Consider the following 56458-nt stretch of genomic DNA (forward strand, 5'->3'; position numbering starts at 1 on the left):
CACCGCGCAGCGCCAGCCGCGCCAGCCCGAGCGCAGCGCCCCCACAGCGCGGCCCACTGCGCGGCCCACTGCGCGGCCCGGCGCGCGGCCCGGTGCGCGCCCTGCCAATGCGAGGCCCGGCGCAACCAAACCCGATGCGCGCCGGGATGCGCGCTCGGAGACACGCCGCAATGCCCGCCCGGATGCAGCGCCGCACGCTGGTGCGCGGCAACCAGCGCGGCCGGACTCCCGGCCAGACGCCCGACAGGGCGGGCGGGCCAGCACCCGGGCCAATACTCAGACCAATGCCCAGGCCAATGCCCGGCTCCGCCCTGCCCAGGCCAACGCCACTGCCCCTGCGCGCGCGGCGGCCACCAACGTCCGCCCGAACACACGCTCCAAAATACGTCCCGAAACGCGCCCAGCCGCTGCCAAGGCCCATCCGCCGCAGCAGCGCCCTGCCCCAAGCTGCCCAACAGCGCAGCAGCAGGCCGCAGCCGCTGCCAGCGCCCCCCAAGCCAGCAGCGGCACGCGCCTGAACAAATACCTGGCCGATGCGCAGTGCTGCTCACGGCGTGAGGCCGATGCCTGGATCGAGCGCGGCTGGGTGCGCATCAACGGCCAGGTAGCGCACATGGGCCAGCGCGTGCAGCCTGGCGACCAGGTCGATGTGGCGCTGGCCGCGCGCCGCCACCAGGCGCAGCAGCTGAGCATTGCGCTGCACAAGCCCGTGGGCTACGTCAGCGGCCAGGCCGAGGACGGGTACTTGCCCGCGCTGAGCCTGATCACCGATGCCAACCACTGGGAGCACGACCCCCAGCGCCGCCAGCGCGCGCCGCGCAGCCTCAAGGGCTTTGCCCCGGCCGGGCGGCTGGACATCGACTCCACCGGCCTGCTGATCCTGACCCAGGATGGCCGCCTGGCGCGGCACATCATTGGCGAGCACAGCACGGTGGACAAGGAATACCTGGTGCGGGTGCGCTGTATCGGCCCCGATGGGCAAGGCATCGACAGCAATGTGCAGGCCCACGTGCCCGAGGCCGCGCTGCAGCGGCTGCGCCACGGCCTGGAGCTCGACGGCGTGGCGCTGCAGCCGGCCCAGGTCGAATGGCAAAACCCGGAGCAGCTGCGCTTTGTGCTGCGCGAGGGCAGAAAGCGCCAGATCCGGCGCATGTGCGAGCAGGTCGGCCTGCAGGTCAGCGCCCTCAAGCGCGTGCGCATCGGCCGGCTGGCGCTGGGCCAGCTGCCCCCGGGCCAGTGGCGCTATCTGGAGCAGGACGAGCTCTTTTGAGCAGCGCCCCCAAGCCATCAGCCACCATCGCCCCAGCGGGGCATTGCGCCAGTGCCGTGCGCGGCCTCTCGGAAATTCCCGAGTCCAACTTGGGGTTTTAGGATGAGTTCTTGCATTCTTAATAAAAATTATTATCATTAGCCTCATTGACAGCAGGACGAATTCCTGCCGTCGCAGGCCCCAGGCCTGGCCGCCCGGCCGCAACCTGGAGCTCGGATGCCTTGAACTGAAAAACCTCCCATGACCCCAGCCATGAAGCCCGCCAACGAATCCGCCAGCCAAGCCGCACGCCATGTGCCCGCCGCCGCGCTGGACAGCCTGGAACTGCTCAAGGGACAGAAATCCGTGGCCATTCAGCACAACGGCTCCATCTACCGTTTGCAGGCCACCAAGCTGGGCAAGCTCATCCTGACCAAGTAAGGCAAGCCGCATCCGCCGCCGCCCGCATTCGCCGGGCCGGCCCTTCCGAACACCAACCGTTTCATCGTGGGGCGACCGAGAGTTCAACACTCAGGACTCAAACAGGTCGTTTTTGCCAGCCAAGGGCGCGCATGCATGCGCATCTGGTAGCCAGGCTTTTTTTTGATGAAACCCCTGCCCTCGGCCCCCAGCTCGTGAAGGGGCCAGGCGCCACCAGTCATCGTGGGGCGACCAGGCTTTTGACAAAGCCATTCAGGTCGTTTTTGCCAGCCAAGCGCCCAGGCCCTGCCCGGCGCGCACTAGCCAGGCTTTTTTTGCCCACTCTCTCACCTCCCTTTTTTTGCTTTGCTGCCGCCCGCCGCAACGGCTCAAGCGTGCAGGTAATCCCACTTGCCGCCCAGCCAGCGCTGCATGTGGCGCTCGGCCAGTTGCGGGTGCTGCGCCAGCATCTGCGGCGCCAGCTGGCGCGCCCATTCAAGCAGGTGGCCATCGCTGTCCAGATCGGCAAAGCGCAGCAGCGCCGCGCCGGATTGGCGCGCGCCCATGAATTCGCCCGGGCCGCGGATTTGCAGGTCGCGCCGCGCGATCTCGAAGCCGTCGTTGGTCTCGGCCATGGCGCGCAGGCGCTCCTTGGCGGTGTCGCTGAGCTGGCCGCTCTCGCCCGTCGCATACAGCAGGATGCAGGCCGATTGCGTGCTGCCGCGCCCAACGCGGCCACGCAGCTGGTGCAGCTGCGACAGGCCAAAGCGCTCGGCGTGCTCGACCACCATCAGCGAGGCATTGGGCACGTCCACGCCGACTTCGATCACCGTCGTGGCCACCAGCAGCGCGATCTCGCCCGCGGCAAAGCGCGCCATCACCGCCTGCTTGTCGGCCGCCGCCATGCGCGAGTGCAGCAGGCCCACGGCCACGCCCGGCATGGCCGCCTGCAAATCCTCGTATGTGGCCGTGGCGTTGGACAAATCCAGCGCCTCGCTTTCCTCGATCAGCGGGCAAACCCAGTAGGCTTGCCGCCCCTGGGCCAGCTGGCGGGCCAGGCGCTCGATCAGCTCCTCGCGCCGCCCTTCGGCAATCAGCCGCGTCAGCACTGGGCTGCGCCCGGGCGGCAACTCGTCGATGGTGGAGACGCTCAGGTCGGCGTAGTACGTCATGGCCAGCGTGCGCGGGATGGGCGTGGCCGACATCATCAGCATGTGCGGCTCCAGCACGGGCTGCGCCTTTTGCGCCTGTCCCGCTGGCGCGCGCCGCGCGCCAGCAGCAGCAGGGGTTGCGGCAGGGGCAGCGGCCTGCTCGCCAGCCGGGATGCGGTTGCGCAGCCGCAGGCTCAGGCGCTGCTGCACGCCAAAGCGGTGCTGCTCGTCGATCAGCACCAACCCCAGCCGCTGAAAGGCCACATGCTCTTGCAGCACCGCGTGCGTGCCCACCACCAATGCCGCCTGGCCGCTGGCGGCGGCCTGCAGCATCTGCTCGCGCTGTTTTTTCTTCTGCGTGCCCGCCAGCCAGGCCACGCACTGGCCGCGCGCGGCCAGCAGCGGCGTGAGCCAATCGGCCAGCTTGCGAAAGTGCTGCTCGGCCAGGATTTCCGTGGGCGCCACCAGCGCGCACTGCCAGCCGGCATCAATGCACACACAGGCCGCCAGCGCCGCCACCACCGTCTTGCCCGAGCCCACGTCCCCCTGCAGCAGGCGGTGCATGGGCGTGCTGCGGGCCAGATCCTGCGCGACCTCCCGCACCACGCGCTGCTGCGCCGCCGTCAGCGCAAACGGGATTTGCGCCAGCAGCTGTTGCGCCAAGGTGGCCTCACCTGCCCCGTCGCCCGAGGCAGGCTGCAGCGGCGGCGCCAGGCGCTGCGCCCGCGCCTGGCGAATGCGGCATTGCGAGAGCTGCTGCGCCAGCAACTCCTCAACCTTCAGCCGCTGCCAGGCCGGATGGCGGCGATCCTCCAGCGTCTGCAAGGCCACGTCGGGCGCGGGATGGTGCAGGAACTCCAACGCCTGGCGCAGCGGCCACCACTGCCCGCCGGCCACCGGCGGCGGCCCCAGCGCGGCAAACACCTCTGCGGGCAAGGTTTCATCCAGCGCCATGCGGTGCAGCGCCGTGGCAATCATGCGGCGCAAGTAGGCCTGCGGCAGCCCCTTGCCAACCGGGTAAACCGGCGTGAGCGCCTGCGGCAGCGGCGCATCGCTCTTGCGCAGCTGGGGGTGCACCATCTCGCGCCCCCAGAAGCCGCCGCGCATCTCGCCATGCACACGCAGGCGCTTGCCCGGCGCCATGGCCTTGTGCTGCGAAGGGTAGAAATGCAAAAAGCGCAGCTGGCAGCTGCCGCTGGCGTCTTCAAGCACCACCACCAGCTGGCGGCGCGGCTGCAGCTGCACCTCACAGGCCAGCACCGTGCCCTCGATCAGCACCGCCTGCCCCTGCCGGGCCTGGGCAATGGGCACGATGCGCGTCTCGTCCTCATAGCGCAGCGGCAGGTGCAGCACCAGGTCCACATCGCGCTGCAGGCCGAGTTTGTCCAGGGCTTTTCGGATGGCTGGCGTCATATCCCTTGCAACAAGAAAGGCTGCGCAAGCTCCGGCCAGCCTTGGTTTCTCCCTTCGCTCGACGATGTTGCCCAACGAAAAATGGGGCTACGCCAAAGACGTAGCCCCATCAAGTTGGTGGTCGGAGCGGCGGGATTCGAACTCGCGACCCTCTGCTCCCAAAGCAGATGCGCTACCAGGCTGCGCTACGCTCCGACTAAAGCGCGCATTCTAATACGAAAAATCCGCCCAGCCTGGCTGGGTGGGCGCAGCCGGCATGCGCTGGCTGGCGCTCCGACTGATTCCCTCAACAACCTGCTGCGCCCTGGCCCGTGCCCGTATACTGCCCCGCAGCCATGGTTGCTGCCGTGGGTTGCACTGGGCCGCAGGCCGCACGGCGCTTGCCGGCAGGCCTTTTGCATGCAGCCATCGCGGCAGGCCGCAGCCAGAGACTGTTTGACTCACCATTCCAAGGAGCCTTTATGTACCAACACATCCTGATTCCCACCGACGGGGGCGAGCTGTCGCAAAAAGCCGTGGCGCACGGCTTTGACCTGGCCAAGCTCTGCGGTGCGCGGGTCACGATCCTGACTGTCACGCCCAGCTACCCCGTCACCTACATGGAAGGCAGCGTGGCTTCGAACCGCGAGTTCGCCGAAAGCAGCGAGCGCCAGTGGCGCGAGGATGCCAAGAAGGCCATGGAGAAGGTGTTGGAGCAAGGCAAGGCCATGGGCGTGCAAACCGATGTGCAGGTGCTCAGCGGCGACAGCATCTCCGACCTGATCCTGCAGGCCACGCAGGAGCAGCATGCCGACCTGATCGTCATGGCCTCGCACGGCCGCAAGGGCATTGCCCGCCTGCTGCTGGGCAGTGAAACCCAGCACGTGCTCACTGGCGCCAAGGTGCCGGTGCTGGTGCTGCGCTGATGCAGCCGGCCGCCTGCGGGCGGCCAACCCCTTGTGTGTTTCATGCCCATCTTGCCGATGGGCATTTTTTGTGATGGTCTGTTCTGCTTCCGAACCACCCCGGCAGGCGCCCGATGCCAATGCCGATGATGCCCGCTGCGCCCAGCCCCCTGCCGCTGCCGGCGCAGCGCGCCCCCAGGCCTTGCGCGGCATCCGCGTCGTGGAGTTCAGCCACATGGTCATGGGCCCGGCCTGCGGCCTGGTGCTGGCCGACCTGGGCGCCGAGGTCATCAAGGTCGAGCCCATCGAGGGCGATGGCACGCGCACGCTGCTGGGCGCAGGCGCGGGCTTTTTCCCGCTGTTCAACCGCAACAAGCACAGCATCGGCATCGACCTGAAGGACCCGGCCGGCCTGGAGATCGCGCTCAAGCTCTGCGCCACGGCCGATGTGGTGCTGCACAACTTCCGCCCCGGCGTGCTGCAGCGCCTGGGGCTGGACTATGCCAATCTGCGCCGCCTCAACCCGGGGCTGGTCTACGTCAACCTCAGCGGCTTTCTGCCTGGCCCCTATGAGCACCGCACGGCGCTGGACGAAGTGGTGCAGATGATGGGCGGCCTGGCCTACATGACCGGCCGCCCCGGCGATCCGCTACGCGCGGGCAGCAGCGTCAACGACATCATGGGCGGCATGTTCGGCGCCATCGGCGCGCTGGCCGCGCTGCTGCAGCGCCAGCACACCGGCCAGGGGCAGGAGGTTGACGCAGCGCTGTTCGAGAACAACGTCTTTCTCGTCGGCCAGCACATGATGCAGTACGAGATCACCGGCCAGCCGGCCCGCCCCATGCCCGAGCGCACCTCGCCCTGGGCGGTGTACGACATCTTCACCGTCCAGGGCGGCGAGCAAATCTTTTTGTGCGCCGTCAGCGATGCCCACTGGCAAAGCCTGTGCACGGCCTTTGGCTGGCACGATTGGCTGGCCGATGCGCAGCTGGCCAGCAACAACGCGCGCGCCCGTGCGCGCCCCTGGCTGCTGCCGGCGCTGCGCGAGCGCCTGCAAGACCACAGCGCCGCCGACATCGCCGCGCGCTTTGAGGCCCACGCCCTGCCCTACGCACACATCGTGCGCCCCGAGCAACTGCTGGACGACCCGCACCTGCAGGCCACGCAGGGGCTGGAGCCCATCACCCTGGTCGATGGCGAGCGCGCCGGCCAGCGCGCGCATGCCGCGCTGCTGCCGCTGCGCATGGACGGCCAGCGCCTGCGCACCTACCAAAACCCGCCCCAATTGGGCGAGCACACGCAGGCCATCCTGCAGTCGCTGGGCCTGGACGCAGCGCACATCGAACAACTGCGCGCCCAGCGCAGCGTGCGCTGACACCGCTGCCCGCCATCGCCCCCACCCCGATGAAAAAAGCCGACATCCCGCTGTTCTTCGCCACCTTGCAGGCGGCCAACCCGCACCCGCAGACCGAGCTCGAATACGGCAGCCACTTCCAACTGCTGGCGGCCGTGCTGCTCTCCGCCCAGGCCACCGATGCTGGCGTCAACAAAGCCACGCGCCGCCTGTTCCCCGTGGCCGGCACGCCCCAGGCCATGCTCGACCTGGGCCTGGCCGGGCTGGAAGAGCACATCAAAACCATCGGCCTGTACCGCAGCAAGGCCAAGAACCTGCTGGCCACCTGCGCCATCCTGGTAGAGCGCTACGGCGGCCAGATCCCGCGCACGCGCCAGGAGCTGGAGCAACTGCCGGGCGTGGGCCGCAAAACCGCCAACGTGGTGCTCAACGTAGCCTTTGGCGAGCCCACCATGGCAGTGGACACGCACATCTTCCGCGTCAGCAACCGCACCGGGCTGGCGCCGGGCAAGACCCCGCTGGAAGTCGAGCAGCGCCTGCTGCAGCGCGTACCCCAGGAATACGCGCTGCACGCCCACCACTGGCTGATTCTGTTGGGCCGCTACGTCTGCCAGGCGCGCAAGCCACGCTGCTGGGAATGCCGCGTCAGCGCCTGGTGCGATTACCGCCCCAAAACCCCGCCGCCCGCCTAGCTGTAGTTTCTCGACACGTTGTACCCCGCAAAGTCAGCCAGACAGCGGGAGGCAAGTGCTCAGTGCCGAGTGAAGCCGATGGATGTTGTGATGAAGCATCCAAGGTGTCAGCTCGCCCGCACGATGCGTTGGGCTGAGCTGGGATACCAACGATACACATAAGCCCATTCGCGCAGCAGCATCTGGATGAAGCGCTCGGCCTTGCCACTGGTTCTGGGCGTATAGGGCTTGGGCAGCGCACAGATGCTTGGTCTTCAATCGCCACAGCATCCTCGCAAAACGCAGCGACCGCAAGCAGCGCCGTTGCCGCTCATCACCCGCTCAACCCTCATGCCCAGGCAGCGGCGCAAACGACGCCTTGCACTGCACACGCCCAGTAGCTCTCACGGGGGAGCGCTAAGTACCTAACGCGCTATAAGTTTTTAAAAATTAGATTGACGCCAGTCATCATTGATTCATCCAGCTAAACAATAGCAGTTTACTTCTCAACAATATAAAACAAAGAGTCACTTATCCTTCTCTGCTCTAAATTGCGAGGAACAGGATGAATGACAGATTGATAACAGGTTCCGCAACCGGAATCTTGTTGCACAAAGATTCGAAATCGTGGTGTGTCAACGCATCCCAGCCTGTCACCTATGAAGTGCAGCAGGTTGACGGGCTGTTTGATTGCAAAAATAAAACCTTCCTAGGGTTATGCCGCAACCCTAAAAAAGCAACGCTCCATATCTCAATCATGATAGGCATATCGAAGCTTTTTACCGAACTTTCGAAAGCCTTCCAAAATAATCAAAGACTTAGGACTAACGATTACCCATGAAACGAGTCGACTTGCCCGCAGAGGCGACAGAAGCAGTAATTTGGCTATGCAGCCCATCCGCTTCTTTATAAGCGGCTCAGCAATTCCTGTAGACGGTGGTTTTCTTGCAACTTAAGCCTTTTTGATAGAAAAAATGACTTGGATCGCATTAGGCTTGCTAGCCGGATTAATATTAGGAACCTACGATTTTCTTACAAAACTAGCACTAAAAGAAAAGAATGTCCTAGAAGTGGTTTTCTGGTGCTCAGTTCTTGGGGCTTTGATATGGGCGCCTTTTTTCTATGCTCCGGACTCCTGGAGCAACGCGCTCCATAGCGCTGCGCTAGCACCGCAACATCTTAGTTTAGAGCAGCAAATGGCTGTATTACCCAAGTCCATCATGATGGTGATGACTTGGATATTGTCATATTACTCGGTAAAACATTTACCATTATCAATTTCAGCTGGTGTACGCGCCAGTGGGCCACTATGGACTGCGTTAGGAGCCGTACTGCTACTGTCTGAAAGGCTTAGTTGGTGGCAGTGGCTCGGCCTGGCTGTATCGATGGGCTCTTACTACCTTTTCTCACTGATTGGTCAGAAAGAGGGCATCAGCTTCAAACGAAATTTATGGGTACTAAGCATGGTTGCCGCCACATTGCTTTCATCGGCCAATGCACTCTACGACAAGTACATTCTGGCTACATTGCACATGGACCTGGCTGCAGTCCAAGCCTACTCAGCGCTACAGCGTGGAACCATAGCACTATTGCTTTTACCTTGGATATTTCGAGGCATGGAAGCAATAAGCCTTCTCACTCGGAATTGGGCAATCCCCGCCATTGCTTTCGCCTACGTACTGGCTGAGTACATTTACTTGGCGGCTGTACAGATTGATGGCGCTCAGATCTCTGTAATTTCTGTCCTTCGCCGCACAAATCTCATCATGGTTTTTGCACTATCCGCGATCTTTTTCAATGAGCGATTTATTCGCCAAAAGATCATTGCAATTAGCGGAGTTCTAATTGGCATTACCCTAACCATCTTGCATTAATGGGCTAGCCTTCAACTACCAGAGAACGGAGCCATTCGATTACTTTACGAGCATGGGGAGAAATAATGGCCCGCTCCGATGCAAGCAAGAAATATGCTTGCGCCGAAGGTATTGAAATCTCAGAAATACGAACTAGATTTCCGCTTTGCAATAGCCCTTTCACCAAAGATCGGCGCCCTAACGCAACACCTTGTAAGTTCAAGGCAGCGTCGATCAGGAAGCCTGTATCAGAATAAACCATATTGCGTTGGGTTGGCGAAATATTCAGCTTCGCTACTTTCAGCCAAGGATCCCAAGGCTGTCGACTGTGCGAAAGGATGTCTGCACGCTTAAAAAGCTCTGGCAAGCTTCGATTGCCAAGCTGTTGCAGATAGCGTGGGGCCGCCACCGGGAACCACTCGTCTTCCAACAATCGCTCACAATAAAAGGCTTCCGGTGTATTTTTAGAAAATCTGATCGCTATGTCCGCTTCGCCTTGATTGATGTTCACTGTACGGGTGGTCGGCATAAGTGCAATCGAGACAGACGGATGAGTGCGATGAAATTCGGTAAGTGCAGGCACCAATCGAAAGCGTCCAAAAGAGGGAAGCGTGCTAATACGAACAATATCACGCCCATGCGTGAAACCACTAAAAACCGCCTCAAGATTTTCAAGCAAAGATCGAACCTGCTGGTGCAAATAAGCACCTTCTGCACTCAAGGAGACAACACGCGTAGTTCGATTAAAGAGCTTAGTACCTAAAAGCCTCTCTAAATCTCGTATCCTATGACTAACAGCGCTGTACGAGATATTCAATTCATCTGCAGCCTGATTGAAGCTTTGTCGCCGAGCCACTGCATCGAATGCAACTATCAAATGAATAGGGGGGATATTTCGCATGATTGATATGCAACCAAAAGCCTCATTAAATTATCGAATTGGCATTGATGTGGGAGGCACGAAGATTGAGGGTGTTGTACTAGACAAAGATGGCAATGAGTGTATCCGACTGAAATACGCCACCCCGCGTGGTAGTTATAGCACCATATTGCAACGCATCGTCGACTTATATAAGGATCTGTCTTTTTCTGTGGGGAACGAAGCACACACATTGGGCATTGGAACACCAGGATCAATATCTCCGACAACTGGACTTCTACGCAACTGCAATGCCACCCAACTAAACGGACACCCCTTACACCGCGAATTAGAGAGGCGTATTGGAAAACCGTTTGCAATAGAAAACGATGCGAACTGTTTTGCACTGGCAGAAGCCCAGCTTGGAGCGGCAAAAGAATACGAGGATGTGTTGGCTCTGGTGCTAGGAACAGGTGTTGGCGCTGGTCTGGTTGTGAGAGGGCATCTGGTGTCAGGAAGGAATCGTATTGCTGGAGAGTGGGGACATATGGTGCTTGATCCCCAAGGACCGCAATGCTATTGTGGCCGCAGAGGATGTGTGGAATCCTACCTAAGCGGCCCAGCACTCGAACGACAGTATACGCAAATCACCGGCCAGAAGCTCAGCACAGAGCAAATCGTGCATCGCGCACAATTTAACGATCAGGATGCATGCAGGATTCTCGACCATTTCACTGAATACTTTGCTCAAGCTGTAGCTAGCGCAGTCGCATTAGTGGATCCACAAGCCATCGTTATCGGCGGCGGACTGGCGAGCATTGATGCTCTCTATACAAAAGGAGCCCATCGTTTGCGCAACTTAGTTTTTAGTGATTTTTACGAAACCCCTATACTTCGCAATCAACTCGGAAACTCTGCCGGCGTTATAGGCGCCGCCATGATAGGAATATGAAATGCATATAATCACCATTGGAGGCGCAACAATTGATATCGTTGTTTCTGGATCCAGATTGAGCACCATCTCCGGAAACAAGCAAGAAGTCGAGTCGATTACTATGGGAATTGGAGGTGGAGCTGTTAATGCGAGCTTAGCTTTTCAAGCATGCGATGCAAATGTACGTATCGTGTGTGCCTTAGGTTGCGATACTGAGTCTTTGTGGCTACGCACAGCTCTTCAACGGGAGTCCATTGATCTTTCATTGATACAGTCTGTCGCAGACCAACCCACTGGCAAGTCGGTGGTTTTCCTGGATGGCTCAGAGGCACATGTCTTTGCACAACGTGGCGCAAGTACTCACGTGGCTCCAGCAAGAGTAGTGGATGCCGCCGGATGCACTGATTTACTATACGTAACAGCACTCTCTTCTGCTGCCGAATTAGAGTTCAGCACTGCATTACGACATCGCAGTTCTCACTTTCCTCTTATAGCGATCAACCCTGGCATGCGACAGCTCGCGACCGCATCATCGGCGGGAGATTATTTATTAAGCCAGGCCGACCTAATCTGTGTCAATGAGGCAGAAGCGCGCATGCTGGCTGTAAAACTTGGAGGCCAGATACCGAGTGACATCCTAAAAGATGGGGCGCTGTGGATGAATGATATTCGCTTGCACAGTTCACAGGCGATGTTGGTCACACTAGGAAGCAAGGGAGCACTGCTTCATGATGGATATGAAATTCATTTCATGCCCGCCGAGCATGTATCCGTGGAATCTACGCTCGGCGCGGGGGATGCTTTTGGCGCAACGCTAGCCTTCTATTGGGCCAAAGGATATCCAGCCACAGCAGCATTAGAAGCTGCGCGTGCATATTGTGCTAAGGTGCTTCAAACAGTCACAGCCAATCTTGCAGGATCAAAGCACACTGATCAACAATCATAAATCTAGATCAATGCCACACCATAAGCCCCTATTGCAAACCTTAGAGCATCAAAAATAGCGATAACAGACGTTATCTCGGATATTTGCAATGCCACCCTAGCGAGAAATAATAGCGGCTTGATGGGAAATTATTTTTTGGACAGTAAACTAGGACCTTTTTAGATTAATCATTGCGATGGCATCTTGGTCAAAATCTTCCGCCACTGCGTTGGAAATGCCTTTAGAGTTTTCAGTCCCAAGCGCATTTTCTCCTTGAGTCTGCAGATTTTGCCTCGAGAAAAACGATCCGTAAACGAATATCAACAAGCCTAGCCCGCCCGCCATGCCCACAGCCTCGAACACCAACGCACCGAACACCAACGCCCCAGCCGCCGAGCACGACGGCGGCGCTTTGCCGCAGCTGTTCAGCTTCCGCCGCTGTCCCTATGCCATCCGCGCGCGGCTGGGGCTGGCCGCCGCAGAGCAGGCCTACACGCCCATCGAAGTGGTGCTGCGCGACAAGCCCGCCGCGCTGCTGGCCGCTTCGCCCAAGGGCACGGTGCCGGTGCTGGTGCTGCCCAGCGGGCAGGTAATCGACGAAAGCCTGGACATCATGCTCTGGGCCTTGCAGCGCCACGATCCGCAAGCCTGGCTGCAACCCACGCACGGCAGCCTGCAAGACATGTTGGCCCTGGTGCACGAGTTAGATCGCCACTTCAAGCCCTTGCTCGACCGCTGCAAATACCCGCAGCGCCACCCAGAGCACGCATTGCAGGATTCGCGCCAACTGGCCCTGCAATGGCTGCAGCGCCTGGAGTTGGCGCTGGCATCGGGCCCTTGGCTGTTTGGTCAGCGCCTGGCCCTGGCCGATGCGGCCGTGTTCCCCTTCGTGCGCCAGTTCGCCGCCATCGATCCGCTCTGGTGGGACGCCCAGCCCCTGCCCCGGCTGCAGGCCTGGCGCCAGCGCTGGCTGGCGCTGCCGCTGTTCGAGCAGGTCATGCGCAAAAGCGCCCTGCCCGGCGGTTGAGGCCCTCAACGCAGCGCGCCAGCTGGCGCATCGCGCCGCGCCAGGATGTGCTGCAGCCAGCGGCGCAGCTCGGCGGCCACTTCCTGCGGGTGGGTGATCGGCCACAAATGGCTGCGGTGCGGTTTGGTCACGATCTGGGCCTGCGGCGCGGCAGTGGCAAAGCGCCGGGCGTGGATGTGCAGCTGATCCCAGCTGCCGCCCAGCAGCAGCACCGGGCAGGCCACTTGCCGCAGTTGGTACGCGCCGCAGTGGCGCATGACCTCGCCCCAGGCCAGGCGGATTTGCTCGAAGTCCCCGCCGCGGGCGCGCACTGCGGCCCAGGTGGGCGCGTGGGCCGCGCGGCCCAGCCACAGCGCATCCAGGCGGGCCATGCCATCGGGCCCGGCGGCCTCCCACAGGCGCGCCACTTGCCGGTACATCCAGGCGCCTGCGCCGCGCGGCTCGGCCGCGCAGCCCATCAGCGCCAGGCCGGCCAGGCGCTGCGGGTGCTGCTGGGCATAGCTCATGGCCACGTAGCCGCCCAGTGAGTGGCCGCCGAGCACCACTGGGCGCGGGCCGGCCTGCGCGATCAGCTCGTCCAGCTGCTGCGCAGCGAGCGCCAGCGAGAAGGTTTCGCCCGCGCGCAAGCCATGACCGGGCAGATCCGGCGCCAGCACCTGGGCCACGCCCTGCAGCAGCGGGCCATAGGCATGCCACTGCGCGCCGTTCAGGCGTGTGCCATGCAGCAGGATCAACAGCGGCAAGTCCGCACCACCCGAGGCGCGGACTTGCTCGACCGCAGACGCGGATTCAGCGCGCATCGCCAAAGCCGTGCTGGCGCCAGGCCTCGAACACCGTCACCGCCACGGCGTTGGACAGGTTCAGGCTGCGCTGACCTTCGAGCATGGGCAGGCGCAGGCAGCGCTGGGGCGGGAAGCTCTCGCGCAGATAGGCCGGCAGGCCGCGCGTTTCGGTGCCGAACACCAGCCAGTCGCCAGGTTGGAAGCGCGTCTCGAACACGCCCTGGCCGCCTTGCGTGCTCAGGCCGAACATGCGCCGGGCGTCGGGCTCCTGCGAGGCCAGAAAGTCGCCCCAGCTGGCGTGGCGCCGCACCGTGGCGTACTCGTGGTAATCCAGCCCGGCGCGGCGCATGTGGCGGTCGTCCATCGAAAAGCCCAAGGGCTCGATCAGGTGCAGGCGGCAGCCGGTGTTGGCCGCCAGGCGGATGACATTGCCGGTATTGGGCGGGATTTCTGGGTGGACGAGAACGATTTCAAACATGGCGCAAGCTCACTCTCTCAGAACCTGTTCAAAGCAACGCCGGCCATTGTGCCAGCGCCACGCGCCCATGGCGCAGCCGGCGGCGCGCTTTGGTGCATTGCATCGCCCCATCGCCATGTTCGTGCCGTGCATGAAAAAAAACGCCTGGTCTTCGCGCGAAGACCAGGCGTTTTTCATGCGCGGCAGCTGGCTCAGCGCCCGGCCTTGCCGGCTGCGTTTTCCAGCAGCGGCACAGCGCCATCGTGGCTGTGCGTGAGCAGGCCGCTTTGCGAATAAATGCCCAGCTTGGCGCGCGTGTCCACGATGTCCAGATTGCGCATGGTCAGCTGGCCGATGCGATCGGCCGGGCTGAAGGGCGCGTCCTCGACCTTTTCCATCGACAGGCGCTCGGGCGCGTAGGTCAGGTTGGGGCTTTCGGTGTTGAGGATGGAGTAGTCGTTGCCACGGCGCAGCTCCAGCGTGACCTCGCCGGTGACGGCGCGCGCCACCCAGCGCTCGGCGGTTTCGCGCAGCATGATGGCCTGCGGATCGAACCAGCGGCCTTGGTAGAGCAGGCGGCCCAGGCGCAGGCCGTTGATGCGGTATTGCTCGATGGTGTCCTCGTTGTGGATGCCGGTGACCAGGCGCTCGTAGGCGATGTGCAGCAGCGCCATGCCGGGGGCCTCGTAGATGCCGCGGCTCTTGGCTTCGATGATGCGGTTTTCGATCTGATCGCTCATGCCCAGGCCGTGGCGGCCGCCGATGCGGTTGGCTTCGAGCATCAGCTCCACGCTGTTCTCGAAGGTCTTGCCGTTCAGCGCCACGGGCACGCCTTCCTCGAAGCGGATGCTGACTTCTTCGGCCTTGACCTCCACCTCCGGGCGCCAGAAGGCCACGCCCATGATGGGCTGCACGATGCGGATGCCGGTGTTGAGGAACTCCAGATCCTTGGCCTCGTGCGTGGCGCCCAGCAGGTTGGAGTCGGTGCTGTAGGCCTTCTCGGTGGACATCTTGTAGTCGAAACCGTTGGCGATGAGGAACTCGCTCATCTCCTTGCGCCCGCCCAGCTCGTCGATGAAGCGCTGATCCAGCCAGGGCTTGTAGATCTTCAGGCGCGGGTTGGTCAGCAGGCCGTAGCGGTAAAAGCGCTCGATGTCGTTGCCTTTGAAGGTCGAGCCATCGCCCCAGATGTTGACGTCGTCCTCCTGCATCGCGGCCACCAGCATGGTGCCGGTGACGGCGCGGCCCAGCGGCGTGGTGTTGAAGTAGGTGATGCCGCCGGTGCTGATGTGAAAGGCCCCGGTCTGGATGGCGGCGATGCCTTCGTGCACGAGCTGCTTGCGGCAGTCGATCAGGCGCGCCTTCTCGGCGCCATAAGCCATGGCCTTCTTGGGGATGGCTTCGTAATCGGCCTCATCGGGCTGGCCCAGATTGGCGGTGTAGGCGTAAGGGTGGGCGCCTTTTTGCTTCATCCACAGCAGCGCCGCGCTGGTGTCGAGGCCGCCGGAAAACGCAATGCCGACCTTCTGGCCGACGGGAATGGATTGCAAGATGGTGTTGGACATGGGTGCTTGCCCAAATGGGGCCAAAAAAATAGCCCGCCATTCACGCTGGCAGGCCAAGCCGAGAAATGCACGGCGCGCGATTATAGCGGCGCGCCCATGGCCGCCGGCGCTGGCTACCCGGGCTACCAGCTGGCACTGTGTGAGCGTTTACCCCGTGGCGAATCGCCCGCGTAGCGCCGGAACACGCGCCGAAACGCGGCCGGATCGGCATAGCCCACGCGGGCGGCCACCTCCTCGACCGTGGCATTGCTGGTCTGCAGCAGATGCGCCGCATGCGCCACGCGCAGGCGCTGCACCAGCGCGCCTGGCGTCATGCCCAGCGCCGCGTGCACGCGCCGCGCCAGGGTTCTGGGCGATACGGCCGCAGCGCGCGCCAGCTCGGGCAGCGCGATCTGCCGCTGCAGGTTGCTGAGGATGAACTGCTCGGCCTTTTGCACCGCAGGGTCGCAAACGCGCAGATGCTCCATCACCATGTAGCGCGACTGGCAGGGGCGGCTGTCGAGCAGCAAATAGCGGGCCACGCGCTGCGCCAGCGTCGCGCTGGCCATGCGCGCGATGACGGCCAGCATCAAATCGGCATGGGCGAAGGCCGCGCCGGCCGTCAGCACGCCGGGGGCCTGCACCACCATCCGCTCGGTCTCCAGCGTCACGGCGGGAAAGCGGCGCGCGAAGGCCGCGCCCAGCCACCACGTCGTGGTCGCGCGCTGGCCATCGAGCAGCCCCGCCTCGGCCAGCAGGAACGTGGCCGAGCACGAAGCGGCCAGCATGACCTGCCGGTCCGCAGCGCGCGCCAGCCACGCTGCAGCCCGGCGGCATTCATCGCCGGCCAGCCAAAGCCGCATCGAGGCTTCAGTGGCCGCAAACCAGCCGGGCACCACCAGCACGTCCGCCGCGCCCATGCCGCGCAGCTGCAGCGCGCCATCGACCGCAATGCTGCGCCCGGCGCCAGAGCGCACCGGCCGCCCATCGAGCGAGACCACGCGCTGGCGCAGCAGCCGCGCAGCATGCGGCGCAGCGGCCCCATGCCCGCCTGCCAGCTGCGCGGCCGAGGCCACGATGTCCACGCCAATGCCCAGGCTGCTTTCCGTGACGCCGTCAAAAACCAAATGCGTAATCATTTTGTCAAATATAGACCGAATATAGTCATTCTTGCCACCAGCCAGCTGGCCGTCAACCGCCTAGCATTGCGGCCCATGAAACCCATCGATCAGAACCCGCAGAACTCGCAGATCGCGCACATTCATGCCCGCTCAACCCCTGGGGCGCAACTGCAGCTCGATCCCTCCTGGTGGGGCTTTGGCGGCCTGCATGGCGGCCTGGCCCTGAGCCTGCTGGTGGCCGCCATGCAGGCCAGCGCGCAGGGGCGCGCGCTGCAGCAGGTCTCGGGCCGGTTCCGCCGCGCGCTGCGCAGCGCCTTCACGCTGCAAGTGCCCGAGCCGGCCCACGGCAAAACCGTCTCGTGGCTGGACGCCCACGCCATCGAGCAAGGCCAGGCCGCCCTGTCGGCCAGCGCCGTGTTCGCCCAGGCCGGGCCGCCCTGCGCACAGCCCATCGCCCCGCCCATGCCCGATGTGCCGCCGCCGGCGCAATGCCCGCTGTTTCAAGTGCCAGAGCAATTCGTGCCCTTTGCGCGCCATACCGAAATCCGGCCCGTGGGCCATGCGCGGCCCTACAGCGGCGCAGCCGAGCCGCAGCTCATGGCCTGGCTGCGCATCACCGATGACGAGCTGCCGCCCGACGCGGCCCGGCTGGTGGTGCTGATGGACGCGCTGGCCCCCTCCTATGGGGCCATGCTGCATGCGCTGCAGCCCTTGCCCACCGTCACCTTTTCGGTCACGCCCGGCAGCGGCCTGGCGCAAGCTGACTCGCCCTGGGTGCTGCTGCACGCCCGCACCGATGTGTGCCACAGCCAAGGCTGGCTGCTCGAGCGCCTGCACGCCTGGGCCCCAGGCGGCGCGCACCTGGGCTCGGCCGAGCAGCTGCGCGTGCTGCAGCCCCCTGCGCCCCAGGCCGCGCCCGACGCGCAAACCGCCGCGCGCGGCCAAGGCACCGCACATCCCACTGCCACAGGAGTCGCATGAAACGCATCGTCGTCACGGGCATGGGCATCGTGTCCCCCTTGGGGTGCGATGTGCAGCATGCCTGGGCCAGCCTGCTGGCTGGCCACAGTGGCCTGGCCTGCCTGCCGCCGCAGACCACCGAAGGCATTGCCGCCAAGGTGGCCGGGCTGGTGCCCGAGCGCTCGGCCCAATGCCCGGCAGGCTTTGACCCCGACTGGGCGGCAGAGCCCAAAGATCAGCGCAAGATGGATCGCTTCATCCTTTTTGCCCTGCACGCCGCACGGCAGGCGCTGGCGCAAGCCAAGTGGCAACCTGACAATGAGCAGGAGAGGCAGCGCACGGCCTCGGTCATCGCATCGGGCATTGGCGGCTTCGGCGCCATCGCCGAGGCCGTGCGCACCACCCAATCGCGCGGCCCGCGCCGCCTCTCGCCATTTACCATCCCCAGCTTTCTCGCCAACATGGCCGCCGGCGCCGTCTCCATCCAGCACGGCTTTCAGGGGCCGCTGGGCGCCCCGGTCACGGCCTGCGCCGCCGGCGTGCAGGCCATTGGCGATGCCGCGCGGCTGATCCGCACGGGCGAGGCGGACATCGCCCTGTGCGGCGGCGCCGAGGCCTGCATCGACCGCGTCAGCATCGGCGCATTCGCCGCCGCCCGGGCCATGTCCACCGGCTTTGCCGACAGGCCGCGCCTGGCCTCGCGCCCCTTCGACCAGGCGCGCGATGGCTTTGTCATCGCCGAAGGCGCTGGCCTGCTGGTCATCGAAAGCCTGGAACACGCGCTGCAGCGCGGCGCCAGCCCCATCGTCGAGCTGGTCGGCTACGGCACCAGCGCCGATGCCCACCACATGACCTCGCCGCCCGAGGACGGCAGCGGCGCGCGGCGCGCCATGCAACTGGCGCTGCAGCAAGCTGGCATCGCCCCGGCCGAGGTGCAGCACCTCAATGCCCACGCCACCTCCACCCCCGTGGGCGATTGCAGCGAGCTGCGCGCCATCCGCGCTGTCTTCGGCGGCGCAGCCGGCCCGGCCATCTCCGCCACCAAGTCCGCCACCGGCCACCTGCTGGGCGCCGCAGGCGGCGTGGAAGCCATCTTCACCGCACTGGCCATCCGCGACCAGATCGCCCCGCCCACGCTCAACCTGCAGCGGCCCGACGCCGAGGCTGAGGGCCTGGACATCGTCGGTGCCGCCGCGCGCCGCATGCGCATCGATCACGCCATGTCCAACGGCTTCGGCTTCGGCGGCGTCAATGCCAGCATCCTGTTCAGGAAATACCAATAAGCGCCTGCCCAAAGAAACCGCCAGCGCAGAGGCCACAAAAAAACCAAGTGACGCTCATCACTTGGTTTTTCCATTGGCGGAAGAGGTGGGATTCGAACCCACGGATGGTCGCCCATCGCCGGTTTTCAAGACCGGTGCATTCAACCGCTCTGCCACTCTTCCAGCAAATGTTCCAAAGGCCGCAACCGCCGCTGGCGGCGGGCTGCTGCACCGGGGCGCAGTCTGCCGTGAAGCGGCGTATTCTAAGGGCGAATTGCGCCACCCCTGGGCCCCATCGGGAGCGGCATTGGCCGGTGGGATAATCGCGCGCCATGTCCATCATCATCAAATCGGAAGCGGACTTTCCCGGTCTGCGCCAGGCCTGCCGCCTGGCCTCGGAAGTGCTCGACTTCATCACCCCCCATGTGCAGCCCGGCATCACCACGCGCGAGATCGACCGGCTGGCTGCCGAGTGCATGGCGCGCCAGGGCACGCGCTCGGCCACGCTGGGCTACCAGCCTTCGGCCGATTACCCGCCCTATCCGGGCTCGGTCTGCACCTCGCCCAACAACGTGGTCTGCCACGGCATCCCCAACGACAAGCCGCTGAAAAAGGGCGACATCCTGAACGTGGACGTGACCGTCATCACGGCCGAGGGCTGGTATGGCGACAACAGCCGCATGTTCGAGGTCGGCGAGGTTTCGATCGCCGCGCGGCGGCTGTGCCGCCTGACCTTCGAGGCCATGTGGCTGGGCATCTTGCAGGTCAAGCCCGGCAACCGCCTGGGCGACGTGGGCCATGCAATCCAGAAGTTTGCCGAGGGGCATGGCCTGTCGGTGGTGCGCGAGTACTGCGGCCACGGCATCGGCCGCAATTTCCATGAAGACCCGCAGGTGCTGCACTATGGCCGCCCTGGCACCATGGAGCTGCTGGAGCCGGGCATGGTGTTCACCATCGAGCCCATGCTCAACCTGGGCCGGCGCGAGGTCAAAGCCTTTGGCAACGATGGCTGGACCATCGTCACCAAGGACCGCAGCCTGACGGCGCAGTGGGAGCACCAGGTGCTGGTCACGCCCACGGGCTATGAGGTGCTGACGCTGTCTGCGGGCTCGCCGCCGCCGCCAGATTTCGTCAAGGCCACCAAAACCTGAGCGCCTCTGGCCCATGCCCCGCCCTGCCGCCCCAGCGCCCGCACCTGCCAAGGCATCCACCGCAGCGCCGGCCACGCCGGCCCAGCTGGCCCAGTGGCGCACGCGCCATCAGCATTGCAAGCAGGCCATCGTGGTCGAGCTGCTGCGCCCCGGCCGGCCGGCGCGGCGCATCCAGACGCTGCTGCGCCAGCTCAGCGATGCCACCGATGCGCTGCTGCTGCAACTGTGGCAGCACTGCGCGCTGCCTGCGGACTTTGCCCTGCTGGCCGTGGGCGGCTATGGGCGCCGCAGCCTGTTTCCGGGCTCGGACATCGACTTGCTGCTGCTGGCCCCCGAAGGCCTGGAGCCCGAGAGCGACGCCCGGCTGCAAAGCGCCATCGAGCAATTGGTCAGCAACTGCTGGGACGTGGGGCTGGAGATCGGCTTCAGCGTGCGCAGCGCCAGCCAGGCCATGGCCGATGCCCAGCAGGATCTGAGCCTGCAGACGGCCTTGCTCGAAGCGCGCCTGCTCGCGGGCGATGCGGCGCAGTTCGAGCAGTTTCAGCAGCGCTTTGCCCAGGGGCTGGATGCGTTGGTGTTTTTGCGCGCCAAGCTGCTGGAGATGCGCCAGCGCCACGCCCGCCATGCCAACACGCCCTACGCGCTGGAGCCCAATTGCAAGGAGTCGCCCGGCGGGCTGCGCGATCTGCACCTCATCCTGTGGGTGGCGCGCGCCGCGGGCCTGGGCAGCAGCTGGCAGGAGCTGGCCGCCAACGGCATCGCCACGGCCATCGAGGCGCGCGCCCTGCGCGCGCGCGAGGCCGAGCTCAGCCTGATGCGCGCGCGGCTGCATGCCGTCTCGGGCCGGCACGAAGACCGGCTGCTGTTTGACCTGCAGCACCACCTGGCCGCGCTGTTTGGCTACCGCTCCGAAAGCCGCCAGGGCCAGCGCCTGCCCATGCGCGCCAGCGAGCAGCTGATGCGCCAGTACTACTGGTGCGCCAAGGCCGTCACCCAGCTCAACCAGATCCTGCTGCTGAACATCGAGGAGCGCCTCAACCCCGGCGCGCACCAGCTGCGCCCGATCAATGCGCGCTTTTTCGACAAGGGCGGCATGATCGAGGTGGCCAGCGACGACCTGTACGAGCGCGAGCCGCACGCCATTCTGGAAACTTTTTTGCTCTACCAGACCCAGGTCGGCCTCAAGGACCTCTCGGCGCGCACGCTGCGCGCGCTGTACAACTCGCGCCACGTGATGGATGCCGCGTTCCGGCGCGACAGCGTCAACCGCGCGCTGTTCATGCACATCATCGAGCAGCCCGAGGGCATCACCCACGCGCTGCGGCTGATGAACCGCACCTCGGTGCTGGGGCGCTACCTGTGGGCCTTTCGCCGCATCGTCGGGCAAATGCAGCACGACCTGTTTCACGTCTACACCGTAGACCAGCACACGCTGATGGTGGTGCGCAACATGCGGCGCTTTTTCATGGCCGAGCATGCGCACGAGTACCCGTACTGCTCCAGCCTGGCCGCCGGCTGGGACAAGCCCTGGCTGCTGTACCTGGCGGCGCTGCTGCACGACATCGGCAAGGGCCGCGGCGGCGACCATTCGGAAATCGGCGCGCGCATCGCGCGGCGCTTTTGCCGCCAGCACGGCATTGCCCGCGCCGATGCCGACCTGATCGTTTTTCTCGTGCAGCAGCACCTGATCATGAGCCAGGTGGCGCAAAAGCAGGATTTGAGCGATCCGGACGTGATCGCCGCCTTCGCCCAGCGCGTGGGCAACGAGCGCCGCCTGACCGCGCTGTACCTGCTGACCGTGGCCGACATCCGCGGCACCAGCCCCAAGGTCTGGAACGCCTGGAAGGGCAAGCTGCTCGAAGACCTGTACCGCGCCACCGCGCGCCTGCTGGGCGGCAACCGGCCCGACCCGCACGCCGAGACCGAGCGCCGCAAGGACGAGGCCCGCGCCCTGTTGGGCCAGGGCAGCGCCGCCGACGCGCCCACGCCAGCGCAGCTCGACGCCTTCTGGCAGCGCCTGAACTTTGGCTACTTCATCCGCCACAGCGCCGATGAGCTGGCCTGGCACGCGCGCCACCTGGCCACCACCACCGCCAGCCCGCAAGCGGAGCAAGTGACTCAAGCGCCGCAGGTGCTGGCGCGCCAATCGGCCCTGGGCGAAGGCCTGCAGGTGACCATTCACGCGCCCGATCAAAGCGATTTGTTCGCCCGCATCGCCAGCTACTTCGATCAGGCCGAGTATGAAATCCTCGACGCGCGCATCCACACCACGCGCGATGGCTATGCGCTGGACAGCTTCCAGATCGAGCTGGCCCAGGCGCAGGCCGAGGAGCCGGGCAGCGCCCCGGCGCACGCGCGGCATGTGGAGCGAGCCCTGGCGCAGTACCTGCAGCGCGCCGCCGCCCTGCCCCCGCCGCGTGCGCGGCGCGCCTCGCGGCGCGCGCGCCACTTCCCAGTCAACACCCGCATCCGGCTGGAGCCCGACGACAAGGCCGAGAACTGGCTGCTGTCCATCTCCGCCGCTGACCGCCCCGGCCTGCTCTACGGCATTGCCTGGACGCTGGCGCAATGGCAACTCGACATCCTGCTGGCCAAGATCAGCACCCTGGGCGAGCGCGCCGAGGACAGCTTCCTCATCCGCGGCCAGGCCTTGCGCGATCCACAACTGCAGCAGGAGCTGGAGCGCGCGCTGATGGCGCAATGCCAGCTCGGCTGAGCACGGCCGCCTTTGCGCTGCGCCCCTGACAGGCCGCGCAGCGGCCATCAGCGCAGCAGCAACTGCACGAACACCTGCGCCTGCGCCTGCAGTTGCGCGCGCTCGCGCTGGATGCGCTCCATCACCGCCAGCCCGCGGGTGAAGGTCAGCACGGCCTGGGCCGTGGCCTGCGGCGGCAGGCGCAACTGCCCACGCAGCTCCGGGCTGTCCAGCCGCTGGGCCAGCAGCTGCTGCAGGCCCAGCAGGAACTGCTGCAGGCGCTGGCGGATCGGGCCGTCGGCCGCCTGCAGCTCCATGGCCGTGCGCGTGGTCAGGCAGCCATGCGCCGGCCGGCCGCACATGTTGGACAGCGCCACGTCAAAAAAGCCCTGCAGCACCGCCGCGGCACTGCCCGCGTCATCGGCAGCGCCTGCGCGCCAGGCCGTGTGCAGCTTGCGCTCGAAACGCTGCGCATACAGATCGAAGGCGCGCAAGAACAGCGCCTGCTTGCTGCCAAAGGCGTGGTAGAGCGAGCCGCGCTGCACCTGGCTGGCCTGCGCCAAGTCCTGCATCGAGCTGGCCTGCCAGCCCTTGGCGCGAAACACCTCCAGCATCCGGGGCACGATGGCCGCCTCGTCAAACTGTCGTACGCCGCTCAAGCGATTTCCCTTTCTTGACACACCCGTCAAAATTGACAACACTGTCAAACATCAAAGCCAGCCCGGCTGCGCAAGGCGCGGCCGGGCCCATCGTATCAAGACAAGGCCGCAGCGGCGGCGAAAGGCCCTGATGATGCAAACCAAGCAATGCGCTGCACGAGCCCGGCAGCCAGCAGGCGCCGCAGGCGCTGCGGGCCAGGCCGACATGCCGGGCACAGGCCACAGCCCTGGTGGAGATGGGCCACACGGCAAGTCGCCCGGGGCCGCCGCTGCGCACGCCTCTGCCATGCCTGCCGAGCAGCCCGGGCGCTTCTGGCTGGGCGTGGCCTGCGGCGTGGGCTCGGCGCTGATCTGGGGCGCCTTCCCGGTGATGACGCGCCTGGGCGTGGCCTATTCGCCGCTGGATGCGCTGGACATCGTGTTCATCCGCTACTTCTTCTCCGGCCTGTTGCTGGCGCCCTTTTTGCTGCGCAAGGGCCTGGGCGGCATCCCCTGGTGGGGCCTGGCGCTGATGGTGCTGGGCATTGGCGCGCCCTACATGCTGGTGGTGGCGCAGGGGCTGCGCCAGGCGCCGGTGGAGCAGTTCGCCTCCATCGTGCCGGCCAGCATGATCGTGTTCTCGCTGGCCATTTCCATGATGCTGCTGCGCACCCGGCTGCGCCGCAGCGAATGGCTGGGCATTGCGCTGATCGTCATCGGCATGGCGGCCGTGGCGCTGCACAGCATGCGCACGGCAGGCCTGGGCGCGGCGCAGGCCTATGGCCTGTTCCTGCTGGGTGGCTTGCTGTGGGCCGTGTACACCGTCACCGCCAAGGCGCTGTGCCGCTCGGCCTTTCACGCCACGGCCATCGTCTCGGTGCTGTCCATGTTGGTGTTTGCGCCGCTGTACCTGCACGCCAAGGGCCTGGCCCTGCTGGCGCAGCCGTGGCAATTGCTGCTGCCGCACATCGTCTATCAGGGCTTGTTCGTCTCCATCCTGGCCCTGTACCTGTACAGCCAGGCGGTGCTGCTGCTGGGCCCGGCCGTGGGCAGCCTGTTTGCCGCACTGGTGCCGGGCCTGGCCACGGTGATTGCCGCGCTGTTCCTGCATGAGCAACCGGCGCCGGCCACCATCGCCGGCCTGCTGCTGGTGACGCTGGGCATGGGCGTGGCCTTGTTCAGGGCGCGGCCAGCGCCGCCGCCGGCGCGCTGATTGTGGCGCCTCATTGCAGCCGCGCTGCGGCGGTGCGCTCTTGCTGCTCGAACACCTGCACGTCGTCGGCCAGCAAGATGGCCAGCGGCCGCGTGCCGGGGAATGCGGCCAGGATGATGGCCAGCATGGCCGTCAAGGGGATGGCCAGGATGGCGCCGGCAATGCCCCACAGGCTGGACCACAGCGACAGGGCCACCAGCACGACCACCGGCGAGAGGTTGACCTGGCGGCCGATGGTGCGCGGCTCCAGCACGTTGCCCACGTACAGCTGCGCCGCCGTCAGCAAGGCGGCCACGGTCAGCGTGGTCTGCAGCGAGCCAAATTGCGCCAGCGTCAGCAGCACCGGAAAGCACACGCCCAGGAACGAGCCGACATAGGGGATGTAGTTCAGCAAGGCAATGATCAGCGCCCAGAACAGCGCAAAGTCCACGCCGAACCACCACATCACGGCAAAGGACAGGCCGCCGAGCACGACGTTGATCAGCGTCTTGGTGGCCAGGTAGTCGCCAATGCGGCTGTTGACCTCGCGGATGATTTGCTGCGTTTGCTGCGCGCCCGCGCCGGACATGGCCACGGCCAGCTTGTGCGCAAAGCGGCCGCGCTCGCCCAGCAAAAAAGCCATGTAGATGATCACCAGCAGGCTCAGGCTGAGCAGGGCCCCCACCGAGCCCAGGGCGCGGCCCAGCAGGGCCTGCAGGTTGAGCTTGTCCACCGTGGCGCTGCGGATGCTGCGCCAGCTGGCCTCCTGGTCGAGCTCCAGCGCCGTGGTGATGCGCGTGAAGATTTGCTCCAGATTGGCCTGGTAGCGCGGCGCGGCGGCCAGCACGCTCTCGGCCGTGCCCACGATGATGTTGATCAGGGTCACGACCAGCGTCACAAAGCCCAGCAGCACCAGCGTGCGCCGCGCCCAGGCGGGCCAGCGCCGCAGCCCGGGCAGGCGCCCCAGCCAATCGGCCGCCGTCACCAGGATGTAGACGGCGATCAGGGCCACCAGAATCGGCGTCAGCACGCCCTGGCCCAGATGCAGCAGCCAGCCAATCATGATGGTCAGCAAGAGCGCATGAACCAAGGTTTGCAAGGGGCGCGCAGGCGCGGAAGAAGTCATGGTGCATCCCACAGTGGTCGATCATTCCTAACGCTGGCGCAGCATACGCGGTTTTGCGCGCCGGCCGCACGATGGCAAGCAGCCGGCGCGCAGCCAGCACGCGACAGGGCCGGCGCGGGTTTTGCCGCAGAATGCGGGCCTGCCCCGCAGGCGTTGTGCGGCCTTTGCTGCAGCCCGTGCCCAGCGCCTCCAGAGCATGTGATGGGATGGCGCGCTTGGGGCCATCCATTGATTTCAAGAGGAGAAGACAGATGACGTCCGCATGGTGGTTTTGGCTGTTTGCCGGTCTGGTGTCGCTGCTGGGCGGCGTGCTGGCCTTGTTCAACCCGTTTGCCGCCACCTTGACGGCCGAGCTGCTGGTGGGCTGGACCTTCGTGGCCGTGGGGGCCGTGGCCCTGCTCTCGGCGCTGCGCGAGCGCGGCAAGGGCGGCCGCCTGATGAGCGTGCTGCTCGGGCTGGTGGCCTTGATCATGGGCATCGAGCTGCTGGCCAAGCCACTGAGCGGCATCGTCTCGCTGACCGTGGTGGTGGGCGTCATCCTGATCGTCAGCGGCGTGCTGCGCATCGCTTTCGCGCTGCGCCAGCCCAGCAGCCCGGCGCGCTGGGCGCTGCTGCTGTCGGGCCTGCTGTCGCTGGTGCTGGCCGGCATGATCTTCAGCGGCTTTCCCCAATCGGCCGCCGTTGTGCTGGGCCTGTTCCTGGCCATCGAGCTGATCGCCAATGGCGTGGCGCTGATCATGCTGGCGCTGATGCGCAAGGCCTTGCTGGCGCGGCTGCGCTGAAAGCGCCTGCGCAAGACCTTGGCGCGGCCGGCAACGCCTTGAACAGGCGCTGAGGGCTTGCGTTGCGCCTGGGCAAAGGGCGCGCAAGTTGTTTACACCAATCGCGCCGCTTCGAGCTCTTTCTTCAGGTAGGCATAGAACAGCGGCGCGGCCACCAGGCCAGCCGGGCCGAACAAGGCCTCGCTGAGGAACATCACGGCCAGCAGCTCCCACACGGCGATGTGCGTCTTCTGCCCGACCACCTTGGCGTTGATGAAGTACTCGGCCTTGTGGATCAGCACCAGAAAGGCCAGACAGGCCAGGGCCGTCATTGGCGAGACCGACAGCCCCACCAGCGTGATGACGACGTTGCACAGCAGGTTGCCGACGATGGGCACCAGCCCGGCCACGAAGGTCAGCGTGATCAGCGCCGGGGTGTAGCGCAGCTCCATGCCAAACAGCGGCAGGATCACCAGCAAAAACAGCGCCGTGAGCACGGTGTTGAAGCTGGCGATCCAGAACTGGGCCGTGACGATTTGCCGGAATGCCTCGCCAAAGCGCGCCACGCGCAGCTTCAGAGCGTCGGTCAGCGGCGCGTGCCAGCTGGTGTGCACCCGCACGGCGGCCAGCGCGCCGATGAGCAGGCCCACGTAGGCGTACAAAAAGCCCAGCAGCCACACCCGCCCTGCATTGGCCATGGCCGCCGCCTTGGACCAGAGGTAAAAGGCCACCGTGCGCTGAAAGTCCTCGGCCTCGGCCGGCAGCATGCTGGCGATGTCCTCGGGCAAATTGCTGCGGAACTCCAGCACCACGCGCGCCACGTAGTCGGTCAGCTCGGTGAATTGGTGCGGCGCAGTCAGCAGCACGCCCCGGTAGCGGCTGAGCGTGAGGAACAGCACCAGCAGCGGGCCGATGATGACCAGCGTGCAGGCCAGGCTGGACATCCAGCGCAGCACGCTGGCCGGCGGATGCCGCCAGCGCAGGCGCACCAGGCGCACCAGCAAGGTGTTGAGCCAGCGCGTGAGCAAGAACCCTAGGCAGGCGGCCAGCAGCCCGGGCAAGACCCCCACGACCATGACCAGCAACAGGCCCGCGGCCATGAGCGCGTAGCTGGCCGCGCGGATCGGCATGGCCACGTGGCTGTCCAGCCCGGCGCTGGCCACCGGCGGCGCGCCGTGAATGGCCGGCTGCGCCGCCGCAGGCACGGGTGCGGGCGCGGGCATCGAGGAAGGGGCGCTGGGCGGCTGCACGTTCTTCAAACCACGGTCACGGCCGCAAAGCCGGCATCGCGCGGCACGATGCGGCCAATGGTGTACACCGTCTCGCCCTGCGCCTGCAGCGTCTGGGCCACGGCCTGGGCCTGCTCGGGCGCGACCACCAGCACCATGCCGATGCCGTTGTTGAAGGTGCGGTTCATTTCCACGTCGTCGATGCCGGCCGTGGCCTGCAGCCAGGCAAACAGCTCGCTTTGCGGCCAGCTGCCCGCCTGCAATTGCGCGCCCAGCCCATCGAGCAGGATGCGGGGGATGTTCTCCAGCAGGCCGCCGCCGGTGATGTGCGCCAGGCCCTTGATGGGGTGCTGCGCCAGCGCGGCCAGCACGCTGCGCACATACAGGCGCGTGGGCGCCATCACCGCCTCGCGGAAGGGCTTGCCATCGAGCGTGGCCGGCAATTGGCTGCCGGCGCGGTCGATGCACTTGCGCACCAGCGAAAAGCCATTGGAGTGCACGCCGCTGCTGGCCAGGCCCAGCACCACGTCGCCCGCGGCGATCTGCTTGCCGTCAAGGATCTTCGACTTCTCGACCACGCCCACGGCAAAGCCGGCCAGGTCGTACTCGCCCTCGGGGTACATGCCGGGCATTTCCGCCGTCTCGCCGCCGATCAGCGCGCAGCCCGAGAGCTCGCAGCCGCGCGCAATGCCGCCGACCACGGCAGCGGCCGTGTCCACGTCCAGCTTGCCGCAGGCAAAGTAGTCCAGGAAGAACAGCGGCTCGGCGCCCTGCACCAGCACATCGTTCACGCTCATGGCCACCAGGTCGATGCCCACGCTCTCGTGCATGTTCCACTCAAAAGCCAGCTTGAGCTTGGTGCCCACGCCATCGGTGCCGCTGACCAGCACCGGCTCCTGGTACTTCTTGGGCACCTCGAACAGCGCGCCAAAGCCGCCGATGCCGCCCAGCACGCCTTCGCGCAAGGTCTTGCGCGCCAGGGGCTTGATGCGATCGACCAGGGCATCGCCGGCGTCGATGTCGACACCGGCGTCTTTGTAAGTCAGGGGCTTGGGCGCGCTGGAAGGGGTGGAGCTCATGGGAGAAACGCAATCGGGCCGGCCCAGGCAACAGGCCAGCGGCAGGACGTTGGGGGAAGACCAGAGCAGCGGCGCACACGCAGCGCGCCAAGCCCCGGCAAGGCAAGCCCGCCAAGCACACGGCAGCGTGCTTGGCGGGCATTAGAATCGGCCCGCATTCTAAGGGAGGGCTGGGCGCCCAAGAGCGCACAGGCCCTTTCCTTTGACGGCGCCCTACCCACACCCCATGGCATTTCCAAGGCAAAGCCGGCCGGCAACGCTGGCTGAGAATGAGGCTGGACTTGTGAAATGACATCACACACCCACATCCACACCCACATGGAGCAACTGGCACTGGACATTGGCCTGACCCCGCAACCGAGCTTTGCCCGCTTCGAGCCCTGCGGCAACGAGGCAGCGGTGCAGTGCCTGCAAGAGGGCATCGCGCAGCTGACAGCGCCCGCCCCGGCCAGCGCGCCGCTGCCGGTCTATTTGTGGGGCGCTGCGGGCACGGGCAAAAGCCATTTGCTGCAATCGGTGGCGCAGGCCCTGCAGGAGGCAGGGCTGGCCGTGGGCTGGCTGCGGCCCGGCTCGCTGCAGGCTGCGGGCGGCGCGCCGCCGGAGTTCGACCCGCGCTGGCGCGCCATTTTGCTCGACGACGTCGGGCAGTTCGACCCGGCCACGCAGCAGTGCGCCTTCAACTGGTTCATCAATGCCACGCACCCGGGCGAAGGGCCGCCTTGCTGGGTGCTGGCCGCCGGCGATGCCCCGCCGGTGGATCTGCCGCTGCGCGAGGATTTGCGCTCGCGCCTGGGCAGCGGCCTGGGCTTTGCGCTGCAGCCGCTCAACGACACGCAGCGCCAGCAGGTGCTGCAGCGCCAGGCGCAAGAGCGCGGCGTGGTGCTCAGTGACGAGGTGGCGCAGTACCTGCTCGGGCGCTTTGCCCGCGATCTCTCCAGCCTCAGCGCCCTGCTGGCCCAGCTCGATGCGCATGCGCTGCGCACCCAGCGGGCCATCACCATCCCGCTGCTGCGCCAGATGCTGGAGCAGCGCAGCCCCGCCGCGCCGGAAGCTGGCAGGGGCCTGACTTAGAGCCTGGCTGATTACTTATGGGCAATCGCCGCCGTGGCGACCAAGTCCAGCAGCATGGCGCGCACCGACGGGGCCGAGAGCTGCCCGGGCGTCAGCGGCAGGCGCTCGGCGTACTTGAGCAGAAACGGCGTGCCCAGCTTTTCCAGCTTGACGTGGCCCAGGGGCCAGTTGGCGAACTGGCGCTCGCTGATCTCCTCGCAGTACAGCAGCTGCGCCTGCTGGTGCCTGGCGTCCTGCAGCAGCTGCGCGTAGGTCTGGCTGACGGCGGCGCGCTCGCCCTCCATCACCTGCAGATACATGCCAAAGCCGCTGCACAACACCCCGCTGATGCCCTGCTGCTGGTTGTGCCGGCGCCCGCTGGCCAGAATGGCGCTGACGGCTGCGGCCGCATCCGGGGCGGCAAGGCTGGCATAGGCCAATTGCACTAACATGGCTGCACTCCTTTGCTGGATCGGGGTTGTGGAGTTGGGCGCGGGCGGCTGGCCCACGCCGGCACGGCGGCATCCGCGCAAGCGCCTGGCCTCAGGCGCTCTTGCCGCGGTTGGGGATCAGGGAGAGGAACTCACGGCGCAGGCTGGCGTCCTTGAGGAACACACCGCGCATCACGGAGTTGAGCATCTTGCTGTCCATTTCCTTCACGCCGCGCCAGGACATGCAGAAGTGGCTGGCCTCCATGACGATGGCCAGCCCGTCGGGCTGGGTGCGCTCCATGATCAGGTCGGCCAGCTGCACCACGGCCTCCTCCTGGATCTGCGGCCGCCCCATCACCCAATCGACCAGCCGCGCGTACTTGGACAGGCCGATGACGTTGGTGCTCTGATTGGGCAGCACGCCGATCCAGACCTTGCCGATCACCGGGCAGAAGTGGTGGCTGCAGGCGCTGCGCACCGTGATCGGGCCGACGATCATCAGCTCGTTGAGGCGCTCGGCGTTGGGGAACTCGGTGATCTCGGGCGCGGCCACGTAGCGGCCCTTGAACACTTCGCCAAGGTACATCTTGGCCACGCGCCGCGCGGTGTTGCGGGTGTTGTGGTCGCCCTCGGTGTCGATCACCATGCTGTCGAGCACGGCCTGCATCTTCTGTTCGACCTCATCGAGCAGCTGCTCCAGCTCTCCGGGTTCGATGCAATCGGCAATGTTGTCGTTGGCGTTGAAGCGCCGCTGCTGCGCCTTCAGACGCTCGCGGATCTTGACGGAGACGGGCACGCCCTCATCGTGGTGCGCACCGGGCGCTGGCGGGGGAAAAGACGGGGCTTTGCGCATGGCATTGGGCTTTCAAAGACCGATTATCATAAGTCAAGGATTGCCCGCAAAAGCCCGGCCTGCTTGCCCTGGCAGCGCTTGGCCCCCCATTCGATGATGGCGCCCCGGCCCGCGCTGCCATGCCGCCCCACCAACCCCCTCCTGCAGCGCAGGCACCACCGCAACACCCATGAACGAACAACAGTACCGCGACGTATTGTTGGCCAAGGCTCTCGAGCAGCGCCATGCCGACACGGCCAGCACGGCGGCGGCCCCATTGCTCAATGCCCAGGACCTGCGCGCCGCCACTGAAAAGGCGCTGCACGAAGCGCCCACGCCGCGCAGCGGCGCAGCGGCGCAACCGCGCCAGCTCGAACGCCTGCTCGTGCGCCGCGCCGAGCATCTGCTGCAAGCGGCCCATGCCCGCGCCCCCGGCCTGCAGGCCTTGCGCAAGCCGCCGCGCGCCGCGCAATGGCTGTGGTGGCTGCCGGTGCTGGCCCTGCTGCTGGGCTTTGCCAGCGAGAAACTGGGCCAGCCCCACCGCCTCAACCTGGTGGCATTGCCCTTGCTGGCCATCGTCGGCTGGAATCTGCTGCTGTACGCCAGCGGCCTGCTGCGCAGCCTGTGGCGATTGCGGCGGCTGCGGCGGCCGCGCCCAGCACCGGCCGCAGCTGCGCCGGCCAATGCGCCCTGGGAGCCGGCGCTGCGCTGGTGGTCGCGCAGCACCCTGGCCATGCAGGACGAGCGCCTGCGCGAGGTCTATCAGCGCTTTGTGCAGGACTGGACGCCCTACCGCCAGGCGCGCCAGGCCCGGCTGCTGCGCGCCTGGCTGCACCTGGGCGCCGCCGCCCTGGCGCTGGGCATGATTGCCGCCATGTGGGTGACGGGCATGTTCGTGGAATACCGCATCGGCTGGGAGAGCACCTGGCTGAGCGCGCCGCAGATGCAGGCCCTGGCCAATGCGCTGAGCTGGCCGGCCCAGCAGCTGCTGGGCATGGCCCCCTGGTCGCTCGAGCAGATCGAGCGGTTGCAGGCCTGGCCGGCCGGCCAGCAGCAAAGCGGCCAGCAATGGATCATGGCCTACAGCCTGCTGCTGGCCCTGGTGGTGGTCGTGCCGCGCCTGCTGCTGGCGGCCTGGCACTGGAGCGCGGCGCTGCGCCAGTCGCGCGCGCTGCACCTGCCGCTGGCCGAGCCCTACTTCCAGGGCCTGGTGCGCGATTTCTCCAGCGATGCCACGCACATTCTGGTACTGCCCTTCAGCATGTCGCTGGACGAGGCCCGCCAGCAGCGCCTGCGGCACTTCGTGCAGCAGCAATTCGGCGCCGCCGCCCACTTGCATTTCGGCCCGACCCTGGCCTATGGCGAGCAAGCGAGCCAAGGCGGCAACTATTTCAGAAACACGCTCGAGGCGCACACCCCCAGCCTGCAGGCGCTGCTGTTCAACCTCTCGGCCACCCCGGAGGAAGAAACCCATGGCAGCGTGCTGCGCCAGTTCGATGCCCACGTGAGCGGGGCGCGCAGCGTCTGGCTGTATGGCCACGAGCTGGCCCAGCGCCTGGGCCCGGGCGAGGCCGCGCGCCAGCGCCTGGCCGAGCGCTGCCACCTGTGGCAAACCTTCGTCGAGCACCACGGGCTGCACGCCGAGTTCATTGGCACAGACCTGCCCAGGAGATAACACCGCATGGCCCAGGATGTCATTGCCATCGCCCCCGGAACCCACGTCCAGCTGTGCCTGATCTCGCACACCAACATCGGCAAGACCACGCTGCTGCGCACCCTGCTGGGGCAGGACGTGGGCGACATCCGCGACGCCGCGCACGTCACCGATTCGGCCGACTCCCACGTGCTGGTGCGCACCAGCGAGGGCGACACGCTGACGCTGTGGGACACGCCCGGCTTTGGCGACTCGGTGCGGCTGCACCAGCGCCTGCAGCAGCAATCCAACCCCATCGGCTGGTTTCTCAGCAACATCTGGGACCGCTGGCGCGACAAGCCCTTCTGGATGAGCCAGCACGCCCTGCGCGCGGCGCGCGACAGCGCCGACGTGGTGCTGTATCTGGTCAATGCGGCCGAACATCCGGACGACGTCGGCTACCTGGACGCCGAAATGCACCTGCTGCGCTGGCTGGGCAAGCCCGCCATCGTGCTGCTCAACCAACTGGGCGCGCCGCAAACCATCGCCCAGCAAGATGCCGACCTGCGCCTGTGGTCATCGGCCCTGGCGCGCTACGCGCCCATGGTGCAGGGCGTGCTCGCGCTCGATGCCTTCACCCGCAGCTGGATCCATGAACAGCGCCTGCTGCACCTCGTGCAGCCGCTGCTGCCTGCGGCCAAGCAGCCGGGCTACCAGCGCCTGGTCAGCGCCTGGGAGAGCGCCAACCAACAACGCTTTGCCGACAGCATGCAGCACATCGCCGCGCTGCTGATCGAAGCCGCGCAGGCCCGCCAGCCCGTGGCCCAGGCCAGCGGCGGCGGCCTGCCCTGGGGCGGCATCAAGAAAATCCTGCAGCCCGGCGCGACCTCGGCCCCCGAGGCCGCCGAGCAGCAGGCCATGCAGCAACTGCTGCTGCAGGTGCAGCGCCAGGAGCAGCGCTGCCACGAAGCCCTGCTGCAGCTGCACCGGCTCGATGGCCGCGCCGGGCAAAGCATCCGCGAGCAGCTCAGCAGCCACTTCACCGTGCAGCAACCGCTGGACATGCGGCGCATGGGCCTGTGGGGGGCCCTGGGCAGCGGGGCCGCTGGCGGTCTGGGCGCCGACCTGGCCACCGGGGGCCTGAGCATGGGCATGGGCGCCGTGCTGGGCGCGCTGGCCGGCGCTGCGGCCTTCGCCGGCGCAGCATTGGGCCTGAACAAGCTGCGCGCGCACAACGAGCACCAGGTCACGCTCTCGGAAGAATTCCTCGACGCCCTGCTGCACGGCAGCCTGTTGCAATACCTGGCCATCGCCCACTTCGGCCGCGGCCGCGGCCTGTTCACCGAGACGCAAACCCCGGCACACTGGAACGACACTCTGGCCCAGCAGCTGCAGCCGCGCCTGCCCCAGCTGCACGCCATCTGGCAGCGCCTGCGCGCAGGCGACGACGACGGCGATGCCGCCCCTGCCGCCGGCGGCCACGACCCGGCCAATGCCATGCCCGATGCCCGGGCCGCGCTGCAGGCCTGCATCAGCGAAATCGCCATGGACACGCTGCAGGCCCTGTACCCGCCGCCGGTGCAGCAGCGCATCCGCCACTGAGCCAGGGCCCCGTTTTCATGCGGGGCTTGGCCCGCGCGCCGGCCAGGTGGCCAGCACCACCCCCAGCAATGCCAGGCCCAATGCCGCCCACTGCAGCGCGGCCATGCGCTCGCCCAGCACCAGCACCCCGACCAGCGCCGCGCTGATGGGCAGAAACACCGTGAATACGCCCGCCTGCGCGGCCGGCACGCTGCGCAGCCCCGTCATCCACAGCCAGACCGTCCACATGCAGGCCGCCAGGGCATAGAACACCAGCAGCAGCCAAAGACCTGGGCCGACGGTGCGGAAGTCAAAGCCCCAGGCCAGCCACAGCCCAAATGGCAGGCTCAGTACAAAACCCCACAGGTTGATCAGCGCGCTGATGCGCCGTGGCGTCAGGCTGGCGGTGAGCTTCTTGCCAATGACGGCATAGCTGGCCTCGCACAGCACCGCCCCCAGCAACAGCAGATGGCCCAGCCAGGCCCACTGGCCGCGCGGCATGGCCTGCTGCGCTGGCGACGCGGCATCGGGGGCCGTGGCCAGCAGGCCGATGCCCAGCACGGCGCTGGCCACGCCCGCCCAGACTTGTGGCGCCACGCGCTCGCGCAGCAGCACCCAGGACAGCAACGCCACCGCCGCAGGGATGGCGGCCATGATGACCCCGGCCGCCACGGCACCGCTGAGCCGAACACCCGAAATCATGCACAGCGTGAACAGGAAATTGCCCAGAAACGACTCCCAGAACAGCAGCCAGCGGGTCTGGCGCGTCATCGGCGGCTCATGCGGCGGCCTTTTGAGCCAATGCAGCATCGCCAACGCGCCAATGCCAAAGCGCAGCCAGGCCAGCAGCAGCACCGGAAACACCGCCGCCAAAGGCTTGGACAAGGCCACATAGCTGCCCACCAAAGCCATCGAGGACGCCAGGCAGCCATAGGCCAGCAAACGGGGGGAAGAAGAAAAGCGAAGCATCGGCAATGGCGGCAAAGCGCCCGCAGGGCAGGCGCACGGCGGCGCGCGCTGTCAAGGCCTTGAGGGCAGAGGCACAAGCCCCCACCGCAGAAGGAGAGCAGGAAAGCAGAAAAGCAGGTGGACGTGCATCATGCCGCAGCCTGGGTCGTCAGGCATATTTCACAATATGGATTTGCAGCCCGATCGATGAAATTGCATCATGCTGCAACGCAGCAAATATGCCACAATGCGAAAGAGTCTTTTCTCTAAAGGAATGATCATCTCAACCCATTGATTTGACTGCACAAAATTTATGTCTTATATAAGACATAAGATGTCCAGCAAGGCCATGGGCTGCCGCTACAGTACGGGCATCCGATTTTTCGATGCACGTTTTCCTTCTTTTCAACAATCAGGAGTATCCCGATGACTCAATCGCTGACCCGCGAACAACAAATTGCCGCCCTGGAGAAAGACTGGGCCGAGAACCCCCGCTGGAAAGGCATCAAGCGCAACTACAGCGCCGCTGACGTGGTGCGCCTGCGCGGCAGCCAACACATCGAGTACACGCTGGCCCGCCAGGGTGCGGAAAAGCTCTGGGCCAAGGTCAACGGCGGCGCCAAGAAGGGCTATGTGAACGCTTTTGGCGCCATCACCGCCGGCCAGGCCATGCAGCAGGCCAAGGCCGGCCTGGAGGCCGTGTACCTGTCGGGCTGGCAGGTCGCCGCCGACGGCAACACCAGCGAGACCATGTACCCCGACCAGTCGCTGTACGCCTACGACTCGGTGCCCACCATGGTGCGCCGCATCAACAACACCTTCAAGCGCGCCGATGAAATCCAGTGGGCGCGTGGCGTCAACCCGGGCGATGCGGAATTCATCGACTACTTCCTGCCCATCGTGGCCGACGCGGAAGCGGGCTTTGGCGGCGTGCTCAACGCGTTTGAGCTGATGAAGAACATGATCGCTGCAGGCGCAGCCGGCGTGCACTTCGAGGACCAGCTGGCCGCCGTGAAGAAGTGCGGCCACATGGGCGGCAAGGTGCTGGTGCCCACGCAGGAAGCCATCGAGAAGCTGATCGCCGCGCGCTTTGCCGCCGACGTGATGGGCGTGCCCACCATCGTGCTGGCCCGCACCGACGCCGAGGCCGCCAACCTGCTGACCAGCGACCACGACGCCAACGACAAGCCCTTCCTGACTGGCGAGCGCACGCAAGAGGGCTTCTACCGCGTCAAGAACGGCCTGGAGCAGGCCATCAGCCGCGGCGTGGCCTACGCGCCCTACGCCGACCTGGTGTGGTGCGAGACCGGCACGCCCGACCTGGGCTTTGCGCGCGAATTCGCCCAGGCCGTGCACGCCAAGTACCCTGGCAAGCTGCTGTCCTACAACTGCTCGCCCTCCTTCAACTGGAAGAAGAACCTGGACGACGCGACGATTGCCAAGTTCCAGGACGAGCTCTCCGCGCTGGGCTACAAGTACCAGTTCATCACGCTGGCGGGCATCCACAGCAACTGGTACAACACCTTCAAGTTCGCCCACGCCTACGCGCGCGGCGAGGGCATGAAGCACTACGTGGAAATGATCCAGGAGCCCGAGTTCGCCGCGCGCGAGCAGGGCTACACCTTCGTGTCCCACCAGCAGGAGGTGGGCGCGGGCTACTTCGACGACGTGACCACCGTCATCCAGGGCGGCTCCTCCAGCGTCAAGGCGCTGACCGGCTCGACCGAGGAAGAGCAGTTCCACTGATCGCGCCGGCCTGCCCCGGCAGGTAAGCGCCAATGAAAACGGGCCTGCGACTGCCGCTAACGGCAGCGCAGGCCCGCAGTGTTTTCTGGCCTTTGAAACCCCTGTTTGAGCGCGCGGCGCCGCCCAGGCCGAGGCAGCCTGACCTTAGGGGTTGTCCCAAAATATCTGAACGAAACAAGGCCTCTCAGTGCCGATCGGCCAGCGCGTGGGCGATGGTGCTCAAGTCCACGAATTCCAGCTCACCGCCGGCAGGCACGCCGCGTGCCAGGCGCGTGGTGCGGATGCCGCGTTTGCGCAGCGCCTGTTCGATGACGTGGGCCGTGGCTTCGCCTTCGGCCGTGAAGCTGGTTGCCACGATGACTTCTTCAATGTCCGCCTCACTGGCGCGCTCCATCAGCTGGCGCAGGCCCAGCTCGGCAATGCCGATGCCATCGAGCGGGCTCAGCCGCCCTTGCAGCACAAAGTACAGCCCGTCGTAGGCGCCGGTGCGCTCCATCACGGCCTGGTCGGCCGGGGTTTCAACCACGCACAGCCGCGCCTGGTCGCGCCCTGGGTCGGCGCAGGTGGTGCACAGCGGCGCTTCGGAGAAGGTGTGGCAGCGCTCGCAATGGCGCACCTTGTGCACAGCATCAAGCAGGGCTTGGGCCAGTTGCTGCGCTCCATCCCGGTCGTGCTGCAACAGGTGGTAGGCCATGCGCGCGGCCGACTTGGCCCCCACGCCCGGCAGCAGGCGCAGGCATTGCACCAGGTGCTCCAGGCTGTGCGGCGCGCCGGGCTTGCCGGCCGGGCTCGCGCTCGGGCTGCTCACGGCGCGCCCAGGCTTCAGAACGGCAGCTTCATGCCGCCCAGACCGCCGAGCCCGCCCAGACCGGCCGTGAGCTTGCCCATTTTTTCCTGCTCGACCTCGGCGGCCTTGCGCACGGCGGCGTTGAAGGCCGCGGCCACCAGGTCTTCGAGCATGTCCTTGTCGTCGGCCAGCAGGCTGGGGTCGATGGTGACGCGGCGCACTTCGTGCTTGGCGGTCATCAGCACCTTGACCAGGCCAGCGCCGGATTCGCCTTCCACCTCAATGTTGGCCAGCTCTTCCTGGGCTTTCTTCAGGTTGTCCTGCATTGCCTGGGCCTGCTTGAGCAGGCCGGCCATTTGTCCTTTGTTGAACATGGTGTGTTCCCTTCATGGTCATGGGTTGAAATCTGTCTGGCCGTGCCCGGGCCGGTGGGTTGCGGGCCAAGGCCTGCTCACTGCAATGGCGCGGCGCCATCCAGGGGCTGGATGCTGCCGGGCACGACCTCGGCGCCCAGCTGCGCCTTGAGCCATTGCACGGTGGCGTCGTTTTCGACGATGTGCTGCGCCTGCACCAGCTTGCGCTGGCGCTCGGCCTCCTGCAGCTGCGCCGGGCTGTGTTCGGTGGGGCCGTGCTGCAGCGTCAGGGCGCCCAGCCCTTGTTCTTGCAGCAGCGCCTGTAGCTTGCCTTTCAGGCTGTCATTCATCAGTGTCTGATTGGCGATGCGCAGCACCACTGCTGTGGCATCGCATTGCAGCGGCTGCGATTGCATGGCCAGCTCGCGCACCACGGCCGCTAGCCGGCCTTGCTGGTTCAAGCGCTCGACCAGCTCGCGCCAGCGCTGGGCCAGGGCGGCATCGCCAGCAGCGGCAGATGGCTCTGGCGATGGGCTCTGCGGCATGGGCTGCGCGCCCTGCTCCGGCACAGCCGTGGCGCCGATGGTAGAAACAACCGGGGCGGGCGCCGCAGCAGGCTGCTTTGGCTCTACAGGCTCCGGCTCAATTGGTTGCGGCTTTGCGGGCGGTGACGCTGCCGGTGTGGATTGGGCCTGACGATGATCGCCAGCCACCGGGACGGCTGGCTCTGCACTGGCCTCTGCATCGCCCTCCGAAGGCCGGGCGGCCGGGGATTCGGCCTGCGGCGCAGCCACAGGCGCTGTGGCAGGAGCGGCGGTAATGGTTTGCTCGGCTTGTGGCTCAGTCTCTGGCGTGGTTTGTTCGGTTGGCGCCGCAGCAGGGGGCGGCGGCAATTCCTCCCACGGGGGCGGCTCGCTGGGCGCGGGGGATGCGGCGCGGGCCGTATCCACCTTGGGGGCTGCGGCCTGGGCAGGCATGGCTGCGGCTCGCTGCACGGCATGAGCGGGGGCGATCGCTGGCGCAGGCGATGGCGCCAGATCTGGTGGGGCGGCCGCCAGCCCACCCGCCGCCAGGGCACTGGGGCTGGCGGCAGTGTTCATCGGGCTTGGGCCAGGCGCGCCCTGGCCCGGAGGCTGCTTGAAGGCCAGCAGGCGCAGCAAGACCATGACCAGGCCCGAGTATTCGTCGGGCGCCAGACCCAACTCCTCGCGCCCTTTCAGGCAGAAGGTGTAGAGCAGCTGGGTTTCATCGGCCGGCAGGGCTTGCGCCAATGCCAGCGTGCGGCGGGTGTCGGCATCGTCGTTGCCGTCCTCCAGGGCTGCGCTGGCCGCAGCGGCGGGCACGCTTTGGTACAGCGCCATTTGCTGCAGCACCAAGGCCATGTCCTCCAGCAGCGATGCCGCTGGGATGCTTTGCGCGCGCAAGGCATCCGCCAGGGTCACTACAGCTTGGCCGTCACCTGCGGCCAACGCCGCAATGGTGTCGTACACATAGCGACGATCAACCACGCCCAGCATTTGGCGCACCGTGTCTTCCTGCAGTGCACCGTTGCCGTAGGCGATGGCTTGGTCCGTCAGCGACAGCGCATCGCGCATTGAGCCGTGCGCGGCCCGCGCCAGCAGTTGCAGGCTTTCCTTGTCGTGCGCCACGCCCTCGCTGCCCAACACCCGCATCAGATGCTGGGCGATGGTCTGCGGCGCCATCGAGCGCAGGTTGAACTGCAGGCAGCGCGACAGCACCGTGACGGGCACCTTCTGCGGATCAGTGGTGGCGAGCACGAACTTGAGGTATTCGGGCGGCTCCTCCAGCGTCTTGAGCATGGCGTTGAAGGCCGTGTTCGAGAGCATGTGCACTTCGTCGATCATGAAGACCTTGAAGCGCCCCTGCACCGGCTTGTAGACCGCCTGCTCCATCAGGCTTTGCACCTCTTCAACGCCACGGTTGGAGGCTGCATCCAGCTCGGTGTAGTCGACGAAGCGCCCGGCATCGATGTCCCGGCAAGCCTGGCATACGCCGCAAGGCTGGGCCGTAATGCCGCCCTGCCCGTCAGCGCCCTGGCAGTTGAGCGACTTGGCCAGGATGCGCGACACCGTGGTTTTGCCCACGCCGCGCGTGCCGGTGAACAAATAGGCATGGTGCAGGCGCTGCTGCTGCAACGCGTTGGACAGCGCCTTGACGACGTGCTCCTGCCCGACCATTTCCTCGAAATTGTGCGGGCGGTATTTACGGGCAAGCACCAAGTAAGACATAGCGGGCGATTCTAGGGCCTGTTGGGCTTCATTTTTAACCCGCACGCTGGCTGCCTACGGGTCTGCGCCATGAAGCCTCAACAATCAATCGTTGGGCGTAAACACCAACGTGACGGGCGAATGCACGCGGCCATTGTCCTTGGGCAGGGACTGCGCCTTGTCCAGCGCGCGCAGCACGGCCTGATCCCAGCCCGGGTTGCCACTGCTTTTGGCAATGCGCTTGCCAGTGATGCGCCCGCTGGCATCCATGCGCACCTCGACCTCGGTTGCAGGGTTGCCGCTGATGGCCGCCGGGAAATTGATCAACGGCCGCACCTTGGCACGCACCTGTCCACCCCAACCAGCCGAAGGCCCGGACGATTGCGCGGCCGTGCCCCGGCCGCCCGTGCCGCCAGCGCCATCGAGCAGGCCTTGCATGCGGCGCAGCTCGGCCGCGCGGCGCGCTTCGGAGTCGGCCGCTTCCTTGGCCTTGCGCGCGGCCTCGTCGGCCTTTTTCTTCGCGGCGGCTTCCTCAGCTTTTTTCTTGGCTGCGGCTTCCTGCTCCTGCTTTTTCTTACGTTCGGCTTCTTCCTGGGCCTTCTTTTTCGCTGCCTCTTCCTGAGCCTTTTTCTTCGCGGCCTCTTGCTCTTCGAGCTTTTTCTTGCGCTCGGCTTCTTGCTGGGCTTTTTTCTTTGCCGCTTCTTCCTCTTGCTTTTTCTTCAGCGCAGCCTCTTGCTCGGCCTTCTTGCGCGCCGCTTCCTGTTCGAGCTTTTTCTTGCGCTCGGCTTCTTCCTGGGCCTTTTTCCTGGCCTGTTCTTCCTGCTGTTTTTTCAGGGCCGCCTCACGCTCGCGCTGGCGCCGCTCTTCCTCGCGCTTCTTGCGCTCTTGTTCGAGCACGATCTGCGGATCGGGTGCAAGCGGTGGCGGCGGTGGGGGTGGCGGCTGAGGCGCAGGCGGCGGCGGGGGCGGGGGCGGGGGCGGGGCAGGCTCCGGTTCGGGCTCGGGCGGTGGAGGAGGTGGTGGTGGCGGGGCAGGTTCCGGCTCTGGCGCTGGCTCGGGCTCAGCCTGCGGCTCTGGCTCGGCCTGGGCGGCACTGGGCGCAGCCTCTTGCGGCAGGCTGGACCAAACCTCGGCCATGACGCTGTTGTCTGCTGCGCGCTTCCAGTTCGCGCCCAGGATCAGCGCCCCGATCAGCCCAGCATGGACGAGCGCAGCCCATGCCACGGCGCGCAAGCGCAGGGGCGGCTGCGGCGGCGTCAGCGGCACATGGTGCAAGGGTGGCGGGGTCAAAGGCATGGCTGGCAGACCATCACTGTTTGTTGAACAGCAGCGCCACCCGACCGACCTGAGCATCCTTCAGGGCGTTGTAGGTGTTGACCAAATGTTCGTAGCTGGTTTTTTTGTCACCGGCGATCACCACGGCCATGTCCTGCTGAGCGCGGCCCTGTTGCAGCTGTTCGGCTTCCCACTGTTTGGCCAGGCTGCCCAGCTCATCCAGCGGCACGCCGCGCGGCTCGCCCTGCGCGGGACGCCATTCGATCTGACCCGCGCTGTCGACCACCACCTGGGCAATGGCCGCAGGCAGGTTTTCGGATTTGCCCACCGTGGGCGTATCGACCAGCCCAGGCGTGAACATGGGCGCTGTCACCATGAAGATGATCAGCAGCACCAACATCACGTCGATGAAGGGCACCATGTTGATTTCATTGACGGTGCGGCGGTTGCGGCCGCGTCGTGTCACATTGGCCATGGGTGGGAGCTCTCCTTGGCGTAGGCCTGGCGCGCAGCGGGCCGGACTCAGTGCCCTGCGGCGGTCTGTTGGGGGGCGGCGCTGAGGTTGCGCTGCAGGATGTTGGTGAACTCGTCGCCAAAGGTTTCCATGCGCACGGCCATGCGGTCGATCTCACGACTGAAGCGGTTGTAGGCCACCACGGCCGGAATGGCGGCAAACAGGCCCATGGCCGTGGCCACCAGGGCCTCTGCAATGCCAGGGGCGACCGTGGCCAGTGAGATTTGCTCCATGCTGGCAAAGCCGGTGAAGGCGTGCATGATGCCCCAGACCGTGCCGAACAGCCCCACATAAGGGGCGATGGAGCCTACAGTGCCTAGGAATGACAAACCGTTTTCGATCTGATCGAGCTCGCGATTGAAGCTGGCCATCATGGCCCGGCGCGCACCATCGAGCAGTGTTTCAGCCTGGTGGATATGGCGCTCGCGCAACTTGTGGTATTCGCGCATGCCATTGGCAAACATGCGCTCCAGCGGCCCAGCCGTGCGCGCGTTCTGCACCGCTGCGGTATACAGGTCGTTCAGGCTGGCACCAGACCAAAAGTCTTCCTCGAATTCGCCATTGAGCTTGCGAGCCTGCTTGAGCGCTGCACCTTTGCGGAAAATCATCGTCCAGCTGGCGATGGAGCCCAGCACCAGTATCAGCATGACCACCTGTACCACCCAACTGGCGTTGAGGATCAGGTGCGTAATGGACATGTCGTTTGCGTTCATTGGAACAAAGCCTGTACGTGATCGGGGATGCGGGCAGGCCGCATGGATTGGCCATTGACCCAGCCAATGCGCACCTGGGCTTCGCACAGCGTGCTGCGCTCAGCGCCCTGAATGCGCAGCACCTGCTGGTGCATGGTCATCGACGCGCGCCCCATGTGCTGCAGCGCCGCCGTCACCAGCAAGGCATCGTCCAGCCGGGCCGGTTGCAGGTAGCGCAGCGTCAAGTCGGTGACGACGAACATGCCGCCGAGCTGCTCGCGCGCCTGGTGCTGGCCCAGCCCCTTGGCGCGCAGCCATTCGGAGCGGGCGCGCTCCATGAAGCGCAGGTAATTGGCGTGGTAGACGATGCCGCCGGCATCGGTGTCTTCCCAGTACACACGCAGCGGCAGCTCAAACCCCGGAGGCAATTCGTTTGATCGTTCAGTCACTTGCAAAGCACCTTTACAGCACGTCATGAAGTGGCGTGCCCTGCTGGCGAGGCAGCGCAGATTGTATTGAATGCCCGCAGCCTGCGCGCAAACAAAGCTGCGGGCAAATGTAAGGGAAGGTCTGAACGCCCAGGCCGATGCGCGCAATGCGCCCACTTGCAGCGAGCGCCTGTCCGAAGAAAAAACCCCGCTGGCTGGGCGAGCCTGCGGGGTTTTCATTCACTGGGCATGCCAGTCGGGGGTATCAGCGGCGGATGATGTCGCGCGAGCTCTCCGGCACGTATTCAATCTGGTGGTGCGGCATCATGTGGCTGTGCAGCTTGTTGACGATCCAGATCGAGCCGACCAGGCACACGGCCACGGTGAGCACCGTGCCCACCAGCGTGATCAGCGTCCAGCCGCCTTCGGTGCTGGGCTTGAGGTGCAGGAAGTACACCAGGTGCACGATCATCTGCACCAGGCCCAGCCCCAGGATCCAGCCAATGGTGGCCGATTTGCTGTCGAGCACGTCGGCCATGACCAGCCAGAACGGAATCACCGTCAGGATGACCGACAGCACGAAGCCGATGAGGTATTCATTCAGCGTGCCATGGCCGGATTGGGCATGATGGCCTGCGTGGGCGTTGGGGTGGCTGCTCATCCAAGGACTCCCATCAAGTAAACAAAGGAGAAAACACAGATCCAGATCAGATCCAGGAAGTGCCAGAACATCGACAGGCACATCAGGCGGCGGTTGTTGGCCTCGATCAGCCCGTGCTTGCGCAGCTGGAACACCAGCGTCAGCAGCCAGATGATGCCAAACGTCACGTGCAGACCGTGCGTGCCCACCAGCGTGAAGAACGAGGACAGGAAGGCACTGCGGTACGGCGTGGCGCCAACGTGGATCAGGTGATGGAACTCATACAGCTCGATGGCCAAGAAGGCCAGGCCGAATGCCGCCGTCACCAGCAGCCAGTTGATCGTGCCCTTCACGTTGCCCTTGTAGGACTGCAGCATGGCAAAGCCGAAGGTGATCGACGAGAACAGCAGCATGAAGGTGTTGACCAGGATCAGCGGCAGCTCGAACAGATCGGCAGGCGAAGGGCCGGCAGCGTAGTTGCGGCCCAGGATGGCATACATGGCGAACAGGATCGCGAAGATCAGACAGTCCGTCATCAGGTAGACCCAGAAGCCCAGGCCAGTGGTGTTGTTGGGCGAATGGGCATAGCCGTGGGCGTGGCCGTCGCCATGGTGGGCGTGCGGGTCCTCGGCCACGTAATAGATGCGCTCGCCATTGGGCCCGATGGGCGTGAATGCAGTTGTGCTTGTCATAGTCGTGTCAATTGCTCCATGCCATCGGGTTCAGTGGGCCGCAGCTGCCGCGGCAGCGGTGGCCAACTCACGCGTGCGCGCCTCTTCCGTCCTGGCAACCTGCTCGGCCGGGATGTAGTAATCGCGGTCGTAGTTGAAGGTGTGGTAGATCGTGTAGCCAATCAACGCCGCGAACGACAGGATGGCCAGCCACCAGATGTACCAGATCAGCGCAAAGCCCAGCACCACCGACAGACCGGCAATGACCATGCCCGCACCCGTGCCCTTGGGCATGTGGATGGGCACGAAGCCTGCCTGAGGGCGCTTGTAGCCATGGGTCTTCATGTCCCACCAGGCGTCCACATCGTGCACCACGGGCGTGAAGGCAAAGTTGTAGTCAGGCGGCGGCGACGAAGTCGACCACTCCAGGCTGCGGCCATCGCCCCAGGCATCGCCGGTCAGGTCGCGGGTCTTCTCGCGCTGCAGCCAGCCCACGGCGATCGAGAGCACGAAGGCCACGATGCCCACCAGGATCAGCAGACCGCCGATCAGGGCCACGACGAAGTAAGCATGCAGCGAGCCGTCTTCGAACTGGCTCAGGCGGCGGGTCACGCCCATCAGGCCCATGATGTACAGCGGCGTGAAGGCAACCCAGAAGCCGATCAGCCAGCACCAGAAGGACACGCGGCCCCAGAAGTCGTTCATCTTGAAGCCAAAGGCCTTGGGGAACCAGAAGGTCAGGCCGGCAAACAGCGCGAACACGACGCCGCCGATGATGGTGTTGTGGAAGTGCGCCACCAGGAACAGGCTGTTGTGCAGGATGAAGTCGGCCGCGGGGATGGCCAGCATCACACCGGTCATGCCGCCGATGACGAAGGTCAGCATGAAGCCGATGGTCCACAGCATGGGCACTTCAAAGCGCACGCGGCCCTTGTAGATGGTGAACAGCCAGTTGAAGATCTTCGCCCCGGTCGGGATGGAGATGATCATGGTCATGATGCCGAAGAAGGCATTGACGCTGGCGCCCGAGCCCATGGTGAAGAAGTGGTGCAGCCACACCAGCATGGACAGCAGCAGGATGATCATGGTCGCATAGACCATCGAGGTGTAGCCGAACAGGCGCTTACGCGTCAGGGCAGGCACGATCTCGGAGAAGATGCCGAACGCCGGCAGCACCAGCACATAGACCTCGGGGTGGCCGAAGATCCACACCAGGTTGACCATCATCATCGGGTTGCCGCCCAGCTGGGTGGTGAAGAAGGCCGTGCCCAGGTAGCGGTCGGCCGTCAGCAGCACAAAGGCGGCCGTCAGCACCGGATAGATCATCAGGATCAGGATGTTGGAGGCCAGGCTGGTCCAGACGAACACCGGCAGGCGCATCCAGGTCATGCCAGGGGCGCGCATCTTGATGATGGTCACGACGATGTTGATCGAGCCCAGCGTGGTGCCGATGCCCGCAATGTTCAGGGACCACAGGTAGTAGTCCATCCCCGTGCCCGGGCTGTAGTCGATGCCCGACAGCGGCGGATAGACCAGCCAGCCGGTCTGCGCATACTCACCGACGAACAGCGAGATCATGGTCAGCACGGCGCCGGCCGTGGTCAGCCAGAAGCCCAGGTTGTTCAGGAATGGGAAGGCCACGTCGCGCGCGCCGATTTGCAGCGGCACGAGGTAGTTGAAGAAACCCACCAGGATGGGCGTGGCCACGAAGAAGATCATGATCACGGCATGCACCGTGAAGATCTGATCGTAGTGATGGGCGTTCAGATAGCCCTCACTGGCCCCGGAGGAGGCCATGGCCTGGTGGATGCGCATCATCAGCGCATCGGCAAAACCGCGCAGCAGCATGACGATGCCCAGCACGATGTACATGATGCCGATCTTCTTGTGGTCAATCGAGGTGAACCACTCGTTCCACAGATAGCCCCAAACCTTGAACTTGGTGAGCAGCGCCAGGGCCACCACCCCCAGCAGCACGACGGCCACGAAGGTCGCCATGATGATGGGCTCGTGCAGCATGGGGAAGGTGTGATGATCAAACGTGATCCGCCCCAGCAGCGGATGGACGTTCTCATTGAGAATTGCAGCAGACATGGTTTTCTGGCTTTCTAAGTTCAGAGAATGGGCGCAATCGTGGAGCCATCACGGCTGATCTTTTGCCCTTGCACGCTGCCAGCGGGCTGCTCCACGCTGGCCGTGGGCGTGATGGGCTTGAGTGCAGGCAACTTGCGGGTGGCGCGCACGAAGTCGACGGCAGCGCTGTCGCTGGTGCAGACCAAGTCGCCAGGCATCATGCCGGAGAACTCGGCCAGATCCAGCTGGGCCTTGGTCGTGCGGCGCATGTCGTAGCGCAGGCGCTTGAGGTTGTTCAGGCTGTCGATGCCTGCGCCACCGGCCAGGTCGATGCCCATCATTTCATCCATGCACATGGCGCCAGGCATCACGCACAGGTTCAGGATGGCGTGGTACATGCCCTGCTGCACCGAGCCATAGTGGCGGATGCCGAAGTACTGCACGTGGCCGCGCTCGTCCTTCTGGTTGTACTGGTCCAGCGCGAGGTATTCCGTGCGATCGAGCACCTTGGTGGAGCTGCGCACCTTCTCGACCCACTGGTCAAAGCCCGCATTGCTCAGGCTGTGGAAATAGAAGTACATCTGGCTGAAGCCATGGCCGGTGTAGTTCGCGGAAAAGCCCTTGAACTTGCCCTCGCGGTTCATGACGGCGTTGAGCTGGGTCTGCATCGCCGGCATGGCGTAGACCTGACCCGAGAGCGCCGGGATGAAGAACGAGTTCATCATCGAGGCCGAGGTGATCTTGAAGCGGATGGGGCGGTTGACCGGCGCGGCCAGCTCATTGACCGTGGCGATGCCCTGCTCCGGGTAGATGAACAGCCACTTCCAGTCCAGCGCGGCCACTTCGATCTCCAGCGGCGTGGTCTCGACCACCGCCTCGTCGCTGCGCTTGGGATCGATGAAGCGACTCGCCAGGGTCTTGACGGCACCGAGCTCTTCCTCCATGCCGGCAATCTTCGTCTGGCTGTCGATGCGCACCAGCGGGCGATAGGGGTCGAGCAGATAGGTCGAGCCCCAGGTCACCAGCGCCAGCACGATGATGATGCAGATGGGCGCCCCCCAGATCACCACCTCCAGCTTGTTGGAGTGGTAGAAGCCCGAGTCATAGGTGCCGGACTGGTTGCTTTGACGGTACTTCCAGCTGAAGAACAGGATCAGGAACATCACGGGCACGATCACCAGCAGCATCACGAGCACCGAGAAGATCATCAGATTGCTCTGCTGCTTGGCCACATAGCCAGACGGATTGATCAGCGTCCAGTCGCAACCGGTCAGCAGCAGCGGCACCAGCAACAGCGCCGCAAGGGGGGTCAACTTCTTCATACACACCTCAGGAATGGGGCTTTGGCACGACAGCGCCCCGCACCCGGCTGGGCGCGGGACGCTGTCTGTCCGCCGTTCGATTCGTCCGGTGCCAGATTGTGTGGCCCACAGCAAGAAGAGAAAACAGAGCAAACCCCCTCTTTGCGCAGGCAACGCAATGGCGCCCAAACTACCGCCCGGGCATTGAACCAATACCCGGGACAGGCTCGTGGATTCTACCCTTTTTTACAAGAATGAAACCAATTCAGCGCGCCCCTTGCGCAGCACCTTGGCCATGAAAACGCCTGCTGAAACAGGCGCTTGGCGTCCGCCCACGAGCGCGCTGCAAAAGCCGTTGTAAAGAGCCTGTGAACAGGCCGTCATTTCCGGGGTTGGGGCTCTTCTTGCTGCGGCTGCCCGTGGCCGCTTGCCTGCCCACCCGCGCGCGCCTGCGCCCGCGGGTGGGCCGCGTCGTAGATGCGGGCCAGGTGTTGAAAGTCCAGCCGGGTATAGACCTGGGTGGTGCTGATGTTGGCGTGGCCCAGCAGCTCCTGCACGGCGCGCAGGTCGCCGCTGGACTGCAGCACGTGGCTGGCAAACGAATGGCGCAGCATGTGGGGGTGCACCGCCGTGGCCATGCCAGCGGCCTGGCCGCGCTGGCGCAGGCGCTGCCAGGCGCTTTGCGGGCTCATGCGCGCGCCGCGCTGGCTGATGAACAAGGCGTTCTGCGCCGGCCATTGCCGCGCCGGGTCGCGCACCTGCCGCCAGGCCTGCAAGGCCTGCATGGCCGCCGCCCCGATGGGCACGCTGCGCCGCTTTTGGCCTTTGCCGATGACGTGGGCCTCGGCCTCTTGCCAGTCGATCCAGCCGCGGCCTTGCTGCTGCGCCTGGGCGCTGGCGCACACATCCAGCCCCAGCAGCTCGCCAATGCGCAGGCCGCTGCTGTAGAGCAGCTCGGTCATTGCGGCATCGCGCAGCTCCAGCCATTGCGCCGCGCCGTTGGCATCGGCCAGAGGCTGTCGGAATGCGGCCAGCTGCACGGCCTCATCGGCCCCCAGCGCCTTGGGCAAGGGGCGGCGCGATTTGGGCGCGCGCACGTCCTGCACGGGGTTGACATCCAGCATGCCCTGCAGCACGGCCCAGCGGTAAAAGCTGCGCCAGCCGCTGAGGATCAGCGCAATGCCGCGCGCGCTGCGCCCCTGGCTGTGCATGCGCGCCACCTGCTGGCGGATGTGAAAGGGCTGCAGGGCCAACACGTCCAGGCCCTGGGCGCTGGCGGCCTGCTGCAGCTTGCGCAGGTCTTCGGTGTAGAGCGCCAGCGTGCGCTCGGCCAGGCGGCGCTCGAAGCGCACATGCTCCAGGTAGCGCAAGGCGCTGTGCGGCAAAGCCTCGGCGGGCGGCCCCTCTGCCCCCGGCGGGCTGGATGCAGGTTGGCGGCGTGGCATGGGCAAGGCCAGGCGGGGTACGCGGGCTTATTCCAGCGGCAGCTCGGCCTGCCCGCTTTGCTGGCGCGCCAGGCGCTCCTGATGCTGGATCCAGCCGATGGTTTCATCGGGCAACAGGCGCTGCATGGCTGCGCTGGCCAGCTCCGCCAAGCGGGTGAGCAGGTCCGTGCCCATGTCCTGTGTGAAGCGGTGGCTGTCGGAGGAGGTCAGCAGCAAATAGCCAAAGGTGATTTGCTGCGCCTGCGCCGCGCCGGCGCGCAGCGGCAAGATGGCGATGGATTGCACTTCGGCCAGATCGCAGCCCTCGCCGGCCAGGCCTTGCAGCCCTTCGACGCTGCCGCGCGGGCCGCAGTAGGGCTTGGCCAGGCTGGCAATGTGCTGCTTGCTCTCGGGCACGACGCGCTGCACTTCGGGCAGATCGGCATAGGCCGGGGCCAGATCCCACAGGCGCAGGTACACCTGCGGCACGCCAAACAGCTGCTGCAGCTGCTCGGCCAGCAGCGCCGGCAGCCTGGCGCTGTCGCGCTCGCGCAGCATGGCCGCCGTCCAGGCGTGGGCCTTTTCGATGATCTGCGCGTTCTCGCTGCCGTAGCCCATCATCTCGACGATGCTGGCCTCCAGGGCCTTGATCTTCTCGCGCAGCATGAGGGTCTGGCGCTCGTGCAGGCTGACGGTCTTGCCGCCATGCGGGCTGGCCAGCTGCACAGTGCCCAGCACTTCGGCAAAGCGTTCAAAAAACTCCGGGTTGCTGATCAGGTAGCTGGCCACGTCCTCCTCGGTGGCCAGCCCGGCGTGCTGCACGGGCGGGGTGGTCGTCATAAGCTGTCTGCAATCTCAATGGTGCCTTCAAAAACGGTCTGCGCTGGGCCGGTCATCAGCACCTCGTCGGCCGGGCCACCTTGCCATTCTATGGTCAGCATGCCGCCGGGCATGTGGACGTCAACGCAAGTATCGAGCAGCCCCTGGCGGATGCCGCTGACCACCGCCGCGCACGCGCCCGTGCCGCAGGCCAGGGTCTCGCCCACGCCGCGCTCGTAGACGCGCAGGGCGATCTCGCTGCGGCTGCGCACCTGCATGAAGCCAGCGTTGACGCGCTGGGCAAAGCGCGGGTGCCGCTCGATCCAGGCGCCCTGCACCGCCACCGGCGCGTCCTGCACAGAGGCCACGCGCTGCACGGCGTGCGGGTTGCCCATGGACACCACGCTGAGCCAGACGCCTGCGCCCTGCTCGCGCTGCGCACCGGCCGCCGGCGGCTCCAGTAGCTCCGACGGCTCCAGCGGCAGCCACCAAAGGGTGTCCTGATGCTGGGCCTGGCTGCGCAGGCCCTGGGCGTCGAAGGGGATCTGCCCGGGCTGCCAGCGCGGGCAGCCCATGCGCACAGTCACGCGGCCATCGTCCTGCAGCTGCGGGGCGATGATGCCCGCGCGGGTCAGCACGCGAATTTGCTTCTTGTGCGTCAGCCCCTTGTCGAACACATAGCGGGCAAAGCAGCGCGCGCCGTTGCCGCACTGCTCCACCTCGCCGCCATCGGCGTTGTGGATGATGTATTCGAAATCGACCTGGCCGGCCTGCGCCGGCGGCGCGGCCCGCACCGTCAGGATTTGATCGGCCCCGACGCCAAAGCGCCGATCGGCCAGCCAGCGGTACTGCGCCGCGCTCAGGCCCAGCAGGCCTTGGGTTTCATCGAGCACGACAAAATCGTTGCCCGCGCCCTGCATTTTCGTGAAGCTCAATTTCATGGTGTCGTCATGTTGCCTGGGGCCTGCTCAAAATCCCGTCGCAAGTGGGCAAGAAACAAAAAGCCGCCGGGCCTGATGGCCCGGCAAGTTTTTGCGCCGCCCGCAGACCTCCCAAGTCCGCTTGATTGCCTGCCGTGCGCAAAGCAGGCTCCAGCAAGCCCTGCGTCGCGCCAGGGCCATCGCATCACTGGCCCTGACCGGCCTGCTCGGCAAACCAGCGCTCGGCCAGCCGCACCCAGTAGCTGCCGCCCAGCGGGATCAGCGCGTCGTTGAAGTCGTAGCTGGGGTTGTGCAGCAGGCAGGGGCCCACGCCATGGCCCGCCACGCGGTGCCCGCCATCGCCATTGCCGATGAAGCAATAGGCGCCGGGCTTTTCCAGCAGCATGAAGGAGAAATCCTCCGCGCCCATCGACGGCTCTTGCGCCAGGGTGTGCTCGGCGCCCAGCATGTCGCGCATGACGCGCTGCGCCAGCGCCGCCTCGGCCTCGGTGTTGACGGTGGCCGGGTAATTGCGCTCGAACTCGAACTCCACCTCGCACTCGAAGGCGCTGCCGATGTCCAGCGCCAGCTTGCGCATGCGCGCCTCGACCAGATCCAGCACCTCGGTGCGGAAGGTGCGCACCGTGCCGCGCAGCTCGCAGGCATCGGGGATGACGTTGTTGGCCTCGCCGCCATGCACCATGGTCACGGACAGCACGGCCGTGTCCAGCGGCTTGACGTTGCGGCTGACGATGGTCTGAAAAGCCAGCACCATCTGGCAGGCCACGGGCATCGGATCCACGGCCAGATTGGGCATTGCGGCGTGCCCGCCCTTGCCACGGATGCGCACGCAGAACTCGTTGGACGAGGCCATCACCGGCCCGGCGCCCACGGCCATGCTGCCCACCGGCATGCCCGGCCAGTTGTGCATGCCAAAGACCGCATCCATCGGGAATTGCTCGAACAGGCCCTGCTGCACCATCTCGCGCGCGCCGCCGCCGCCCTCCTCGGCCGGCTGGAAGATCAGATACACCGTGCCGTCGAAATCACGGTGGCGGCCATGCGCCCAGTGCGCCGCCGCCGCCAGCAGCATGGCCGTGTGGCCGTCGTGGCCGCAGGCGTGCATCTTGCCCGGCGTCTGGCTGGCGTGCGCGAAGGTGTTGAACTCCTGCATGGGCAGCGCATCCATGTCGGCGCGCAGGCCGATGGCCCGGCCGCTGGCGCCGCCGTCGCGGCCGTGCACGATGCCCACCACCCCGGTCACCCCCAGGCCACGGTGCACGGGGATGCCCCATTGCGCAAGGCGCTGGGCGACCAGCTCGGCCGTGCGGTGTTCCTCAAAACCCAGCTCCGGGTGGGCGTGGATGTCCTTGCGCAATGCCGCCAGCTCCTGCGCCTGGTCAACGATGGAATCAATCAGCTTCATAAATCAGAAGGGGTGTCTCGTGGAGTAAAAAGCCTGCTCGAAGGCCTGGCGCACGATACCACCATTGCAATGCCAGCGCCGCCTGGCGGCCATTGCCGCGGCCGCAGCAGGCTCTGGCAAGATGCGCCCCTGCTGCCCCCTTCCTCACCGCACCGCCACTGCACCGTTTTTCAGCCATGCGACATTCCATTGCCCTGTTCCTGCTGCTCGCCGTCACCATCACCTACATCGTCGCCACGGCGCTGAGTGCGCAGCACCCGGCCTGGCCGTACGTGGCGGCCTTTGCCGAGGCCGGCATGGTCGGCGCGCTGGCCGATTGGTTTGCCGTCGTGGCGCTGTTTCGCCACCCCATGGGCCTGCCCATTCCGCACACGGCGGTGCTGGCCAAAAACCAGCAGCGCCTGGGCGTGGGCCTGGCCGACTTCCTCGACCGCAACTTCCTCAGCGGCCAGCACGTGCGCGAACGCCTGGCCCGCTGGGACGCCGCGCCCTGGCTGGCGCAATGGCTGCAGCAGCCAGGCAACGCCCGCGCGCTGGTGCAGCCCATGGTGGCCACGGCGCAGTTCGGGCTGACGGCGCTGGACGACGAGCGTGTGCGCAGCTTCTTCACGCGCAACGTGCGCACCGCGCTGCAGCAAATCGACGTCTCGCACAGCAGCGCCGCCGTGCTCGATGCGCTCACCGCCGAGCAGCGCCACCAGAGCCTGCTCGACGAAATGCTGACCCAGCTGGCCGGCGTGGTCGAGAGCGACAGCGCCCAGCAGCACATCACCCAGGCCATTGCGCGCGAGCTGCGCGCGCTGCGCTACCTGGCGCTGGACCAGGCCGCCGCGCGCCTGACCACGCGCAAGATCGTCGCCGCCATCGCGCGCAACCTGGCCGAGATGGGCGAGTCGCCCGAGCACCCGCTGCGCCAGCGCCTGGACCGCGCCGTGCGCGACTGGATCGAGCGCCTGCGCAGCGACCCGCAGCTGCAGCAAAAAGCCAACCAGGTGCGCGACGACCTGCTGCAGCACCCGGCCCTGAACGAGTATCTGCAGGCGCTCTGGGGCGACCTGCTGCGCTGGCTGGAGCGCGACGTACAGGACCCGCACTCCAGCCTGCACCAGCGCCTGATTGCCGGCATCACCCACCTGGGGCGCGAGTTGCAAGACAACCCGCAAATGCAGCAATGGCTCAACGCCCAGGTGCAGGAGCTGGGCCCGCAGATCGTCGAGCGCTACCGCCCGGCCATCCGCCGCTACATCAGCGAGCGCGTCGGCCAGTGGGACACGCGCGAGCTGATCGAGGAGGTGGAGACCCACCTGGGCCGCGACCTGCAATACATCCGCATCAACGGCACGCTGGTGGGCGGCCTGGTGGGGCTGATCATCCACACCCTCACGCAGTGGGCCATGGGCTGAGCGCCTGCTCAAAGCCGCTCGGCAAGGCCTGCTCCAATCCAGCAGGACAGTGCGCAGCGCGGCGTGCTGACCCTATGGCAAATACGGCACCAAGGCCATGACCAGCGCCACCGTGGCCACACCCAGCATGGTGGACATGGCAATGGCGGCGGTGACTTCCTCCTCGGCCACGCGGTAGCGCATGGCGTAGAGGTAAACGTTGGCGCCAATGGGCAGGCTGGCGGCCAGCACCATCACCGCAAAAGGCACCCCGGCAAAGCCCAGGGCCAGCCCCAGCAGCGCCAGCACCAGCGGGTGCAGCAGGTTTTTCATCAGCATCAGGCCCAGCGCCACGCGCCAATGCCCGCCCAGGGCCGTACCCGCCAGGCTGATGCCCACCAACAGCAGCGCCACCGGGCCAAAGGCCGCGCCCAGCAGCTGCAGCGGCCGGTCGATCACACCTGGCAGCTGCAGGCCGGTCTGCGCAAACAACAGGCCGCAGAGGATGGGCAGCGGCACCGGGTGCAGCAGCGAGGCCCGGCCGGCGCGCGCCACCGTCAGCGCCAGCTTGCGCAGCCGCGCCGGCCAGTGCAGCGCAGCGGCCGCGCTGCCGCCTGCAGCGCGCTGCTGCTCGGCCAGCACGGCAAACTCCAGCACCACCGTCACCATGGTCAACATCACAAAGGCGTGCAGCGAGACCAGCGCAAACAGCGTCACCAGCCCCTGCTGGCCATAGGCCAGACCCACCAGTGGCACGCCGATCATCAAGGTGTTGGAAAAGGTGGCCGCCAGGCCCAGCACGGCGGCGCGGCGCGTCAGCCCCAAACGCCAAAGCACCGCGCCAAACACCAGCCACATGGCGCCGAAGTACACCAGCACCGGGCGGAAGTCGATGTCCTGCACGCGCACGCCGCTCATGGTGCGAAACAGCAGCGCCGGCGCCAGCACCAAAAACACCAAATTGGACAAATCCTTGGTGGCCGCCGCGCCCACCCAGCCCTTGCGGCCCACGCAGTAGCCCAGGGCGATCAGCAGCACCACCGGCAACAGCGCTTCAAAAACGGGATGGGTCATGGCGCAAGAATGTCGGCAGCCCTGCCGCAGCAGGGCTTGGTCGTATGGCTGGGTGTGGCTCAGTCGTAGCTGATGGTGTAGATCAAATCCACCGCGCTGGTCTGGCCCGTTTGGCCGCGCGCCGTCAGCCGCCGCGTGATGTCGTAGAACACGTACAGCGTGCTGGCTGCGCCTGACAGACCGGCCTCGTAGGTGATGTAGAGCTGGTCAGACAGGCGCTTGCCGATGGAGACCCCGCTCTGGCTCAGGCCCACTTCGTCAAAGCCCAGGCCACCGGCCAGGCTGTCGCCCACGCTGCCAGCGAGCAAGCCCAGCGCCGCCTGCTGCATGGCGTTGCCGCCGCCCGAACCCGCGCCCGGCGCACGCCCCAGCACGACCCAGGACAAGGCCTCGGACTCGGGCAGCGAAGGCTCGGAGTACAGCCGCACACGCGGCGCCTGCGCCGTGCCGGTGACGCGCACGCCGGCGCGCACGTCGATGTTCGGGCGCACCGCCAGCATGTCGATGGAGGGGTTGGCGTACGGGCCATTGAAGCGCACCACGCCGCGCTCCACATTCAGCGCCTGGCCCCAGGCGCGGTAACGGCCCTCGTCGGTGCGAATCTCGCCGACCACGCTCACCGGCCCCGGCCCCTTGGCAGTGCTGGTAACGGTCAGATTGCCTTCCAGACGCGTGGTGATGCCATAGCCCTGCAACGCGAAATCGCGCCCCAGGTCAAGCTGAATGCGCAAATCCATGGGCTTGGCCGTTTTCAGCTGGCCGCGCGGTTGCTCGCCCTCTTCCTGCTCGGCCTGCTTCTCGGCCCGTTCTTCGGCCCGTTGCTTCGCGCTCTTGGGCGCGACCTGATCTTGCGGCACGCCACGGCGCACCACCAGCACGTCGTCGCCCAGCACTGGCGCTTGGGATTCGGGCAAGGTGATGGCGGCGCGATCGACCCGCACGTCGCCGCGCACGCGCAGCGCGCCATCAGCCAGCGCCGCCTGCAGCGTGCCGCTCAGGCTCATTTGCCGATCGTTGCGCACCAACACCTGCATTTGCTCCAGCTGCGCCTTCACATCCAGCGCCAGGCCCGTGCCGGCGGCCCCGGCCGCGCCGCTCCAATCGAGCACGCCGCTGGCCACCATGCGGCCGCGCTCCACCGGCGCAGGCGTGCGGTTGCCGCTCAGGCCGGGCACGTAGGCATTGCTGCCCGTGCCGCCGTGCAGCACCAGCTCTTCGATCTGCAGGCGACTGCCCTGGAGCTGGGCCTCAAGGCGACCATCGTGCAAGTCCACCCCATCGAGCACCGAACGCAAATTAAGCTGGCGCGCCCGGATTGGGCCCTGCAACTGCGGCGCCTGCAGCGTGCCAGCCAGCCGCACGTCGGCCTCCAGGGCGCCGGCAATGCGCCAGCCCAGTGGCGCCAAGCCAGCCCAGACGCCCAGGTCCTGCACCTTGGCCTGCACGCGGCCGTCCAGCGGCGCATCGGCTGGCAAGGCCCAGCCGCCGCCCTG

51 protein-coding genes, 2 tRNA genes and 1 pseudogene (1 of these 54 cut by a window edge) are annotated in these 56458 nt (G+C 65.9%); 20 read left to right on the top strand and 34 right to left on the bottom strand.

The genetic code is table 11. From position 1 onward, the window contains the following. Together CK625_RS12040 and hemP are read left to right on the top strand one after the other, a co-directional pair. The coding region (locus tag CK625_RS12040) for a pseudouridine synthase (protein WP_238945648.1) at positions 1 to 1270 on the top strand (1270 nt) is incomplete at its 5' end. 252 nt (positions 1271 to 1522) lie between these two features. Then, positions 1523 to 1690: a hemin uptake protein HemP gene (gene hemP, locus CK625_RS12045; RefSeq protein ID WP_238945649.1), complete on the top strand. Its 168-nt coding sequence runs from the start codon at positions 1523 to 1525 to the stop codon at positions 1688 to 1690. Positions 1691 to 2058: 368 nt separating this feature from the next. Here hemP and recG read toward each other — a convergent pair whose 3' ends face one another. Both recG and CK625_RS12055 read right to left on the bottom strand, forming a co-directional pair. Further along, positions 2059 to 4233 carry an ATP-dependent DNA helicase RecG gene (gene recG, locus CK625_RS12050; RefSeq protein ID WP_095540573.1) on the bottom strand — a complete coding sequence of 725 codons (2175 nt, stop codon included), beginning with the start codon at positions 4231 to 4233 and terminating at the stop codon, positions 2059 to 2061. 118 nt (positions 4234 to 4351) lie between these two features. Then, positions 4352 to 4428, bottom strand: a tRNA-Pro gene (locus CK625_RS12055). A gap of 266 nt (positions 4429 to 4694) precedes the next feature. Here CK625_RS12055 and CK625_RS12060 point away from each other — a divergent pair. The 3 genes from CK625_RS12060 (at position 4695) to nth (ending at position 7163) form a co-directional block, all read left to right on the top strand. Next, a complete protein-coding gene (locus tag CK625_RS12060) occupies positions 4695 to 5138 on the top strand; it encodes a universal stress protein (RefSeq protein WP_095540574.1) in 444 nt (147 codons plus the stop codon). Between the two features lie 214 nt (positions 5139 to 5352). Beyond that, on the top strand, positions 5353 to 6492 hold the full coding sequence (locus CK625_RS12065) for a CaiB/BaiF CoA transferase family protein (RefSeq protein WP_238945653.1): 1140 nt from the start codon (positions 5353 to 5355) through the stop codon (positions 6490 to 6492). A 29-nt stretch (positions 6493 to 6521) separates the two neighbouring features. After that, a complete protein-coding gene (nth, locus tag CK625_RS12070) occupies positions 6522 to 7163 on the top strand; it encodes an endonuclease III (RefSeq protein WP_095540576.1) in 642 nt (213 codons plus the stop codon). 125 nt (positions 7164 to 7288) lie between these two features. On the opposite strand, the pseudogene CK625_RS14295 reads toward nth, so the two are convergent. Beyond that, positions 7289 to 7393: pseudogene (locus CK625_RS14295) on the bottom strand (IS481 family transposase); the annotation flags it as partial. Positions 7394 to 8116: 723 nt separating this feature from the next. On the opposite strand from CK625_RS14295, the gene CK625_RS12075 reads away from it, so the two are divergent. Continuing rightward, complete coding sequence (locus CK625_RS12075; RefSeq protein WP_095540577.1) at positions 8117 to 9016, top strand: DMT family transporter; 900 nt, start codon at positions 8117 to 8119, stop codon at positions 9014 to 9016. A gap of 4 nt (positions 9017 to 9020) precedes the next feature. Here the strand turns inward: CK625_RS12075 and CK625_RS12080 are convergent, their stop codons facing one another. Beyond that, positions 9021 to 9896: a LysR substrate-binding domain-containing protein gene (locus CK625_RS12080; RefSeq protein WP_095540578.1), complete on the bottom strand. Its 876-nt coding sequence runs from the start codon at positions 9894 to 9896 to the stop codon at positions 9021 to 9023. On the opposite strand from CK625_RS12080, the gene CK625_RS12085 reads away from it, so the two are divergent. The 3 genes from CK625_RS12085 (at position 9895) to CK625_RS12095 (ending at position 12740) form a co-directional block, all read left to right on the top strand. Next, positions 9895 to 10806, top strand: a complete 912-nt coding sequence (locus tag CK625_RS12085; protein WP_095540579.1) for an ROK family protein — start codon at positions 9895 to 9897, stop codon at positions 10804 to 10806. The genes CK625_RS12080 and CK625_RS12085 overlap by 2 nt on opposite strands. 1 nt (position 10807) lies before the next feature. Next, positions 10808 to 11734, top strand: a complete 927-nt coding sequence (locus CK625_RS12090) for a carbohydrate kinase family protein (RefSeq protein ID WP_095540580.1) — start codon at positions 10808 to 10810, stop codon at positions 11732 to 11734. Positions 11735 to 12056: 322 nt separating this feature from the next. Beyond that, on the top strand, positions 12057 to 12740 hold the full coding sequence (locus CK625_RS12095) for a glutathione S-transferase (protein WP_095540581.1): 684 nt from the start codon (positions 12057 to 12059) through the stop codon (positions 12738 to 12740). A gap of 5 nt (positions 12741 to 12745) precedes the next feature. Here CK625_RS12095 and CK625_RS12100 read toward each other — a convergent pair whose 3' ends face one another. The 5 genes from CK625_RS12100 to CK625_RS13765 form a co-directional block, all read right to left on the bottom strand. Continuing rightward, positions 12746 to 13540, bottom strand: coding sequence for an alpha/beta fold hydrolase (locus CK625_RS12100; protein WP_095540582.1), 795 nt, complete (start codon positions 13538 to 13540; stop codon positions 12746 to 12748). Further along, a complete protein-coding gene (gene trmL / locus CK625_RS12105; protein ID WP_095540583.1) occupies positions 13530 to 14000 on the bottom strand; it encodes a tRNA (uridine(34)/cytosine(34)/5-carboxymethylaminomethyluridine(34)-2'-O)-methyltransferase TrmL in 471 nt (156 codons plus the stop codon). Before trmL ends, CK625_RS12100 begins: the two co-directional genes overlap by 11 nt. A 9-nt stretch (positions 14001 to 14009) precedes the next feature. After that, a complete protein-coding gene (locus tag CK625_RS13960) occupies positions 14010 to 14177 on the bottom strand; it encodes a hypothetical protein (protein ID WP_172425164.1) in 168 nt (55 codons plus the stop codon). A gap of 14 nt (positions 14178 to 14191) precedes the next feature. Then, positions 14192 to 15544 carry an argininosuccinate synthase gene (argG, locus tag CK625_RS12110; RefSeq protein ID WP_095540584.1) on the bottom strand — a complete coding sequence of 451 codons (1353 nt, stop codon included), beginning with the start codon at positions 15542 to 15544 and terminating at the stop codon, positions 14192 to 14194. Between the two features lie 122 nt (positions 15545 to 15666). Next, positions 15667 to 16662 (bottom strand): GlxA family transcriptional regulator, encoded by a 996-nt coding sequence (locus tag CK625_RS13765; RefSeq protein ID WP_143326275.1) that lies wholly within the window; start codon positions 16660 to 16662, stop codon positions 15667 to 15669. A gap of 75 nt (positions 16663 to 16737) precedes the next feature. Here CK625_RS13765 and CK625_RS13770 point away from each other — a divergent pair, with 75 nt between their 5' ends. Together CK625_RS13770 and fabF are read left to right on the top strand one after the other, a co-directional pair. Then, positions 16738 to 17625, top strand: a complete 888-nt coding sequence (locus tag CK625_RS13770; RefSeq protein ID WP_172425165.1) for a thioesterase family protein — start codon at positions 16738 to 16740, stop codon at positions 17623 to 17625. Further along, a complete protein-coding gene (fabF, locus tag CK625_RS12120) occupies positions 17622 to 18887 on the top strand; it encodes a beta-ketoacyl-ACP synthase II (protein WP_095540586.1) in 1266 nt (421 codons plus the stop codon). Before CK625_RS13770 ends, fabF begins: the two co-directional genes overlap by 4 nt. A 74-nt stretch (positions 18888 to 18961) precedes the next feature. On the opposite strand, the gene CK625_RS12125 is transcribed toward fabF, so the two are convergent. Then, positions 18962 to 19049, bottom strand: a tRNA-Ser gene (locus CK625_RS12125). Positions 19050 to 19198: 149 nt separating this feature from the next. Here CK625_RS12125 and map point away from each other — a divergent pair. Together map and CK625_RS12135 are read left to right on the top strand one after the other, a co-directional pair. Beyond that, entirely contained in the window at positions 19199 to 20017 is an 819-nt protein-coding gene (map, locus tag CK625_RS12130; RefSeq protein ID WP_095540587.1) for a type I methionyl aminopeptidase, read from the top strand. A 13-nt stretch (positions 20018 to 20030) separates the two neighbouring features. Then, positions 20031 to 22733, top strand: coding sequence for a [protein-PII] uridylyltransferase (locus CK625_RS12135; protein ID WP_095540588.1), 2703 nt, complete (start codon positions 20031 to 20033; stop codon positions 22731 to 22733). Positions 22734 to 22780: 47 nt separating this feature from the next. On the opposite strand, the gene CK625_RS12140 is transcribed toward CK625_RS12135, so the two are convergent. After that, a complete protein-coding gene (locus CK625_RS12140; RefSeq protein WP_095540634.1) occupies positions 22781 to 23371 on the bottom strand; it encodes a TetR/AcrR family transcriptional regulator in 591 nt (196 codons plus the stop codon). Between the two features lie 286 nt (positions 23372 to 23657). Between CK625_RS12140 and CK625_RS12145 the strand changes: the two genes are divergently transcribed. Continuing rightward, positions 23658 to 24563, top strand: coding sequence for a DMT family transporter (locus CK625_RS12145; protein ID WP_172425166.1), 906 nt, complete (start codon positions 23658 to 23660; stop codon positions 24561 to 24563). 10 nt (positions 24564 to 24573) lie between these two features. Here the strand turns inward: CK625_RS12145 and CK625_RS12150 are convergent, their stop codons facing one another. After that, complete coding sequence (locus tag CK625_RS12150) at positions 24574 to 25668, bottom strand: AI-2E family transporter (protein ID WP_095540590.1); 1095 nt, start codon at positions 25666 to 25668, stop codon at positions 24574 to 24576. A 251-nt stretch (positions 25669 to 25919) separates the two neighbouring features. Here CK625_RS12150 and CK625_RS12155 point away from each other — a divergent pair, with 251 nt between their 5' ends. Then, positions 25920 to 26450: an HdeD family acid-resistance protein gene (locus CK625_RS12155; protein ID WP_095540591.1), complete on the top strand. Its 531-nt coding sequence runs from the start codon at positions 25920 to 25922 to the stop codon at positions 26448 to 26450. Positions 26451 to 26542: 92 nt separating this feature from the next. Here the strand turns inward: CK625_RS12155 and CK625_RS12160 are convergent, their stop codons facing one another. Then, positions 26543 to 27559, bottom strand: coding sequence for an AI-2E family transporter (locus tag CK625_RS12160; RefSeq protein ID WP_095540635.1), 1017 nt, complete (start codon positions 27557 to 27559; stop codon positions 26543 to 26545). A gap of 125 nt (positions 27560 to 27684) precedes the next feature. Then, complete coding sequence (gene purM, locus CK625_RS12165) at positions 27685 to 28737, bottom strand: phosphoribosylformylglycinamidine cyclo-ligase (RefSeq protein ID WP_095540592.1); 1053 nt, start codon at positions 28735 to 28737, stop codon at positions 27685 to 27687. Between the two features lie 318 nt (positions 28738 to 29055). On the opposite strand from purM, the gene hda reads away from it, so the two are divergent. Then, complete coding sequence (hda, locus tag CK625_RS12170) at positions 29056 to 29808, top strand: DnaA regulatory inactivator Hda (RefSeq protein ID WP_095540593.1); 753 nt, start codon at positions 29056 to 29058, stop codon at positions 29806 to 29808. An 11-nt stretch (positions 29809 to 29819) separates the two neighbouring features. Here the strand turns inward: hda and CK625_RS12175 are convergent, their stop codons facing one another. Together CK625_RS12175 and folE are read right to left on the bottom strand one after the other, a co-directional pair. Next, entirely contained in the window at positions 29820 to 30239 is a 420-nt protein-coding gene (locus CK625_RS12175; protein ID WP_095540594.1) for a BLUF domain-containing protein, read from the bottom strand. 91 nt (positions 30240 to 30330) lie between these two features. Beyond that, positions 30331 to 31071 carry a GTP cyclohydrolase I gene (folE, locus tag CK625_RS12180; protein WP_095540595.1) on the bottom strand — a complete coding sequence of 247 codons (741 nt, stop codon included), beginning with the start codon at positions 31069 to 31071 and terminating at the stop codon, positions 30331 to 30333. A gap of 169 nt (positions 31072 to 31240) precedes the next feature. Between folE and CK625_RS12185 the strand changes: the two genes are divergently transcribed. Next, the gene (locus CK625_RS12185; protein WP_095540596.1) at positions 31241 to 32725 is read left to right on the top strand and encodes a DUF2868 domain-containing protein; all 1485 of its coding nucleotides are present in this window, start codon (positions 31241 to 31243) and stop codon (positions 32723 to 32725) included. 6 nt (positions 32726 to 32731) lie between these two features. Continuing rightward, positions 32732 to 34285, top strand: coding sequence for a GTPase domain-containing protein (locus CK625_RS12190; RefSeq protein WP_095540597.1), 1554 nt, complete (start codon positions 32732 to 32734; stop codon positions 34283 to 34285). Positions 34286 to 34300: 15 nt separating this feature from the next. On the opposite strand, the gene CK625_RS12195 is transcribed toward CK625_RS12190, so the two are convergent. Then, a complete protein-coding gene (locus CK625_RS12195; RefSeq protein ID WP_095540598.1) occupies positions 34301 to 35233 on the bottom strand; it encodes a DMT family transporter in 933 nt (310 codons plus the stop codon). 405 nt (positions 35234 to 35638) lie between these two features. On the opposite strand from CK625_RS12195, the gene aceA reads away from it, so the two are divergent. Continuing rightward, a complete protein-coding gene (aceA, locus tag CK625_RS12200; protein ID WP_095540599.1) occupies positions 35639 to 36958 on the top strand; it encodes an isocitrate lyase in 1320 nt (439 codons plus the stop codon). Between the two features lie 184 nt (positions 36959 to 37142). Here the strand turns inward: aceA and recR are convergent, their stop codons facing one another. The 15 genes from recR to CK625_RS12275 form a co-directional block, all read right to left on the bottom strand. Further along, positions 37143 to 37766 (bottom strand): recombination mediator RecR, encoded by a 624-nt coding sequence (recR, locus tag CK625_RS12205; protein ID WP_095540600.1) that lies wholly within the window; start codon positions 37764 to 37766, stop codon positions 37143 to 37145. Positions 37767 to 37780: 14 nt separating this feature from the next. Then, on the bottom strand, positions 37781 to 38119 hold the full coding sequence (locus CK625_RS12210; protein ID WP_095540601.1) for a YbaB/EbfC family nucleoid-associated protein: 339 nt from the start codon (positions 38117 to 38119) through the stop codon (positions 37781 to 37783). Positions 38120 to 38196: 77 nt separating this feature from the next. Then, complete coding sequence (gene dnaX / locus CK625_RS12215) at positions 38197 to 40347, bottom strand: DNA polymerase III subunit gamma/tau (RefSeq protein ID WP_095540602.1); 2151 nt, start codon at positions 40345 to 40347, stop codon at positions 38197 to 38199. An 84-nt stretch (positions 40348 to 40431) separates the two neighbouring features. Further along, positions 40432 to 41622 (bottom strand): cell envelope integrity protein TolA, encoded by a 1191-nt coding sequence (gene tolA, locus CK625_RS12220; protein ID WP_095540603.1) that lies wholly within the window; start codon positions 41620 to 41622, stop codon positions 40432 to 40434. A gap of 13 nt (positions 41623 to 41635) precedes the next feature. Next, positions 41636 to 42076 carry a biopolymer transporter ExbD gene (locus CK625_RS12225; protein WP_095540604.1) on the bottom strand — a complete coding sequence of 147 codons (441 nt, stop codon included), beginning with the start codon at positions 42074 to 42076 and terminating at the stop codon, positions 41636 to 41638. A gap of 47 nt (positions 42077 to 42123) precedes the next feature. Further along, positions 42124 to 42828 (bottom strand): protein TolQ, encoded by a 705-nt coding sequence (gene tolQ, locus CK625_RS12230; protein ID WP_095540605.1) that lies wholly within the window; start codon positions 42826 to 42828, stop codon positions 42124 to 42126. Further along, on the bottom strand, positions 42825 to 43256 hold the full coding sequence (gene ybgC, locus CK625_RS12235; RefSeq protein WP_238945651.1) for a tol-pal system-associated acyl-CoA thioesterase: 432 nt from the start codon (positions 43254 to 43256) through the stop codon (positions 42825 to 42827). The genes tolQ and ybgC overlap by 4 nt, the downstream gene beginning before the upstream one ends. Before the next feature lie 244 nt (positions 43257 to 43500). Beyond that, positions 43501 to 43896 carry a cytochrome o ubiquinol oxidase subunit IV gene (cyoD, locus tag CK625_RS12240; RefSeq protein WP_095540607.1) on the bottom strand — a complete coding sequence of 132 codons (396 nt, stop codon included), beginning with the start codon at positions 43894 to 43896 and terminating at the stop codon, positions 43501 to 43503. Then, positions 43893 to 44567, bottom strand: a complete 675-nt coding sequence (gene cyoC / locus CK625_RS12245) for a cytochrome o ubiquinol oxidase subunit III (protein WP_095540608.1) — start codon at positions 44565 to 44567, stop codon at positions 43893 to 43895. Before cyoC ends, cyoD begins: the two co-directional genes overlap by 4 nt. A 30-nt stretch (positions 44568 to 44597) precedes the next feature. After that, complete coding sequence (cyoB, locus tag CK625_RS12250) at positions 44598 to 46640, bottom strand: cytochrome o ubiquinol oxidase subunit I (protein WP_095540609.1); 2043 nt, start codon at positions 46638 to 46640, stop codon at positions 44598 to 44600. 20 nt (positions 46641 to 46660) lie between these two features. Continuing rightward, positions 46661 to 47941 (bottom strand): ubiquinol oxidase subunit II, encoded by a 1281-nt coding sequence (locus tag CK625_RS12255; protein ID WP_095540610.1) that lies wholly within the window; start codon positions 47939 to 47941, stop codon positions 46661 to 46663. A 359-nt stretch (positions 47942 to 48300) separates the two neighbouring features. After that, positions 48301 to 49365: a tyrosine recombinase XerC gene (locus CK625_RS12260; protein ID WP_095540611.1), complete on the bottom strand. Its 1065-nt coding sequence runs from the start codon at positions 49363 to 49365 to the stop codon at positions 48301 to 48303. 27 nt (positions 49366 to 49392) lie between these two features. Further along, complete coding sequence (locus tag CK625_RS12265) at positions 49393 to 50184, bottom strand: DUF484 family protein (protein ID WP_095540612.1); 792 nt, start codon at positions 50182 to 50184, stop codon at positions 49393 to 49395. Beyond that, positions 50181 to 51104, bottom strand: a complete 924-nt coding sequence (gene dapF, locus CK625_RS12270) for a diaminopimelate epimerase (protein ID WP_095540613.1) — start codon at positions 51102 to 51104, stop codon at positions 50181 to 50183. Before dapF ends, CK625_RS12265 begins: the two co-directional genes overlap by 4 nt. A 184-nt stretch (positions 51105 to 51288) precedes the next feature. Beyond that, entirely contained in the window at positions 51289 to 52509 is a 1221-nt protein-coding gene (locus tag CK625_RS12275; protein WP_095540614.1) for a M20 aminoacylase family protein, read from the bottom strand. Between the two features lie 176 nt (positions 52510 to 52685). Here CK625_RS12275 and CK625_RS12280 point away from each other — a divergent pair, with 176 nt between their 5' ends. Next, positions 52686 to 53912 carry a DUF445 domain-containing protein gene (locus CK625_RS12280; RefSeq protein WP_095540615.1) on the top strand — a complete coding sequence of 409 codons (1227 nt, stop codon included), beginning with the start codon at positions 52686 to 52688 and terminating at the stop codon, positions 53910 to 53912. Positions 53913 to 53984: 72 nt separating this feature from the next. On the opposite strand, the gene CK625_RS12285 is transcribed toward CK625_RS12280, so the two are convergent. Together CK625_RS12285 and CK625_RS12290 are read right to left on the bottom strand one after the other, a co-directional pair. Next, positions 53985 to 54965 (bottom strand): AEC family transporter, encoded by a 981-nt coding sequence (locus tag CK625_RS12285; protein WP_095540616.1) that lies wholly within the window; start codon positions 54963 to 54965, stop codon positions 53985 to 53987. Positions 54966 to 55024: 59 nt separating this feature from the next. After that, on the bottom strand, positions 55025 to 56458 hold the end of the coding sequence (locus CK625_RS12290; protein WP_095540617.1) for a translocation/assembly module TamB domain-containing protein. The gene runs 3342 nt beyond the window's last position; 1434 of the gene's 4776 nt are visible here — the last part of the coding sequence; its start codon lies off the right edge, out of view — the gene reads right to left on this strand; its stop codon occupies positions 55025 to 55027.

The organism is Vandammella animalimorsus, from assembly GCF_002285265.1.
Classification (GTDB): Bacteria; Pseudomonadota; Gammaproteobacteria; order Burkholderiales; family Burkholderiaceae_C; genus Lampropedia.

Excerpts from the sequence above, each read along its gene's own strand:
- tolQ (WP_095540605.1), bottom strand. The coding sequence starts at position 42,828 with ATGAACGCAAACGACATGTCCATTACGCACCTGATCCTCAACGCCAGT.
- recG (WP_095540573.1), bottom strand. The coding sequence starts at position 4,233 with ATGACGCCAGCCATCCGAAAAGCCCTGGACAAACTCGGCCTGCAGCGC.
- CK625_RS12160 (WP_095540635.1), bottom strand. The coding sequence starts at position 27,559 with ATGCCGATCCGCGCGGCCAGCTACGCGCTCATGGCCGCGGGCCTGTTG.
- nth (WP_095540576.1), top strand. The coding sequence starts at position 6,522 with ATGAAAAAAGCCGACATCCCGCTGTTCTTCGCCACCTTGCAGGCGGCC.
- CK625_RS13765 (WP_143326275.1), bottom strand. The coding sequence starts at position 16,662 with ATGATTACGCATTTGGTTTTTGACGGCGTCACGGAAAGCAGCCTGGGC.
- tolA (WP_095540603.1), bottom strand. The coding sequence starts at position 41,622 with ATGCCTTTGACCCCGCCACCCTTGCACCATGTGCCGCTGACGCCGCCG.
- CK625_RS12080 (WP_095540578.1), bottom strand. The coding sequence starts at position 9,896 with ATGCGAAATATCCCCCCTATTCATTTGATAGTTGCATTCGATGCAGTG.
- aceA (WP_095540599.1), top strand. The coding sequence starts at position 35,639 with ATGACTCAATCGCTGACCCGCGAACAACAAATTGCCGCCCTGGAGAAA.
- CK625_RS12135 (WP_095540588.1), top strand. The coding sequence starts at position 20,031 with ATGCCCCGCCCTGCCGCCCCAGCGCCCGCACCTGCCAAGGCATCCACC.
- CK625_RS12060 (WP_095540574.1), top strand. The coding sequence starts at position 4,695 with ATGTACCAACACATCCTGATTCCCACCGACGGGGGCGAGCTGTCGCAA.
- CK625_RS12265 (WP_095540612.1), bottom strand. The coding sequence starts at position 50,184 with ATGACGACCACCCCGCCCGTGCAGCACGCCGGGCTGGCCACCGAGGAG.
- CK625_RS12260 (WP_095540611.1), bottom strand. The coding sequence starts at position 49,365 with ATGCCACGCCGCCAACCTGCATCCAGCCCGCCGGGGGCAGAGGGGCCG.
- CK625_RS12145 (WP_172425166.1), top strand. The coding sequence starts at position 23,658 with ATGCCTGCCGAGCAGCCCGGGCGCTTCTGGCTGGGCGTGGCCTGCGGC.
- CK625_RS12150 (WP_095540590.1), bottom strand. The coding sequence starts at position 25,668 with ATGACTTCTTCCGCGCCTGCGCGCCCCTTGCAAACCTTGGTTCATGCG.
- CK625_RS12195 (WP_095540598.1), bottom strand. The coding sequence starts at position 35,233 with ATGCTTCGCTTTTCTTCTTCCCCCCGTTTGCTGGCCTATGGCTGCCTG.
- CK625_RS12255 (WP_095540610.1), bottom strand. The coding sequence starts at position 47,941 with ATGAAGAAGTTGACCCCCCTTGCGGCGCTGTTGCTGGTGCCGCTGCTG.
- CK625_RS13770 (WP_172425165.1), top strand. The coding sequence starts at position 16,738 with ATGAAACCCATCGATCAGAACCCGCAGAACTCGCAGATCGCGCACATT.
- CK625_RS12275 (WP_095540614.1), bottom strand. The coding sequence starts at position 52,509 with ATGAAGCTGATTGATTCCATCGTTGACCAGGCGCAGGAGCTGGCGGCA.
- dapF (WP_095540613.1), bottom strand. The coding sequence starts at position 51,104 with ATGAAATTGAGCTTCACGAAAATGCAGGGCGCGGGCAACGATTTTGTC.
- CK625_RS12190 (WP_095540597.1), top strand. The coding sequence starts at position 32,732 with ATGGCCCAGGATGTCATTGCCATCGCCCCCGGAACCCACGTCCAGCTG.
- hemP (WP_238945649.1), top strand. The coding sequence starts at position 1,523 with ATGAAGCCCGCCAACGAATCCGCCAGCCAAGCCGCACGCCATGTGCCC.
- cyoB (WP_095540609.1), bottom strand. The coding sequence starts at position 46,640 with ATGTCTGCTGCAATTCTCAATGAGAACGTCCATCCGCTGCTGGGGCGG.
- CK625_RS12100 (WP_095540582.1), bottom strand. The coding sequence starts at position 13,540 with ATGCGCGCTGAATCCGCGTCTGCGGTCGAGCAAGTCCGCGCCTCGGGT.
- map (WP_095540587.1), top strand. The coding sequence starts at position 19,199 with ATGTCCATCATCATCAAATCGGAAGCGGACTTTCCCGGTCTGCGCCAG.
- fabF (WP_095540586.1), top strand. The coding sequence starts at position 17,622 with ATGAAACGCATCGTCGTCACGGGCATGGGCATCGTGTCCCCCTTGGGG.
- CK625_RS12095 (WP_095540581.1), top strand. The coding sequence starts at position 12,057 with ATGCCCACAGCCTCGAACACCAACGCACCGAACACCAACGCCCCAGCC.
- argG (WP_095540584.1), bottom strand. The coding sequence starts at position 15,544 with ATGTCCAACACCATCTTGCAATCCATTCCCGTCGGCCAGAAGGTCGGC.
- CK625_RS12155 (WP_095540591.1), top strand. The coding sequence starts at position 25,920 with ATGACGTCCGCATGGTGGTTTTGGCTGTTTGCCGGTCTGGTGTCGCTG.
- hda (WP_095540593.1), top strand. The coding sequence starts at position 29,056 with ATGGAGCAACTGGCACTGGACATTGGCCTGACCCCGCAACCGAGCTTT.
- cyoD (WP_095540607.1), bottom strand. The coding sequence starts at position 43,896 with ATGAGCAGCCACCCCAACGCCCACGCAGGCCATCATGCCCAATCCGGC.
- CK625_RS12090 (WP_095540580.1), top strand. The coding sequence starts at position 10,808 with ATGCATATAATCACCATTGGAGGCGCAACAATTGATATCGTTGTTTCT.
- trmL (WP_095540583.1), bottom strand. The coding sequence starts at position 14,000 with ATGTTTGAAATCGTTCTCGTCCACCCAGAAATCCCGCCCAATACCGGC.
- CK625_RS12175 (WP_095540594.1), bottom strand. The coding sequence starts at position 30,239 with ATGTTAGTGCAATTGGCCTATGCCAGCCTTGCCGCCCCGGATGCGGCC.
- dnaX (WP_095540602.1), bottom strand. The coding sequence starts at position 40,347 with ATGTCTTACTTGGTGCTTGCCCGTAAATACCGCCCGCACAATTTCGAG.
- CK625_RS12210 (WP_095540601.1), bottom strand. The coding sequence starts at position 38,119 with ATGTTCAACAAAGGACAAATGGCCGGCCTGCTCAAGCAGGCCCAGGCA.
- CK625_RS12285 (WP_095540616.1), bottom strand. The coding sequence starts at position 54,965 with ATGACCCATCCCGTTTTTGAAGCGCTGTTGCCGGTGGTGCTGCTGATC.
- CK625_RS12065 (WP_238945653.1), top strand. The coding sequence starts at position 5,353 with ATGGTCATGGGCCCGGCCTGCGGCCTGGTGCTGGCCGACCTGGGCGCC.
- CK625_RS12075 (WP_095540577.1), top strand. The coding sequence starts at position 8,117 with ATGACTTGGATCGCATTAGGCTTGCTAGCCGGATTAATATTAGGAACC.
- CK625_RS12280 (WP_095540615.1), top strand. The coding sequence starts at position 52,686 with ATGCGACATTCCATTGCCCTGTTCCTGCTGCTCGCCGTCACCATCACC.
- CK625_RS12225 (WP_095540604.1), bottom strand. The coding sequence starts at position 42,076 with ATGGCCAATGTGACACGACGCGGCCGCAACCGCCGCACCGTCAATGAA.
- CK625_RS13960 (WP_172425164.1), bottom strand. The coding sequence starts at position 14,177 with ATGAAAAACGCCTGGTCTTCGCGCGAAGACCAGGCGTTTTTTTTCATG.
- purM (WP_095540592.1), bottom strand. The coding sequence starts at position 28,737 with ATGAGCTCCACCCCTTCCAGCGCGCCCAAGCCCCTGACTTACAAAGAC.
- CK625_RS12085 (WP_095540579.1), top strand. The coding sequence starts at position 9,895 with ATGATTGATATGCAACCAAAAGCCTCATTAAATTATCGAATTGGCATT.
- cyoC (WP_095540608.1), bottom strand. The coding sequence starts at position 44,567 with ATGACAAGCACAACTGCATTCACGCCCATCGGGCCCAATGGCGAGCGC.
- CK625_RS12185 (WP_095540596.1), top strand. The coding sequence starts at position 31,241 with ATGAACGAACAACAGTACCGCGACGTATTGTTGGCCAAGGCTCTCGAG.
- folE (WP_095540595.1), bottom strand. The coding sequence starts at position 31,071 with ATGCGCAAAGCCCCGTCTTTTCCCCCGCCAGCGCCCGGTGCGCACCAC.